Below are 55774 nucleotides of genomic sequence, written 5' to 3'. Positions count from 1 at the left end.
GTCGTCGCTGACCCCGAGCTCGTCGAGGACCTCCAGCGTCCGGGCGTGGACGACCGCGGCCCGGGAGGTGTTGGCCCCCTTCTCGGCCCCGTCGAGCAGCAGATGGTCGATCCCGCGGGCGGCGAGGGCGCAGGCCAGGGTCAGCCCGGTCGGCCCGGCGCCGGCGATGACGACATCGGTGGTGGCAGGCAGCGTGCGGTTCATGGATGGCTCCAGGTGTCGGCGGAGAACGGGTCTCACGGGGTGTCGAACCACTCGACACGGGTGGCGGTGCTGGTCGTGGCGACGTAGCTCGGCAGCTGGCGCAGCGCGGTCGTCTCGTCGGCGGCGGTGGTGCGCCACCAGACCTCGTGCCCGCCGCCGCGGCAGGTGGCCAGGGCCGCGCTGTGCCGCAGCGGGCTCGGGAAACCGCGGAAGGCGGCGAACACGACGCCGCAGTCGCCGGCCGTGTGTCGGTTGTGGAGGAGGAAGAGCGGCACAACGATGAGCCTCGTCACTCTCGCGCGGGCGGACATCGGGGTGCGACCCTGATCCTCATGACGGAGCCCGGTCGCGTCCTGGTCGGACGCGGCGCCGAAGTGAGCACGGTCGAAACGCTGCTCGACGCGCTGCCGGCCGGCGGTGCCGCGGTGACCGTGCTGGCCGGCGAGCCGGGCATCGGCAAGAGCCGGATGCTGGCCGAGCTCGGCGCGCGGGCCGACGCGCGGGGCATGCTCGTGCTGGCCGGCAGCGCCTCGGAGTTCGAACGCGACCTGCCGTTCTGGCTGTTCGTCGACGCGCTCGACGAATACCTGCGCGCGGCCGAGCCGGACCGCCTGGCCGGTCTGGACGACGAGACCCGGTCCGAGCTGGCCGGCCTGCTGCCGTCCTGGCCCGCCGGCTCGACGCCGGCCGGGGGCCGCGGGGATCCGCGCTATCGGGCTCACCGCGCGATGCGTCAGCTGCTCGAGGTGCTGGCCGGGCCGACGCCCGCCGTGCTGCTCCTGGACGACCTGCACTGGGCTGATTCGGCGTCGGTCGAGCTGGTCTGCGGACTGCTGCGGCGCCCGCCGGTGGCGCCCGTGCTGCTCGGGCTGGCGCTGCGGCCCCGGCAGACCGCGCGCCGGCTGACCGCAAGCCTCGACCGGGCCGGGACCCTGGTGACCCGCCTCGACCTGGGGCCGCTGAGCCTGGGTGATGCCCGCGAACTGCTCGGGGCCGAGGGCGCGGCCCTCTACGCCGACAGCGGGGGTAACCCGTTCTATCTGGGACAGCTGGCCCGGGCCGGTCGTGCTCCCGGGGCGGCCGCCCGGTCCGTTCCGGCCGGCGGCGACGTCCCGGCCGCGGTCTCGGTGGCCATGGCGGACGAGCTGGCCCTGCTCGATCGGGGCGTACGCCGGGTGCTGGAGGGCGCCGCCGTGACCGGCGACCCGTTCCTGCTGGAGCTGGTCGCGACCGCCGCCGAGCAGCCCGAGACGACGGTCGCCCAGGCGCTCGACGTGCTGCTCGACCGTGATCTGGTGCGGCCGACCGACGCGCCCCGCCGGTTCCGGTTCCGGCATCCGCTGCTGCGCCGGGCCGTCTACGACGCCGCTCCTCGCGCCTGGCGGGTCGGTGCCCACGAGCGTCTGGCCGCCGCGCTGGCCGAGCGTGGGGTGCCCCCGGCCGGGCGGGCCCACCACATCGTGCAGGCCGCGCGGCCCGGCGACGCCGACGCCGTGGCACTGCTGCGAGCGGCCGGCGACGACGTGGTGCGGCGGGCACCCGGCGAGGCCGCCCGGTGGTACCAGCACGCGATCGACCTGCGACCGGCCCCCGGGCTGTGGGCCGCACTCGGCGGGGCGCTGGGCGCGGCCGGCCACCTCGAGCGGGCCCGCGATGCCCTCGTCCAGGCCATCGCCCTGCTGCCGCCCGACCAGGTGACCACCCGGGTCGCCCTGATCGCGGACTGCGCCGGCCTCGAGCACACGCTGGGCCACCACGACGCCGCCCACCGGCGGCTCACCACCGCCCTCGACCGCGTCGGCGAGGCCCACCCGGCCGAGGCGGTCACGCTGATGACCGCGATCGCCCAGGACCATCTGTTCCGCCTCGAGTTCGGCGCCGCGGTCGCGTGGTCGCAGCGGGCACGCGCGGCCGCCGTACGACTCGGCGAGCCCCGCGCCGTCGCCGGGGCCGCCATGCGGCTGGCCTTCAGCACCGCGTTCGCCGGGGACGAAGCCGCGGCCGCCGAGGCCTGCACCGAGGCGGCGGCCCTGCTCGACGCCCAGTCCGACGAGGAGCTGGAGATCTCGCCGGAGCCGATCATCGGCCAGCTGGCCGCGGCCGAGTTCCTGGCCGGGCGGCTCGCGGACGCCGGGCGGCACGCGGAACGCGCGCTGGCGCTGGTCCACCACCACGTCCCGGTGATGTTCTGGACCGGTCTGGTGCGGGCCGCGGCGGGCCGGTTGCCGGAGGCGGCGGCCGTGCTCGACGAGGCCGTCGAGATCTCCCGCGCCTCGGGCAACGCCTCGATGCTGGGCTGGGCGCTGACCGCCCGCTCCTCGGTCGCGGCCATCAGCGGCGATGCCACCCTGGCGCGCACCCTGGCCGAGGAGAGCGTGGCCGCGCAGGGCCCGGAGGTGAACACGCTGCCCGGCGTCTGGTCACGGCTCGCGCTGGCCGTCGCCCTGGTCGAGTCGGGCCGGGCCGCCGCGGCCGTCGTTCCCGGCCTCGACCTGATCCCGGCCCCGCTGCGCCCGGCCGCCCGCGAGGTGATCGTCCACCAGGAGCTGGCCGTGGGCCGGGTTCCCCGGGCCGAGGGCAAGGGGCTGGCCCTGGTGGCTCTGCATCAGGGCCGCCCGCGCGAGGCCGCGGAACTCGCGCTGGAAGCCGCCCGGCACGGCACCGTGCTGGAGGCGGCGGCCGCCCGGCTGCTGGCCGCGCGGGCGCTGGCCGAGGCGGGTGACGTCGAGGAGGCCGTCCGGAATCTCCAGCTGGTCCGCGACGTCTACGACCGGTGCGGGGCTCCGCGGCGGCGGGCCGAGGCCGAGCGCCTGATGCGGCGCCTGGGTCACCGGCAAGTGCACCGCCGCAGCGACCGGAGCTCCGGGCTGGCCACGCTGACCGAGCGCGAGCTCGAGGTGGCCCGGCTGATCACCGACCGCCGCACCAACGCGGAGATCGCCGAGGAGCTCTATCTGAGCCGCAAGACGGTCGAGACCCACATCCGCCATCTGTTCCACAAACTGTCGGTCGGCTCGCGCGTCGAGATCGCCCGCGCGGTGGAGCGTCACGACCGCGCATGAGGGTGCGACCCTGATGTCCGCGGCCGCCCGGCGGCGTCACGGCACCACGGTGACCGGCCAGCGACCGCAGCGCACCAGTTTGTTGCCGATCGAGCCGGCCACCCGGTGCAGGAAGTTGGCCGAGCGGCCCACGATCACCGCGTCGGCCTGGACCTCGCGGGCGGCGTCGCACAGCTCGGTGTAGGGCTCACCGGCCCGGACCACCAGGCGGGCGTCGATGCCGAGATCCTGGACGCGCTCGTCGAAGGCGGCTCGCAGCTCCCGCTCCACCGCGTCCTGGGTGTCGATGATCGTGGCGGCCGCGCCGCCCGTGTCGGCCAGGGGCAGCAGGGCCGGTGGCGGGGTGCGCACATAGACGACGATCAGGCGGCTGCCCTGGCGGCGGGCCATGCCCAGCGCATAGGCGGCCGCGCGTAAGGAGGATGTGGATCCGTCGATGCCGACCAGGATCGTGCCGGGGCCGTCCCTCATGGCTTCCTCCACGCCGGAATTACTGAACGTCTTGCGTTTCGATATCCAAAGTGTATCGTGACGGTAACCGTTCAGCAATAAGAAGGACATGTCATGAGCTCGTCCGGCCGGCCGCGCGATCCCGAGGTCGACCGCCGCATCGAGCGGGCGGCCATGGACCAGTTCGGTGAGACCGGGTGGGCCGGCTTCGCCATGGAGGCCGTGGCGCGGCGGGCGGGCGTCGGCAAGGCCTCGCTCTATCTGCGCTGGAGCACCAAGGAGTCGCTGCTGACCGATGCCCTGACGGCCAGCCTGCCGCATGTCAGCGACGTCGACACCGGCACCCTGCGCGGCGACCTGGTCGAGCTGGCCACCCAGATCCTCGACGTCTATGCCGGCCCGTCGAGCCGGGCCGCGATGCGGCTGATGATCGAGGGCCGCACGATCCCCGGCGTCGCCGAGAACTACGCGGCCACCCGCGCGGCGCAGACGCTGGCCGCCCGCGCGATCGTCCGGCGCGGCATGGCCCGGGGTGAGCTCTCCCCCGCCGTGTCGGTCACGCTGCTGCTCGAGACGCTGATCGGCGGGGCCATGATGCACGCGCTGACCGCGCCGCCCGACGGCAGCGCGCACGCCGGCAAGCTGGTCGATTTCCTGCTGGACGCGTTGAGCTGAAACGCATAACCCGATCGAGCCGGGGCACCCCACTGCCATGAATTCGACGACGAATCCGTTCGCAGTAGTCACCGGCGCGTCCAGCGGGATCGGCTTCGAGCTCGCCCGGCAGTTCGCCGAGCACGGCTACGACCTGCTCGTCACCGCCGAGGACGACGCCATCGAGGAGGCGGCCACCGCGCTGCGCCGCGACGGGCAGAACCAGGTGGTGGCCGTCAAGGCCGACCTGGCCCACTTCGAGGGTGTCGAGGCCGTCTACGCGGCCGTTCTCGAGACCGGCCGTCCGGTCGACGCGATCGCGCTCAACGCCGGTCGCGGTATCGGCGGTGACTTCACCCATCAGACCTCGCTGACCGACGAGTTGAACGTCATCGACGTGAACGTCACGTCGACCGTGCACCTGGCCAAGCGGGTGCTGCCCGACATGGTCGCCCGCGACTCGGGACAGGTGCTGTTCACCTCGTCGATCGCGTCCACCATGCCCGGCACCTATCAGGCCGTCTACAACGCCTCGAAGTCGTTCGTGCAGTCGTTCGCCGAGGCGCTGCGGGCCGAGCTGAAGGACACCGACGTCACCATCACGTCGTTGATGCCCGGCCCGACCGACACCAACTTCTTCCACCGCGCCGAGATGGACGACACCCGGGTCGGCGCCGGCAAGAAGGACGACCCGGCCGTGGTGGCCAAGCAGGGCTTCGACGCGCTGATGAAGGACAAGGAGAAGGTTGTCGCCGGCTCCCTGAAGACCAAGGTCCAGGGCGCGGCGTCGAAGGTCATGCCGGACAAGGCCAAGGCGGAGATGCACCGCAAGATGGCCGAGCCCGGCTCGGCCCAGGAGTAACCACCCGAACGCAGAGGGCCCGCCGGCTACGGCGGGCCCTTTCTCCTTGCCTACGGCTTGAGAACGACCTTGATGCAGCCGTCCTCCTTCTTCTTGAAGATGTCGTAACCGTGCGGGGCCTCTTCGAGCGGGAGGCGGTGGGTGGTCAGGTCGTCGACCCCCAGCGGGTCGTCGTCACCGGTCAGCAGGGGCAGGATGTCGTCGACCCACTGCTTGACGTGGGCCTGGCCCATCCGCAGGGTCACGCCCTTGTCGAACAGGTCCATCATCGGGAACGGGTCGGCCTCGCCGCCGTAGACGCCGATGATGGAGATCGTGCCGGCCCGGCGCACCGAGTCGAAGGCCGTACGCAGCGCACCCATCCGGTCGACGCCGAACGTCTCGGTCGCCTTGCGGGCCAGCCCGTCGGGCAGCAGCCCGGCCGCCTTCATGGCGGCGGACTGGAACGGGGTGCCGTGCGCCTCCATGCCGACCGCCTCGATCACCGAGTCGGCGCCGCGGCCGTGGGTCATGTCGCGAACGGCGTCACCGATGTTGTCGACCTTGTCGAAGTCGAGCACCTCGATGCCGTTGCGCTCGGCCATCGCGTTGCGCTCGGGCACGTTGTCGACGGCGATCACGCGGCCGGCGCCCAGGTGGCGGGCGATCCGGGCCGACATCTGGCCGATCGGGCCGAGACCGGTCACCAGCACCGTGCTGCCGGGCTCGATGTCGGCCCACTGGGCAGCCTGCCACGAGGTGGTCAGCACGTCGGAGAGGAACAGATAACGCTCGTCGGGGTGGTGGTCGGGCACCTTGATCGGGCCGAAGTGCGCCTGCGGCACCCGCAGCAGCTCGGCCTGCCCGCCCGGCACCTGACCGTAGAGCTTGGTGTAGCCGAACAGCGACGCACCCTTGCCCTGATCCTTGACCTGGGTCGTCTCGCACTGGGCGAAGAAGCCCTTGCGGCAGTAGAAGCAGTGCCCGCAGGAGATGTTGAACGGGATGACCACACGGTCGCCCGGCTTGATGTGGGTGACCTCGGACCCGACCGCTTCGACGATACCCATCGGCTCGTGCCCGAGGATGTCGCCCGCGTCCAGATACATGCCCAGGACGTCGTACAGGTGCAGGTCCGAGCCGCAGATCGCGGTGGAGGTCATCCGCACGATCGCGTCGGTCGGCTCCTGGATCACCGGGTCGGGAACGGTCTCCACGGTGACCTTGCCGGTTCCTTGCCATGTCAATGCACGCATGTGATGCCGGATACCCGGTGATCGTTCGGGTATGCAATCCGGTCATGAGTTCACGTGTAGTGGTGCTGACCGGCGCCTCCAGTGGCATCGGCCGGGCCGCGGCCCTGGCGTTCACCCGCCGGGGCGACCGGGTGGTTCTGGCCGCCCGCAGCGAGCAGGACCTGATCGCCGTGGCCGAGGCCTGCGGCAACGACCCCCTGGTGGTCCCCACCGACATCACCAGTCGCAGCGACCTCGAAGCCCTGCGGAAGGCGGCTGTCGAGCGGTACGGGCGGATCGACGTGTGGGCCGACTCGGCCGCGGTCATGGCGTACGGGAAGTTCGAGGATCTGCCGCCCGAGGTGTTCGAGCAGGTGATCGCGACCGACCTGCTGGGCACGGCCAACGTCGCCCGCACCGCGCTGCGCCAGTTCCGCGCGCAGGGGCACGGCACGCTGATCCTGGTCGGCTCGCTGCTGGCGCACATCACCGTGCCGTACATGTCGGCCTACGTGACCTCGAAGTGGGGCCTGCGCGGCCTGGTGCGCACGCTGCAACAGGAGACCCGGGACGCGCGGAACATCCACGTCTGCTCGGTGGCGCCGGGCAGCGTCGACACGCCGATCTACACCAGCGCGGCCAACTACGCGGGGTTCGTCGGCCGCCCACCGCCGCCGGTCGACACGGCCGAGCGGGTCGCCGCCCGGGTGCTCAAGCAGGCCGACAAGCCCCGCCCCGAGGCCTCGGTCGGCGCGACCAACCGTCTGATCGAATTCGGCTTCACCGCGTTGCCCCCGGTCTACAACGCCCTGGTCACCACGCTGATGAAGCACGGCGGCCTGTCCCGGCGCCGGATCGCCCCGAACGACGGCAACATCTTCGGCCCGCAGCCCCGCGAGGAGGGCGGCCCGGGGCGGTGGAACCGGGCCCAGGTCGGCGGGGCGATCGCGGCCACCGCGCTGGTCACCGGCTTGGCGATCAGGCGTTGGTGGCCCGCGCGATAGCGGGTTACCCGGGTGGCCGCCGGGGTATCAGCCGCCCGTGCTCATGATCGAATCACCGGATCTGCCCCTGCCCGGAGGGGGCGCCACGGCGGAACGCCTCCGCCGGTTGGCCGAACTCGGCCGCATCAGCCCGGTGGTTGCCCGCCTCGGTGAGGGCCACGCCGATGCCGTCGCGATCCGGGCCGAACTGGACGACGACGGGCCGGGCGAGGACGGCGAGCGCTGGGGAGTATGGGCCGCCGTACCCCGGTCGCTCACCGCCGTCCGCGACGGCGGCGCCTGGCGGGTGAGCGGGGACCGCCCGTGGTGCTCGGGCGCCGGGTGGTGCACGCACGCACTGGTCACCGCGGAGGCCGAGGACGGCGTCCGGCTCTTCGCCGTGACCAACGAGCCGCCGCACGCCGAACCCCTGGACGGCACCTGGCCGGCCGTGGGCATGGCGGCCAGCGACAGCCGCACGATCCGCTTCACCGACGCGCCGGCCCGGCCGGTCGGCGGCCCCGGCTGCTACGTCGAGCGGCCCGGCTTCTGGCACGGCGGCATCGGCGTGGCCGCCTGCTGGTACGGCGGCGCCCTCGGCATCGCCGACGCCCTGCACGACTCGGGCAAGGACGATCCGCACACGATGGCCCACCTGGGCGCGGTCGACGTCGCGCTGGGCGCCGCCCGGGCCGTGCTCCTCGAGGCGGCCGCCATCATCGACGCCGACCCGCTGGCGATCCAGCACCGGCTCGCGCTGCGCGTGCGGGCCACCGCCGAGGCCGCCGCCACCGAGGTCATCGACCGGGTCGGGCGGGCGCTCGGCGCCGGACCGCTGGGCCGCGACGAGCAGCACGCCCACCGGGTCGCCGACCTCACCGTCTATCTGCGGCAGAGCCACGCCGAGGCCGACCTCGAACAGCTCGGCGCCCTGGTGCGGACCGGGAAGTCGCCGTGGTGAGGCCGATCGCCGGCGCGGGCACCGCCGAGCAGGGCTGGCAGTCCTGGCCGGCCGTGGCGCAGTGGCCGGCCTTGCCGCTCGACGCCGCCGAGCCGCCGCTGATCGTCGCCCCGCATCCCGACGACGAGATCCTGGGCGTGGCCGGGCTGATGGCGACGCTGGACGCGGCCGAACTGGTGGCCGTGACCGACGGCGAGGCCTCCCACCCGGGATCGACCGTGCACACCCAGGGCGAGCTGGCCACGATCCGCCGGGCCGAGACCGCCGAGGCGTTGCGCCGGCTCGGGCTGGGCGACGCGCCCGTGCACCGGCTGGCCCAGCCCGACGGCAAGATCGACGAGGACGCGGTGGCCGAGGCGCTGACCGGGCGGCTGACCCCGGGGCGCTGGTGCCTGGCCACGTGGCGCGAGGACGGTCACCCCGACCACGAGGCGGTCGGCCGGGCCGCGGCCCGCGCGTGCGCGGCCACCGGCGCGATCCTGCTGGAATACCCGATCTGGACGTGGCACTGGGCCGAGCCGGCCGACCCCCGGGTGCCCTGGCACCGGGCGTACCGGATCGATCTGAGCCCGGCCGCGCAGGCCGCCAAGGCCGCCGCCATCGCTGCTTTCCCCAGCCAGATCGCGGCCCTGGGTCCCGAGCCGGCCGACGCGGCGATCCTGCCCCCGCACGTCCTGGCCCGGTTCTCCCGCCCCTTCGAGGTGGTCTTCCGGTGACCACGCCGCAGAGCTATTTCGAGCACATGTACGCGCGTAGCAGCGACCCATGGAGTTTCGACAGCCGCTGGTACGACGCCCGCAAGCACGCGCTGACCGTGGCGTCGCTGCCCCGCCGCCGTTACAAGTCGGCGTTCGAGCCCGGCTGCTCGACCGGCCGGCTCACCGCCCGGCTGGCCGAGCGGTGCGACCACGTGTTCGCGGTCGACGCCGTGCCGGCCGCGATCGCCTCGGCGGCCACCCACCTCGCCGTTTTCCCGCACGTGACGCTGAGCCCGGCCCGGATGCCGGCCGACTGGCCGGACGACACGTTCGACCTGATCGTGCTGTCCGAGCTCGGTTACTACTTCGACGACAGCGACCTGGCCACCCTGGTCGAGCGCACGGTGGCCTCGCTGGAACCGGGCGGCGACCTGGTGGCCGTGCACTGGCGGCGCCCGGTCGACGAGCACGCCCGCTCCGGCGACGACGTGCACGCGCTGCTGGCCGCCACGCCCGGGCTGGCCCGTCAGTCCCGGCACGAGGAGGCCGACTTCCTGCTCGAGGTCTTCACCCGTACGCCGCCCGAGGCTTTCTCGGTGGCCCAGCGCGAGGGGCTCGCATGAACCGGATCGCCGTCGTCGTGCCCGCCCACAACGAGCACGACCTGCTGCCGGCCTGCCTGACCAGCCTGGCCGCGGCCACCGCCGCCGTCCCGCTGCCGGTCGAGGTGATCGTGGTCGCCGACGCCTGCACCGACGACACCGCCGTCCTGGCCGCCGCGGCCGGCGTGACGGTCCTGACGGTCGACGCCCGCAACGTGGGCCGGGCCCGCGCCACCGGCCTGACCCACGCCCTGCGCGACGGCCCCGACGGCCTCTGGCTGGCCACCACCGACGCCGACAGCCGGGTCGCGCCCGAATGGCTGCTGTGGCACCTCACGCACGCCGCCGCCGGCACCGACCTGCTGGCCGGCACGGTAATGGTCGACGACTGGGCCGGCTGGCCGGCCGCGCTGCCCGGCCTCTACGACAGCCGCTACGCCGCCTCGGCCGCCCACGTGCACGGAGCCAACCTCGGCGTCGCGGCCCCGGCCTACCTGGCCGTGGACGGCTTCCGCCCGCTCGACCACGACGAGGACCGGGACCTGATCACCCGCCTCCGGGTTGCCGGCTACCGCGTGGTCGCCGACGCCACCTGCCCGGTCGTGACCAGCGCCCGCCCCGACGGCCGGGCGCCGCTGGGCTTCTCGTCCCACCTCGACGGCCTGGCCGGGTCCCTGGCCGCGTAGCGGGATCGAGAAACGGCCTGGCGTCGGTCGCCCGCCGCGTAGCGGAATCGAGAAACGGCCTGGCGTCGGTCGCCCGCCGCGTAGCGGAATCGAGAAACGGCCTGGCATCGTCGCCGGCCGCGTAGCGGGTTGGAGAATCAGCTCGGGCGCCTCCTTCGCCGGCGCGTGCTGAGCCGCTGCTCAGCCGAACGTTCCGAGAGCGGTGAACCGGGCGCCCAGATCATCGACCCATTGCGCCGGCGTGCGACGGTCCGGCAACGCGACTCCGGCCTCGGCCCGCCACAACACGTCACTGAGAACGGCGCGCACATGCCAAGCCATGATCCGGTCCATGTTCACCGTCCGGCCGGACATCCGCTCGTACTGGGCCACCGTCGCGGTGAACAGTTCGACACCGCAGTCCCCGGGCAGGCATCGCAGGTCGAACTCGGGTTCGCCGATGCCCGCGGTCTCCCAGTCGACGACCAGGTGCAGCCGCAACGACTCGCGGTCCCAGAGGTGATTGTCGCCGTGGAGGTCGCCGTGCACCAGAACGGCCCGGCCGGGCGCCGCGAGTACCCGGTCCACCTCATCGCACCAAGCTGACACCCGGTCCCGCTGATCGGGCCGGATCAGCGCTCCGAATCGGGCGCGGAGGGTGTCCGTCGAGGCAGGCGCCATCGGCTCGGGCAGGGGGCCCAACGCCCCGGACACCGCCGTCAGCACGTCCGGATCGTGCAGAGCCGCCAGGACCGCGGCGAGATCACCCGCGACCGTCGGCCGATCACCCGGCGCGATCAGGTGCCGGACGTCGAAGAACGGCATCGCCGCCGCCCGGCGGGTGACCAGCATCGCCGGATTCCGGGACGCGGTCACCACCGTGGGCAACGGCAAGCACGGCGCGGCCACCCGCAACGCGTCGAGCAGCCGCGCCTGATGCCAGATCCGCGATGCGGGAGGCTGGGCCCAGGCGAACTTCACCACGAACCGGCCATCGACGTCGGCACTGGCCGTGCACCACTGTGGATCCTCGCTCGGTTCCAACCCACGGGTCACGATCGTGCCGTCGGCCAGGTCGGGCGCCACCGTGCGCAGTGCGGCCCGCAACGCGTCCACACTCGGCTCGTCCAGCCACGTCAATGCCATCCGGTCAGCATGGACGATCGCGCCGGCCGGCGGACCGGGGGAACGCGTCAGAGTCCGGGAGTCACAGGCCGTGGACGGCCAGCACGTCGCCCAGCGCCCGGGCCGGGACGCCGCGGTCGTCGGGGCGCGGCCAGTGCACGCTCACCTCGTCGAAGCCCAGGCCGGCCAGCCGGCCCACGGTGTCGGCGTAGCGGTCGCGGCTCTCGAACGGCCAGTACGACTCGAGCCCGACGTTGACGATCCGGCGGATCCGGCGGCCCTCGAGCACCGCGTCGAGTTGCTGTGACTGCTTCTCCAGCGCGGCGAACCACTCGTCCGGGCCGACCGCCGGACCGTACGGGCCGTAGGTGACCCAGGCCTGACCGTGCCGGGCGACCAGGCGCAGCGAGCGCGGGCCGGTGCCGGCCACGGTGAACGGGACGCGCGGGCTCTGCACGCAGCCGGGCAGCTGATGGGCGTCGATCGCGGTGTAGCGGTCGCCGTGCTCGGTCACGATCGGCTCGACCAGCAGCTTGTCGAGCAGGCCGATCCACTCGGCGAACCGGTCCATCCGCTCGCGCGGGGTCAGCGGCGGGTTCCCCAGCACCTGCGCGTCGAGGCTCTCGGTGCCGGCGCCCAGGCCGACCTCGAGGCGGCCGCCGCTGAGCTGGTCGAGGGTCATCAGCTCCTTGGCGAACGGCACCGGGTGGCGGTAGTTGGGCGTGGCGACCTGCACGCCGAGCCGGACCCGCTCGGTGGCGCCGGCCGCGGCGGCGAGCAGCGGCACGCAGCCATACCACGGGTTGTCGCGCAGCAGGGGCCAGGTGAGGTGGTCGTAGGTCCAGACCGTGTGCACCCCGGCCCGCTCGGCCTCGACCACCTCGGCCAGCCAGGTGCTCGTGGGATGGCGGTCGGGCAGGACGAGCGCCGACAGGTCGGTCATAGGTCGGTCACCACAGCGTCCGCGATCACAAGATCCTCCCAGCCCATCCCCACGGTTTTGATCAGTCTGGGCCGGGCGGGGGTGGTTCCCCGGACCAGGTCGGCAAAGGTCACCAGCTCATCCTCGGTGATGCCGGCCTGAATGAGGTCACCGGCTTCCCGTACGGCGGTCGCGCGCGACTCCACCAGCGCGCCGCACCGCCGTACGGTCTCGGTGTCGACCTCCCGGGCAGCCGGCTCGTGGGAACCGACCGCGACCACCACGGTGCGGTCACCGAGGAGCCGGCCGTCGAAGAGGGGCTCGCGCGCGGTGGTGCAGCAGGCCACGATGTCGGCGTCGGCCACGGACTCCGGCCCGGCGAGCTCGGCACCCGCCTCGGCGGCGAGGGCGGCGGCCCGGTCGCGGTTGCGGCCCACAATCCGTACGGAATCGAGCGGCCGCACCGCCCGGAGCGCCCGGATGTGGCCGAGCGCCTGCGGGCCGGCGCCGAAGACGACGAGCTTGCGGGCGTCGGGTGGCGCCACCAGGTCGACGCCGAGAGCCGAGACGGCCGGGGTGCGCAGCGAGGTGAGCGCGGCACCGTCGAGAATGGCCCGCGGCACCAGCGTGGGCGCGTCGAACAGCACGTAGACACCGTGGATGCGGGGCAGACCGCGCGCGGGGTTGCCCGGGGCGATGCCGACCAGCTTGATGCCGGCGATGCGCTCGTCGCCGGAGGGCATGACCAGCACCTCGCCGTCGCCGAACCCGATCGGCACGCGGGCCGGCTCGGTCTCGGGGTCGAGGCCGCCGGCCAGGGCGGCGCGGAGGGCGGCGATCGCCCGCGGAAAGCCGAGCGCGCTCACCTGTTCCGCCGAGATCATGCGCTGTACCATGTCACATACCACCGAAGGAGGGCAACCGCCATGACGTCACCGCTCATCGGCCCGCTGCGCACGGCCGGCAGCTTCCGGCAGCACGTGGAGGACGCCGTGGCCGCGGCCATCGTCTCCGGCGAGTTCGCCCCGGGCACGATGCTGACCGCCCCGACGCTGGCGGCCCGGTTCGACGTGTCGGCCACCCCCGTCCGGGAGGCTCTGCTCAACCTGGAAAAGCGTGGTTTCGTGGAGATCGCGCGCAACAAGGGCTTCCGGGTCACCGCGGTCAGCGAGCAGGATCTGGCCGAGATCGTGCAGATCCGCCAGTGGCTCGAGGCACCGCCGATGCGGCTGCTGGCCGGGGCGATCGGCCGGCCCGAGCTGGCCCGGCTGCGCGCCGAGGCCGAGGCGATCGTGACCAGTGCGGCCGCGTCCGACCTGCCGACCTATCTGACCGCGGACACCACCTTTCACCTGCACCTGCTCAGTCTGACCGGCATCGACCGGCTGGTCACCCTGGTCGGCGACCTGCGCCAGCAGACCCGGCTGGTCGGGCTGGCCACCATGCTCGGCTCCCCCGAGCTGGCCGAGTCGTCGGCCGAGCACCTGACGCTGCTCGACCTGCTCGAGGCGGGCGACGGCGCGGGCGCCGAGGAGCTGATGCGCCGGCACCTCGGGCACGTCACCGGGTGGTGGAGCGGGCGGGCCGAGCAGTGAAGGTGGTGGTGGTCGGGGCCGGGATCGTCGGCGCGGCGATCGCGCGCGAGCTGGCGATGGCGGGGGTGTCGGTGGTGGTGCTCGACCGGTCGGCGTCGGCCGGGGGCACGTCGGCCGCCGGCGAGGGCAACCTGCTGGTCTCCGACAAGGGGCCGGGGGCCGAGCTGTCGCTGGCGTTGCGGTCCCTCACGCTGTGGCGTTCCCTTCTTCCGGAGGTCGCGGACACCTTCCCGTCGATCGAGTACGAGACCAAGGGTGGTCTCGTCGTGGCGACCACCGACGCCGGCGCCGCGGCCCTCCGCGCGTTCGCCGATCTGCAGCGGACGGCCGGTGTCTCCGCCGCGGAAGTCGACGGCCTCGACTACGAGCCCGACCTCAATTCCGCCCACACCGCGGCGATCTTCTATCCGCAGGACGCACAGGTGCAGCCGGCCATCGCCACCGAGGCCCTGCTCGCGGTGGCCCGGCGGCACGGTGCTTCGGTGCGGCAGGGAGTCGAAGTGCTCGGACCGCTGCGCGGCGGCGACCGGCTGACCGGGGTCGCCACGTCCGGCGGCGACGTCAGCGGTGATCACGTCGTGGTGGCGGCCGGACCGTGGTCGGGCGAGGTCGCGCGGCGGCTGGGCGTCGAGCTGCCGGTGCGCCCGCGCCGCGGCACGATCCTGGTCACCACGCGGATGCGCCAACGGATCCGGCACAAGGTGTACGACGCGGACTACGTCGGCGCGGTCGGCTCCGACGACGCTGCGCTGCAGACCTCCAGCGTGGTCGAGTCGACGGCGGCGGGCACGGTGCTGATCGGGTCGTCGCGCGAGCGGCGCGGTTTCGACGAGCGCATCGAGGCGCGGGTGCTGTCGGCGGTGGCGGCCAAGGCGCTCGTGCTTTTCCCGTTCCTGGCCGGCGTGGCGGTGATGCGGGCGTACGGGGGTTTCCGGCCCTTCGTTCCCGACCATCTGCCGGTGATCGGGCCCGACCCGCGGCTGCCGGGGCTGTGGCACGCGACCGGGCACGAGGGGGCCGGCATCGTGCTCTCCACCGCGACCGGCGAACTGCTGGGCGACCTCCTCCTGGGGCGGGCGCCGCGGGTGCCGGCCGAGGCTTTCGCCGTGGACCGCCCGACCCTGCGGCCCCACCTGGAGCCTTCCCCCGACCAGTAGTGTGTGACATACTACTGATGTGACAGCACCCGGACCGGCCCCTGTGAATCCGCGCCAGGACCCGGTGCGACCTGGGCCGGCGTCGCCCATCACGGTCATCGTGGACGGCTCCGCGGTCCGCGGTCTGGCGGGGCAGACAGTCGCCGGAGTGTTGCTGGCGGCCGGGCGGCTCGCCTGGCGGACCACCCGCAGCGGCCGGCCGCGCGGCGTCTTCTGCGGCATCGGCGTCTGCCACGACTGCCTCGTGACCGTCAACGGCCTGGCCGACGTGCGCGCCTGTCAGCGACGAGCCGCCGACGGCGACACCGTCTCCACCGAGGATGAGGCATGAGCGCCGAGACGCCCGACGTCCTCGTGGTCGGTGCCGGGCCGGCCGGACTCGCCGCCGCCGACGCCGCCCGCCGGGCCGGGGCCCGGGTCGTGCTGCTCGACGCGGCCGGCGACGCGGGTGGCCAATACTGGCGGCACCTCCCCGCTTCCCGCCCCGCCGCCGCCGAGCGGGTGCTGCACCACGGGTGGGATCGCTTCGCCGCGCTGCGCGGGCAAGAAGTGCTGACCGACGCACAGGTCTGGCTGGCCGAGCGGCACGACGACCGGCCGCCCACCCTGCACGTGCTCGTGGGCCCGGCCGACGGTTCCGATCGCGTACGCCGGACCTTCGCGCCCACGACCCTGGTGCTCGCGACCGGGGCGTACGAGCGCACCTTGCCCTTCCCCGGCTGGGACCTGCCGGGGGTGTTCACCGCCGGAGCCGCCCAGGCGCTGGCCAAGGCGGAGCGGATCGCGGTCGGCCGGCGGGTCGTCGTGGCCGGGGCCGGGCCGTTCCTGCTGCCGGTCGCGGCCAGTCTGGTGCGGACCGGCGCGCAGGTGCTCGGGGTGCTCGAGGCCAACGGGTGGCGACGGCTCGCCCGGGCCTGGTCGGCCCGCCCGGCCGAGCTGCTGTCCACCCGGCACAAGGCCGGTGAGCTGGCCGGATACGTCCGCGATCTGGCCCGTCACCGCATTCCCTACCGCACCGGCACGGCCGTGGTCGCCGCACACGGCACCGACCGGGTCACCTCGGTCACGGTGGCCCGCCTCGACGCCGACTGGGCGCCCGTGATGGGCTCCGAACGCCGCGTCCCGGCCGATGCCGTCTGTGTCAGCCACGGCTTCGTCCCCCGCACCGAGCTCGCCGTCTCGGCCGGCTGCCGCCTCACCCGCGACGGCGGCGTCCGCACCGACGAGAACGGCCTCACCAGCGTTCCCGGCGTCTACGCGGCCGGGGAGATCACCGGCATCGGCGGCGCCGACCTCGCTCTCGCCGAGGGCGTCGTAGCCGGCCTGGCCGCAGCCGCAGCCGCCGACCCGGCCGGTGGCGGGATCTCGGCCGGTCAACGACGAGACCGGACCGTCAACCAGCGCTTCGCCGCCCGCCTGGAGGCCGCGCACGGCATCCGTCCCGGCTGGGTCGGCTGGCTGGCCGACGACACCGTCATCTGCCGCTGCGAGGAAGTCACCGCCGGCGACCTGCGGGCCGGCGCCGCCGCCACCGGATCGCGCGGCCTGCGGTCGCTCAAGCTCAGCACCCGCGCCGGCCTCGGTGTCTGTCAGGGCCGCGTCTGCGGGCGCACCGTCGAAGACCTGTTGAACCGCCACACCGGCGGCCTGCTCGACGCCGGCCGCACGGAGACCCGCCCGCTGGCGGCCTTCGTGCGCCTGGGCGAGCTGGCCGCCGGCGCTGACAAGGAGGAACCCGCATGACCACCCCCGCCACCGACCTGCGCGGCGTCGTCGTCGCCACCGCCCTGCCCTACAAACAGGATCCGTCCGCGCCGGCCGGCCTGGCCGTCGACTTCGACAAATACGCCGAGCACTGCGACTGGCTGATCAGCAACGGCTGCCACGGCGTCGGCCCCAACGGCTCGCTCGGTGAGTACTCGTCGCTCACCGACGAGGAGCGCCGCCGGGTCGTGCAGGTCGCCGTCGAGGCCGTCGCCGGTCGTGGCAAGGTCATCGCCGGGGTGCACGGGCCGGGCTGGCACCAGGCCCAGAAGTGGGCCGAGATCGCCGGCGAGGACGGCGCCGACGGTGTGCTGGCACTGCCGCCGACCATGTACCGGGCCAGCGACAGCCAGGTCGTCGAGCACTACACCCGGATCGCCGAGGCCGGGCTGCCCATCATGATCTACAACAACCCGTTCGACACCAAGGTCGACCTGGTGCCGTCGCTGGTCGCCGAGATCGCCGAGATCCCCCAGGTGGTCGCGATCAAGGAGTTCAGCGGCGACGTGCGCCGGCTGTTCGAGATCCGGGAGAAGTGCGACCTGGACGTGATCGCGGGTGCCGACGACGTGCTGTTCGAGCTGATGGTGGACGGCGCGGTCGGCTGGTTCGCCGGCTTCCCCAACGTGTTCCCGGCCGAGTCGGTGCGCCTCTACGACCTCATGCGGGCCGGGCAGGTCACCGAGGCCCGCGAGCTCTACCAGCACCTGGTCGCCGTGTTCCGGTGGGATTCCCGGACGGAGTTCGTCCAGGCCATCAAGCTGAGCATGGACCTGATCGGACGCTACGGTGGCCCGTGCCGCCCGCCGCGGGGCCCGCTGACCCCCGAGCACCGCGCTCTGGTCGAGGCCGAGACCAAGCGGGCCGTCGAGGCGCTGGCCGGTCGGGCGGCCTGACGTGCGCGCCTCGCGGATGTTCACCGCCGTCGACTCGCACACCGAGGGCATGCCGACCCGGGTGGTCACCGCCGGCCTGGGCACCATCCCCGGGGCGACCATGAACGAGCGGCGCCTGTATTTCATCGAGCACCTGGATGACGTACGGAAGCTCCTGATGAACGAGCCGCGCGGGCACGCGGCCATGAGCGGCGCGATCCTGCAACCGCCCACCCGGCCCGATGCCGATTTCGGTGTCGTCTACATCGAGGTGTCGGGCTGTCTGCCGATGTGCGGGCACGGCACCATCGGGGTCGCCACCGTGCTGGTCGAAACGGGCATGGTGGCGGTCACCGAGCCGGTCACCACCATCCGGCTCGACACCCCGGCCGGTCTGGTGGTGGCGACGGTCCGGGTGCGCGATGGGCACGCCGACTCGGTCACGCTGGAGAACGTGCCCGCCTACTGCGAACGGCTGGACGCGACGATCGAGGTGCCCGGGCTGGGCCGCGTGCCCTACAGCCTGGCCTTCGGCGGCAACTTCTACGCCATGGTCGACCTCGACGCGGTCGGGTTGCCCTTCGACCGTACGAGGCAACGCGACATCCTCGACGCGGGGCTGGCCATCATGGACGCGATCAACACCCAGGATCCGCCGAAGCATCCGCTCATCGACGGCGTCGACCACTGCCACCACGTCGAGTTCATCGCGCCCGGCTCCGACGCCCGGCTGTCCCGGCACGCGATGGCCATCCATCCGGGCTGGTTCGACCGCTCGCCGTGCGGCACCGGCACGTCGGCCCGGATGGCCGAGCTCTGGGCCCGCGGCGAGCTGGCGGTCGGCGACGACTTCGTCAACGAGTCGTTCATCGGCAGCCGGTTCACCGGCCGGCTCATCGAGGAGACGACCGTGGCCGGTCGCCCGGCTGTCGTCCCCACCATCACCGGGCGGGCCTGGGTGACCGGAATCGGGCAGTATCTGCTTGACCCGTCCGACCCGTATCCGACCGGCTTCGCCTTCTGAGGGGCTACCCCATGACTTCCGCTTCCGAGAACACCGCCACCGGCTCCGGCGCTCCGGCGACCTCGTCGGGCGCTTCCGGCACCACCTCGGCCGACCCGGTCGCCGCCGCCCACCGGGCCGACCCGATCGCCGCCGCCCACCAGGCGGACCCCATCGCCGCCGCCCACCAGGCCGCTCCGGTGCTGGCCGCGATGCCGCCCCGCCGCCGGGCCGAGGCCCTGGTGGCCGCGGCCGACGCGCTCCTCGCGGCCGCCGACGAGCTGGTGCCGATCGGCCAGGAGGAGACCGGGCTGGCCGAGCCGCGCCTGCGCGGCGAGATCAAACGGACGGCGGTGCAACTCAAGCTGTTCGCCGACGTCGCGGCGAGCGGTGAGTTCCTTGATGTACGCCTGGACGCGGCCGACCCCGAGTTCGTGCTCGGCCCGCGGCCCGACCTGCGCCGCTATCTGGTGCCACTGGGTCCGGTGCTGAACTTCGCGGCCAGCAACTTCCCGTTCGCGTTCTCGGTGGCCGGCGGCGACACCGCCTCGGCGCTGGCGGCGGGTTGTCCCGTGGTGGTCAAGGCGCATCCGGGCCACCCGCGGCTGTCCGACCGCACGGCCGCCGTCGTCAGCGCGGCCCTCGTCGAGGCCGGGCTGCCCGCCGGAACGCTCGGTGTGATCCACGGCCAGGAGGAGGGGGTGGCCGCGCTGCGCGACGAGCGCATCGCCGCCGCCAGCTTCACCGGTTCGGTGGCGGGCGGCCAGGCCCTGGCCGCGATCGCCGCCGCGCGCCCCCACCCGATCCCGTTCTACGGCGAGCTGGGCAGCCTCAACCCGGTCGTCGTCACCGCCGACGCCCTGGCCGAGCGGGGTTCCGCCATCGCCGAGGGCTTCGCGGCCAGCGTCTCCGGCTCGGCCGGACAACTCTGCACCAAGCCCGGCCTGCTGTTCGTCCCCGAGGAGTTCGCCTCCTCGGCGGCGTCCGCCTTCGCGGCCGTGGCGCCGCATCCCCTGCTGCACCCCGGCATCGTCGACGGCTACACCCGCCGCCGCACGGAGATCCTCAACACGCCGGATGTGACCGTGACGGTCGAGGGTGCCGTCACCGACCAGGGCGTGACCCCCACGCTGGTCGAGACCGACCTGGCCACCCTGCTCAAACACCGCGACACGTTGCTGGAGGAGGCGTTCGGCCCGTTGTCGGTGGTCGTCCGCTACACCCCGGGCGAGCCGCTGGGCGCCGCCCTGGCCGAGCTGGTCGGTGGCTCGCTGACGGCCGGTGTCCACGTCGGCGCGGCCGAGGACTCACCCTGGCTGCACGAGCTGGTCACGGCTCTGCAGGCGTTGTCCGGCCGGGTCCTGTTCAACGGCTGGCCCACCGGCGTGGCCGTGACCCCCGCGATGCAGCACGGCGGCCCGTTCCCGGCCACCACCAACCCGACCACCACGTCGGTCGGCACCGCGGCGATCGACCGTTTCCTGCGCCCGGTCGTCTATCAGGACAGCCCGCAGTCGCTGCTGCCCGAGCCGCTGCGCGACGACAACCCCTGGAATGTCCCGCAACACCGTTCCCCGGCCGGCGAGTCGTCCACCTGGGGTTCACTCGCCGCCGAGCGTTGATCGATCCCCGCGCGGCCGACGCCGGTGGCCGGCCCGGGCCATCGTCGTCGGCCGGTGCTTCATTCGTCCCAGATGACGCCGAACGCGCCGAGCAGACCCATCACCACCAGCGCGGCACCCACCACGACGGCCAGCACCCGGGAGAAGATGGCCTGGAAGGCGGCCTCACGGGGACCCACGTCACGACCGAACACCTCGCGGCTGGACCGGGCCGACGACTGGGCGAACTGCTTGTTGGCAACGATGACGGCCACGCCGGCCAGCGCCGGCAGGACGTAGAGAATGCGCTCCATAGTGGCCCTTCACGGTGCGGGGCCGGCAATTGTAAGCACCGGAGGCGGCGCGGAGCATGTCGAGATCGGCCGGGTGGTCTCGTCTCAGGGTGGGCGGCCACCGCGGTCGCCCGGCAGCAGGGAGGTTCGGCATGGCGATCAAGCGGATGGACAACGTCCTCATCGTGGTCGAGGACCTGGACGCGGTCATCGCGTTCTTCATCGAGATCGGGCTGGAGCTGGAGGGCCGGGGGCCGGTCGAGGGCCGGTGGGTGGAGAGCGTCATCGGCATCGAGAACGTCCGGCAGGACGTCGCCATGCTGCGGATCCCGGGCCACCCGGGCGGTATCGAGCTGGCCCGGTTCCACCAGCCCGAGGCCATCCGCCCGGAACCCCGCGACGCCCCGGCGAACACGCTGGGCATCCGGCGCGTCATGTTCGCCGTGGACGACGTCGAGGACGTGATCGCCCGCCTCCGCGCCCACGGTGCCGAGCTCGTCGGCGAGCTGGTGGACTTCGAGAACGTCTACCGGCTCTGCTACGTGCGCGGCCCCGAGGGCATCGTCGTCGGCCTCGCGCAGGAGATCGGCTGAGCTGCGCGCCGGGCCCGGGGCGGACAGCCCCGGGCCCGGATCGCGCTGCTTGCCGTCAGGCGCCGATGCCGTATCGGTTGCGGGCCGTGTCGGCGGTGATGTTGCGGTCGAGGACGTCGGCGCGGACGTCGTCGGCGGCTCGTTCGGTGGGGTCGCCGTAGCCGCCACCGCCGCCGGTCGCGCAGCGCACCACGTCGCCCTTCTTCAGCGACATGCCGTTGATTTTCAGGATGCGGCGCTCGTCGGGCCGGCCCGGGTTGATGACCACCTCGGGGCCGACCGCGTCCTCGCCGCCGAACAGGCCCCAGGCCGGCTGCCGGGAGCGCTCGAACCACAGCGACACGGTCAGGTCGGTCTGCGCCTCGTATTCGCGGATCACGCCGTTGCCACCACGCCACCGGCCGGAGCCGCCCGAGTCGGGCCGGATCCGGTATTCGTTGATCCGCCACGGGTAGCGGGTCTCGTGAACCTCGATCGGGATGTCCTTGAGCGAGCCGTTCACGTTGTTGATCAGCGCGCTCTCACCGTCCGAGCCGTTCCACCCACCCCAGCCGCCGACAGTGGCCTCCAGGCTGACGAACTCGCGCCGTACCCGCGGGTCGACCCCGGCGGTCAGGATGATCATCGAGTCGCCGTGGCTGGCCCCGGCCACCTGGTCGGGCATGGCCGGGGCGAGAGCCCGGGCCACCATGTCGATCAGCAGGCCGAGGTGCGAGAAATACCACTGACAGGCCGCCGGTGAGCGGGCGCCGAGCACCGAGCCCTCGCGCACCTGGGTGGTCATCGACCGGAACGATCCGCCGTTGCCGGGCAGGTCCGGGCTGACCAGCAGCTTGTAGCCGACCCGGAGCGCCGAGACGGCCTGCGAGACGCCGCAGTTGACCGGGCCCACCGTCTGGTCGGCCGACTCGGTCACGTCGAAGTCGATCTCCTCGCCGGACACCGTGATCCGCAGCCGGATCGGGATCGGGGTGTCCAGGTCGACGCCGTCGTTGTCGAGCACGCCCTCGGCGCTGTAGACGCCGTCCGGGATCTTGGCGATGACCGCCCGTTCGAGCACTTCGGTCTGGTGGAAGATCTCGTCCCGGGCCGCCTCGAGGGTGCCCAGGCCGAACCGCCGTACGATCTCCTGAAGCCGCCTCTCCCCCATCTGGATGCAGGCCATCATCGCGTGCATGTCGCCCGTGGTCGGATAGGGGAAGCGGACGTTGGTGGCGATCGTGTCGGTGACCGAGCGCTCCTCCACCCCGCCCGAGACGAGCTTCTGCGGCCCGAGGCGCAGCCCCTCCTGAAAGATGTTGACCGAGTCCATCGAGCCGCCCGGATCCTTCGAGCCGACGTCGATCCAGTGCGCCCGCGAGGCGGTGAAGCCGACCAGCGTCTCGTCGACGAAGACCGGGCCGAAGATGGTCACGTCGTTGAGGTGCGTGCCGCCGAGGTAGCTGTCGTTGAGGATCCACACGTCCCCCGGCTGCCACACCTCACGGCCGAAGCGCTGCTCGGTGGCCAGCGTGCAGGTCTCCAGGTTGCCCAGGAAGATCGGCAGGCCGGCCGACTGGCCCAGCACCTGGTGGTCGGCGTCGAGCAGGGCCACCACGCAGTCGCCGCACTCGTAGATGATCGGTGTGTAGGCCGACCGGATCAGGGTGGCGTTCATGTCGTCCGCGGCCGCGTTGAGCGCGTTACGGATGATCTCGACGGTAACCGGGTCGATCGTCACTGGTCTTCCTTCCGAGAGATGATCAGCGAGCCGATGTCGTCCACGCTCACCGCGTAGCCGGGCGGCACGACCGTGGTCGCGGTGTCCTCGACCACCACCGCGGGGCCGTCGAAAGTGTGTCCGACCAGCAGATCGTCGCGACGGGCGACGATGGTGTCACGGCCCGCGCCGTCAAAGACCACGGTCCGGGTCTCGTACGGGAAACTCGCCCCCGACGCGGCCGGCCACTTCTGCGGCTCCGGGCGGCCCAGCTCGCCGAAGGCCGCGGTGCGCAGCGCGACGAACTCGATCGGCGCGCCCAGGTTGGCGTGCCCGTAGCGGCTCTTGTGCAGGTCGGCGAAGCGCTGCGCCACGTCGGCCAGGAAGTGCTCGCTCAACGGCTCGTCGGCACTGGTGAGCGGCACGGTCAGCGTGTACTCCTGTGCCGCGTACCGGATGTCGACCGCGTGCGAGGCGTGCCGCGCGTCCCCGGCGACCCCTTCGGAGCCCAGCCCGTCCAGCCCGTCGCGCTCCAGCCGGGCCAGGGTGGCCGCCATGCCGGCCGGGTCGAGATCCTGATCCAGGTAGAAATACGGCTCGGTGTAGTCCTGCCGGATCTGGGTCTGCAGCATGCCCCAGGCCGAGAACGCACCCGGGAAGCGCGGCACCACCGTCTCGGCGATGCCCAGCTCGCGGGCCAGGAACACGGCGTGCATCGGGCCGGCCCCACCGAAGGCGACCAGTGCCGAGTCGCGCGGTTCGATGCCCCGGGAGACCGTGATGGTGCGGATGGCCTGAGCCATCTTGGAGTTCGCCACGTCGCAGATGCCCTCGGCCATCGCCGTGGTGGTCATCCCGAAGACCTCGGCCAGGCCGTCGACCGCCTGTGAGGCCAGCGTGGGGTCCAGCGTCATCTGGCCGCCCGCGAAGCCGTCCGGGTCGATCCGGCCGAGCACGAGGTTGGCGTCGGTGACGGTCGGCTCGGTGCCGCCGCGGCCGTAGCAGGCCGGACCGGGCCGGGCGCCGGCGCTGCGCGGCCCGACCCGCAGGCCACCGGCCTCGGCCCAGGCCACCGAGCCGCCGCCCGCGCCGACGGTGTGGATGTTGACCACGCTCATCAGCATCGGCAGGCCTTCGAGCTGAGCCTCGGCCGAGACGTCGGGCTCGCCGTCGACGATCAGCGAGACGTCGAACGAGGTGCCACCCATGTCGATGCCGATCAGGTGCGGCCGGCCGGTCTGCCGGGACAGCTCGGCGCCGGCGATCGCGCCGCCGACCGGGCCCGACAGCAGCGTCTGCAGCGGGCGGCGGCGGGCCGACTCGGCGGTCAGGATGCCGCCGGACGACTGCATGACGTGCAACGGGACGTGCAGGCCGCGGTTTTCGAGGCGGCCCTCCAGGTCGAGCAGGTAGTTGCGGACGATCGGGCCGGTGTAGGCCTCGACGACGGCCGACGAGGTGCGCTCGTACTCGCGCCACTCCTTGGCCGCCTCGTGCGACACCGACACGGTCACGTCGTCGCCCAGCTCCTCGTGCAGGATCTCGCGGGCCCGCAGCTCGTGGGCCGGGTTCTTGTAGCTGAACAGGAACGCCACCGCGATCGCGCCGTGGCCACCGTCGCGGGCCGTGCGCGCGGCGGCCCGCACGGCGTCCTCGTCGAGCGGGGTGAGCTCGGAGCCGTCGGCGGCGATCCGGCCGCCGATGCCGAGCACGTCGCGCCGCGGCACCAGCGGCGTCGGCTTGCGGTAGTGCAGGTCGTAGAGCCGGGTCCGCGGTCCGCGGGCGATGTGGTACGTGTCCTCGAGCCCTGCCGTGCCGAGCAGCAGCACGGGCACGCCCCGCCGCTCCAGGAAGGCGTTCAGGCCCTGGGTGGTGCCGTGCACGAGGAAGTCGATGCCGGCCGGCTCGTCGACCACCGCGTCCAGCCCGGCCAGCACGCCCTCACTGAGATTGCCGGGCGTGGTCGATGCTTTGGTCGCCGCGAACGCTCCGCTCTGCTGGTCGTAGGTCACGACATCGGTGAACGTGCCACCGATGTCCATCGCGACTCGATAGCGCCCCATCTGGTCTCCCTCGCGGATGTCGCCGGGTCAGGTCCCAGCAAGTTAGGGGTCGGCAGTGGCGGGCAGGTGTGCGCCGGGCATAGCCGTCGCGGGGCGGCGCGTGCGGCGCGCACGATCGTCGCCGGTCGCGACCCGCGAGGATGCGCCGACGCCGACAACCCACCGGGAGAGCCCATGACCAGGACCGACAAGCCGTCCCGGCGTGATCGGGAAGCCGAGATCCAGGCGGCCGCCGACGCGGTGGTGACCGGCGTCGGACCGGTGACCGTCGATGTCGGGACAGCGGATCGGCGCATCGCTTTCGTGGCTTTTGCGCCCGAGCGCCCGTGGGCCCCGGTCGACGGGGACACGCTGTTCGTGGAGGTGGGTGAAGCACCGACCGTGGAAACCGCCCGCCGGGCCGCGATCGGCGCCGGGGCCCGCCTCCGTGGCGGTGCGGTGGCCGTGTCGGCGCCGGCCGAGCTGGCCGGGGCGGTGGTCGACGGCCTCGTCACGGGCACCCCGGACGGCGTACGGGTGACCCTCCTCGTCGACGAGCCGCTGCTGCCGGCCGCGCTGCGCGGGCAACTGGCCGCCGACGTCGCCCGGCTGGCGCGGTTGCTGGTCAGCGCGCCGGCCAACATCCTGACGCCGTCGGCCGCGGCCGGGTGGGCCCGGCGCATCGCCGAGAGTGCCGGCCTGACCTGCACCGTCCTCGGACCGGAGGAGGTGCGCGCGCAGGGATTCGGCGGGCTGGCCGCGATCGGCGGGGGCTCGCCCGACGGGCCCTACCTGGTGACGCTGGACCACCTGCCCGAGGCCGGGGCGCCCGAAGTCGCGCTGGTCGGCAAGGGCATCACGTTCGACAGTGGCGGCCTGTCGCTGAAGTCGCCGGCCGCCATGCAGAACATGCGCCTGGACGTGGCCGGGGCGGTCACCGTGCTCGCGGTGATGGCCGGGTTGCGGCGGGCGGGCTGCGCTCTTCCGGTACGCGCGGTGCTGCCGTTCGCCGAGAACCTGCCCGGCCCGGGCGCCGCGCGGCCCGGCGACGTCGTCACCGCCTGGAACGGCACCGAAATCCAGATCCTGGACACCGATTTCGAGGGCCGGGTGATCCTGGCCGACGCGCTCGCGCTGGCCGCCGACGCCGGTCCGGGCCTGCTGGTCGACCTGGCCACTCTCACCTACCAGGCCGAGGTAGCGCTGGGCCCGTCGATCGCCGCGGTGCTGGGCCGCGACGACGAGGCGGTGGCCCGGTTGCTGGCGGCCGGCGCCCGCGCGGGTGAGCCGTTGTGGCGCCTGCCGTACGACGAGCGCTACCTCGACCAGGTGCGAACCCCTTCCGGCGTACGGAATCATCCGCTGCACGACTCGGGCCGGGCCATCACGGCCGCGCTGTTCCTGGGCGAGTTCGTGCCCCGCGCGGTCCCCTGGGTGCACTGCGACATGACCGGCCCGGCGTGGGAGGGCAACGCCTCGGTCGATGGCGCCACCGGTTTCTGCGCCCGCACGCTGCTGGAGCTCCTGACGCCGTACGCCCAAAAGCCGTTTTCGATGCATCCGGCATGATGCCCGCCCGATTTCACCCTTTTGAGTTCTTCACAGCTAAATACTAGGTTTGTGTGTACCTGCGTGGTCTTATTCCTTTCGACAAAGTTTTGTCAAGAGAAGGTAGACATGAACCGAATTACTCGAATGCTTACGATGACCGGTCTCGGCGTGTTCGCCGCGGTGTCGGTCGGCGCCGCCCCGGCCATGGCGACCACGGGCGGCTCGCAGAGCCCGGCCGGTGCCGCGAAGCCGGCCGGCACGGTCAAGCCGGCCGCTCCCTCTCGGAGCCGTGTCGTCGACGTCTACCGCAGCCGCATCAGCTGCGAGTTCGCCGGCCGGCTGGGTGAGCGGCGCGGCGACTGGGACGACTACGACTGCGACCGCACCCGTGGCGGCTACGTCCTGCGGGTCAGCTTCGACACCTGGGGCCACTGGGACAGCTGGGACGGCCCCAACTGGCGTGGCCCGTGGGGCATCCACGGCAACCGCGGCTTCCGGGACAACGACTTCTTCCGGGGTCACCGCGGCGGCCGGGATCACGGTGGCCGCGACCACCGCGACTGGCGCCCGCGCGGCAACCGGGTCGGCGCCATTCCCGCGCGGCCCGGCACCACCATCCCGCTGCCCGGGACCCAGTCGCCTTCCTGACAGCGACATTCGCACCACTGAGACGAGCCGCACCCCGCTGGGGGTGCGGCTCGCCGCTTTTCCGGGTCCACGTTCGGGCGACCCCCTCCCCCGCCGCCCGCCGGCCCACCGTCGCGCCCGACGCGTCGCGCCCGGCCCGCGACCAGGTCCGACAATGCGATCATCGGCGGCAGATCACTAAGGCAAAGACGCCGCTCACTCTTCTTTCATCAAGGTGAATATTCATTTCATTCGTGACCATGAAACGGTCGATGCGGCACCCGGCAAGGTCGAATCCGGTCCATTCGTCGAGCAATTCACTCACGGACTCCGTCAACGGAACGCATTGACGCCGGCCCAGACGCCAGGCAAGACTCCTGCTCAGCGGACCGGAATTCGCCGACGATCGATATCGGTTGTCGAGTAACGCTCAGCGCGCGGGCAGTTGCACGGCAGCAAGGTAAGGTCGCCGGCCGGATATCGAGGCTCGCTCCGCACGATCTCCCTTCCGTGCACCCTCCAATGAGGAGTCGATGAAATGATCCGGAAAATTGGCACCGCACTGGCCATCGCGGCCGGCGCCATTGCCGCCGTCGGTGTTGCCGCACCGGCCTCCGCCAGTCAGGGCGACAAAATCATCGATGCCGGCGAAGTCGTGGTCTGGAAGGACGCGAACTTCGTCGGGCAGTTCTACGACTTCGGGACCACCGCGCCCTCGTACCCGAACTTCACCGTTCCCAGCTTCACGAACTGCCCCAACCTCGCCGGCTGGTTCGTCAACCCGGACGAGACCACCCGCGAGCCCGAGCCGACCGCGGCCGGCCTCAAGTTCACCGGCCCGGACCTGATCCACCGCACCATCAGCGGCGTCACCACGGACAACATCACTCCGGGAACCTTCGCTGCCTCCCCGGCACCGGACCAGCCCTCGTTCTTCTCGGTCGAGGTGGACGGCGGCACCCCCAATACGTACGGAACGCTCCGCTGGAACACCACCACCAACAAGTGGAACATGGTGGCCAACGGCGGCACGTTCTATGAGGACGCCAGCGCCACCGCTGTGGTCACCGCGGCCGGCAAGAGCAAGACGGTCGTCCGGTTCGGCGTCGGCTACACCCAGAACCCGCCCGGAACCGTGGCCACCACCGTCAGCTCGGTCACCTTCCAGGGCACGACGTACCCGCTGACCTGCAACCAGACGTTCGGCACGGCACCGGGGACCGTAACGGCCATCGACAACAACACCAGCAGCATCATCAACTACTCCACCAGCTACGTGCGGGCGTACGCCAACGCCAACTACTCGGGGGCCTACCTCCAGTTGCTGCCCTACGGGCAGACGAGCGGTTCCCTGAGCTACGCGTACTCCAGCCTCGGCAGCCTCAACGAGTCGCTGAGCTCGCACCGGGTCGCCGGGCCGTAAGCCCAGGCGCGGACACCACCCGATAAGTGCGGTCCGGTCTGCCCCCGCGGACCGGACCGCACCTGGCCGAGGAGCCGTTGCCATGATCAGCTCGAAGCGTGTTCTCATTCCTCTCGGTCTCGCCGCCACCGTCGCGACCATCGGCGCCTGCACCACCGCGCCGGCCGTGGCGCAATCGGGAGAACCGTCGACAAGCACCATTCCCACCGTGCGTTCCGGCGCCGATATCGTGTTACCGCTCGACGCTTATCTGCTGACCGATGAACAGCAGAAAAAGCTGGACACGGCGGTCACCGCAATCGGCCGGGATTGTCTGAGACGATTCGGCCTGGCCTGGCCCGAGAATCGGCCGGCGGCCCTGGACGGGACGCCCCGGAATGCCCGTCGCTATGCGGTCGTCGAGCCGGCGAAAGCGAAGACCATCGGCTACCACCCGCCCGCAACGGCGCCGCGACCGGTCGCACAGGAAAAGCCGTCCGCGGAGGCGATGAATGTCTGGGCGGGCCGGGGCGAGCAGACTTTCCGCGGACAGCCGGTTCCGGCCGGCGGCTGTGCCGGGGAAGCCGTCCGGCAACTCACCCGGGGCGCACCCGAGGCCGACCCCGGCATCGCCGAGAGGCTCCAGCTCGAGACGTACAAGCAGACGAAGGCCGACAGCCGGGTCGTCCGGGTGTTCGCCGAGTGGAGCAGATGCATGCGGGCCAAGGGCTACAGCTATCCCGACCCGTACGCCGCGGCGGGCGATCAGCGCTGGCAGACCGCGCGGGCCGATCCGGCCGAGATCACCGTGGCCACCGCCGACGTGGCCTGCAAAGCCGAGACCAACCTGGCCGGCGTGATGCTGGCCGTCGAGACCGCCTACCAGAATCGGGTGGCGGCGCAGCAGGCGGACAAGCTGGCCGCGATCAAGGCGTACTTCGAGACGGAGCTGGCGAACGCCGACCGGCTGGCCCGCCGTTAGGGCTTGCGGCCGATGCCCCCGTAGGAGTCCTGGTGGGCCGGCTCGCCCGAGCCCGGCTCGGGGCGCCAGCGCGAGACGGTGACCACGCCGGGCTCGACCAGCTCGAGTCCGGCGAAGAAGCGGGCGATGCGCTCGGGACTGCGCAGGTAATAGTTGTGGCCGCCGTCGCTCGAGACCTTCTGCCCCTCGACGATCAGCGCGCTGGTGTCGGTGCCGTCGTAGAAGGCCAGATAGCTGCCCGACGGCAGCAGGTCGACCAGCCGGCGGACGATGGCCAGCGCCTCGTCGTCGTCCTCGACGTGACCCAGGATGCCCATCAGCATCAGCGCGATCGGCTGGTCGAAGTCGAGCGTGCGGGCGGCCTCCCGCCGGATCGTCGCGGCGTCGTCCAGGTCGGCGTCGACGTAGTCGGTGACCCCCTCGGGCCCGCTGCTGAGCAGGACGCGGGCGTGCACCAGGACGAGCGGGTCGTTGTCGACGTAGACGATCCGCGACTCCGGCGCGATCCGCTGGGCCACCTCGTGCGTGTTGTCGGCGGTGGGCAGCCCGGTGCCGATGTCGAGGAACTGCCGGATGCCCGCCTCACCGGCCAGGTAGCCGACCACCCGGACCAGAAAGGCGCGACAGGCTTGAGCGTTCTCGACGATGGCCGGGAAGACCTCGCGGACCTTGTCACCGACCTCACGGTCGACGGCGTAGTTGTCCTTGCCGCCCAGCCAGTAGTTCCAGACGCGGGCGCTGTGCGGCACGGTGGTGTCGAGCTTGGCGCCGGGATCCGGCGTGAGGCTGGTCATGAAGGGTGCCCTCCCGATCGACGAAGCGACCAGGATAGTCCACTGTGGGCGTTTCGTGGGGTCAGCGGAGCCAGGCGCGGGCGGCGGCGACCAGCGCGGCCACACCGGCGCGGATCGTCGGATCCGGGATCGGGTGGTAATGCGGCGAGTGGTTGGACGGGATGGTGCCGGCCACCTCGATCAGCTGCTCCGCGGTGGTGGCTCCGGCGTACAAAGAAGGGTCGGCCCCGCCCATCAGCCAGTAGGTGATCGGGGCACCCGTGGCGGTGGCCAGCACCTGCACGTCCTCGCTGCTGGGCAACGGGCCGGGGTCGAAGACCGGGCCCACCGACTCGAGGGCCGGCCGGGTCCGCTCGGCCGCGTCCACGTCGTTGGTCAGCGTCGGCGTCGACTCCTCGATGACAACTGTCGGGTCGCAAGGCGCACCGGCCGCCGCGGCCTCGGCGTGCACGATGCGCCTGATCGCGGCCAGCACCCGGTCGCGGACCTTCGAGTCGTACGTGCGCACGTTGAGCAGCAGCGTCGCGGCGTCCGGGATGATGTTGTGCTTGGTGCCGGCGTGCACCGCGCCGACGGTGACCACGGCCGTCTCGGTGGTCGAGATCTCGCGCGCGACGATGGTCTGCAGCCGCAGTACGGTAGCGGCCGCGATGACCACGGGGTCGACGGTGGTCTCGGGCCGCGAGCCGTGACCACCCCGGCCGTGGATGGTGACCCGCAACGAGTCGGAGGCGGCCCACATCGGCCCCGGAGTCAGCCCGATGCTGCCCGCCGGAAGCGGCGCGACGTGCTGGCCGAGCACGATGTCGGCCCGGGGCACCCGCTCGGCCAGACCGTCGTCGACCATCGCCTGAGCCCCTTTGGCGAGCTCCTCGGCCGGCTGGAAGATCGCCACCACCGTGCCCTGCCAGTCATCGGCCGCGGCAAGCTCGGCCGCGGCGCCCATCAGGCACGTGACGTGCATGTCGTGCCCGCAGGCGTGCGACACCCCGTCGACAACGCTGGCGTAGGGCAGCCCGGTCTGCTCGGTGACGGGCAGCGCGTCCATGTCGGCCCGCAGCCACACCGTCGGCCCGCTCCCCCGCCGCAGCACCCCGGCCACCCCGGTGCCGCCGAGGCCCTCGATCACCTCGTACGCGTTCTCCCGCAGCCGGCCCGCCGCGACACCCGCCGTCCGCCGCTCCTGAAAGGACAGCTCCGGGTGCCGATGCAGATCCTCGTAGACCTCACGAAGTCGCGTCGAGTCCATGCCTGGACGCTACGCCCACTCTGTCAGTCGTCGTGCCCGCCAGTGTCCAGGTAAGCGGTCACCGCGAAGCTTTCCTCAGGGCGTCGTCCCGCCTCCGGCTCGGTTCTCCGGCTGATTCGCGCCGCCTCGGTCGTTCGCCCGGGTGTCGGCCGGACCGCTGCTCGTCGTCGCACGAAAGAGCGGGTCATCGTCAGGATCCCAGCGCCGGGGCAGATCATTAAGAAACGCAACAAAGCCTTGGGCTGCCACCAGAGGAACGAAGACACGCGCCATCGCTCGCATCACTCGCCAGGGAGTCCAGACAGCCGGCGGCGCGGGGTTCCAGGTGGGCCGTTGCCTCGCCGGCGACCAAGGCCGGCGCGATGGCGAGGTCCGCGGGCCGAACACAGATCCATCCCGGGCCGTGGCAATCATTTCCTCGAAGACCTTTCGGGTCACCTGCCCGAGACGAGAGGTGGACCGGACCGGTGGGCCGACATAAACGCTGTACGCGGCGTGCAACTGCAGCAGCCGATGCAACCGGTGAGCGAGCGGTCCGTAGAAAGCACGCCGGTACTGCTCCTCACGAGCCGTCACGACGATGAAGTACAGCATGCTGAAACCGGCCAGCAGCACCGCCACTTTGATCATGGTCACCGAGATCAGCAGCGGCGGCCGGCCGACGTATTGATCGGCGTCCCCGGTACCGATCCACGCCTTGCCGGTCACCGGCGGCACGAGAACCAGGCCCAGCAGGAACAGCATGATGAAGATCCCGATCCCGAGCCACAACGCCTGGGCGAGCTGGCGACCGGTCACCGCCAGCGCCAAGTTCGCGCGCTGCATCTCGGTCAACTCCGGCACTCGGCGATCCTTCTCGAGCACCTCGGCACCGGATGCCGCACGGGCCGGCCAGGGGATGGCGGCGGTATCACTCTCGTGTTCCCGCGTCAGCGTCTCGGACAGCTCTCTTGTCCGGGCGATGCCGGTCATGAATGCGACGACCGCGAACACCGACATCGTCAGGGCGAGCCGGCCGGGTCCGACGCCCCAGGCGACCTGCCAGACGTCCGGGTTGAGGAGGCCGCGCAAGCCGAGCACTGCCACACTGCCCAGTATCGCGATCATCGCGGCGACCTGCAGAAAGGGCATGGTTCTCGACAACACGGACCGGCCCGGCCGGGCGTCACGGACGAGTGCGGGAAGACCCTCGTTGCGAAAGATCCGTTCGATGCGGCGGTGATCGAACGACGGACCCGAGGCAGTCACCGGTCGTACCTCTCCAGAGCGGTGATGGACACGGGTGCATTGGATATCGCCCTCTCCCAAGATCGCCATCACCCGGGCGGGCGCGCCACGCCGGCGGGAGTTCGAAGCTGATGCGGCGGGCCGGACTCGCTCCTACCGGCCCGCCCCCTTTACATAGATCAGGGTTGATATCTGGACACAACAGTGCGATCCTGCCTGGGAGCGCTCCCATCCCCCGATTGCCGAAGAATGGAGGAGGAACCGTGCGTCCACACGATTCCAGTCAGTCCCGGCAGAAACGCTCAGCTCAGGTTCTGGTCGTTCTGCTCGCTCTGGTGGTGGGCTTGCTGCCCGCAGCCGGTGCGGCTCAGGCCCACGGCACCGTCGTCGGGCCGGCCAGTCGCGCCTACCAGTGCTGGCAGGCCTGGGGCAGTCAGCACATGAACCCGGCCATGCAGACCCAGGACCCGATGTGCTGGCAGGCGTTCCAGGCCAACCCCGACACCATGTGGAACTGGATGAGCGCCCTGCGCGACGGCCTCGGCGGCCAGTTCCAGGCTCGTACCCCCGACGGGCAGCTCTGCAGCAACGGGCTCACCCGCAACGACAGCCTGAACCAGCCCGGCGCCTGGCGGCAGACCAACCTCGGCCGCAATTTCACCGTGCAGATGTACGACCAGGCCAGTCACGGCGCCGACTACTTCCGGGTCTACGTCAGCAAGCAGGGGTTCAACCCGGCCACTCAGCGCCTCGGCTGGGGCAACCTCGACTTCATCCAGCAGACCGGCCGCTACGCCCCGGCGCAGAACATCTCGTTCAACGTCTCGACGTCCGGCTACACCGGACACCACATCCTGTTCGTCATCTGGCAGGCCTCGCACCAGGACCAGGCCTACATGTGGTGCAGTGACGTCAACTTCACCTGATCAGGCACCGGTGCGGGGCGTCACCCGACGTCCCGCGCCGGGCCACCGGCGAGGAGAAGTGCTCATGAAGCTGGGAAAGGGCCGCTACGCGGGGGTGGCGGCGATCCTGCTGGCGACCGTGGCCGGCGCGTACGGCCTGGCCGCCGGGCAGGACGAGCCGGCCGACGTCCAGGGCCAGATCGTGACCCTGATGCGCGACACGCTCGAACAGTCGGACCCGGGACAGCACAACCACGCCGGCCACGCCGCCGCTCAGCCGTCGGCCGCCCCTCCGGCGGTGATCTGCGGGGTCCGGGTCTACGGCTACGAGCCGGCCCAGGTCAAAACCCTTTCCGAGGTACGGACGGTCTACGGTTTCCACCTCTGCGGCGTGGCCGAGCCGAACCGCCCGTGGGACGTGGCGGTCAAACTGGCCGGCCCGGTGATCGTGGACGTCTCCACCACCCCGCCCGGCATCCAGGTCGTCGAGGCCACCGCCGACACCAAGTTCGTGGACCGGCTCCGCGAGATGTTCCCCCCGGCGTACGCCGGCCTGGCCGCCAAGGAAGCCCTGTCCGAACCCGAGATGACCGACCTGCGCCGCCGCTACGACAGCGCCGCCGGCCTGTGACCACAGCTATGCCGGCTGGGCGTGCTCCGTGCCGGTCTCGCTCCACAGTGAAGTGAGGGCATAGCAGAGGACATGCAGGGCCAGGCGCTGGCCGGGCTCCTCGTAGGTCAGGCCGAGCTGCCGGGCCCGCGCCAGCCGGGCCAGCACGGTGTTGCGGTGGACGCCGAGCCGCTGCGACGCCTGGCTCAGGGAGCCGCCCGAGTCGAGCACCGCGAGCACGGTCTGGACCAGTGCGGCCCGGTCCTTCGCGGCCATCAGGTCCTCCAGGCACAGGTCGGCCACCTGGGCGATCTCGGTGGTCGGCAGCCAGGCCAGCGCGGCGTTCGCGCCCACCTGGTCGAACCACTGCACCGCACCGGGACCGCCCTCGCGGGCCACGTGGGCGGCCAGGCGGGCCTCGGCCACCGAGCGCATCAGGCCCCCGACGCCGGGATGGGCCCGGCCGATGCCGATGGCCAGCCGGTGGGCCACCGCCGAGTCGCGGAAGCCGGCCAGCGCCCGGCGCAGCGCGGTCACGTCGTCCGGGTCGGTGCCGCTGTGCCAGGAGATCCAGCCGTCGCCCTCGGCCACCAGCGGCCAGGTCGAGTGGCCGCGCTGCCACGAGGCCCGGATCAGATAGGTGATCTCGGCCGGGGGTTCGCCGGACGGGCGCAGCGGGGCCAGCCACACCGCGCGGTTGGCCTCGCCGACCTGCCAGCCCAGCTCGCTCGTCCAGGCCGGGACCTCGATCTCGGCCGCTTCGCCGGACGACGCCTGCGGGAGCCGGCGCAGCAGCCCGAACGCGGCCTGCTCGTGCGCGGCCCGGGTCGCTGTGTCGAGCCGGCTCTGGGCCCACGCCGCCTGCAGGGACGGGCGGGCCAGCCGCAGCAGGGACTCCACCTGGTCGACCGCCGCCGGGCCGGGCAGTGGCACCGCGGCGATCAGCCGGGCCGCCGACCGCTCCCCCGGCGCGTGCACCTCGACCTCGAGCTGGCGCACCTGCGGCCGGTCGGTCAGCGCCGCGCTCTGCCCGGCCACCACCACGCCCCCCACCACGAGGGCGACCGGCACGTGCTGGAGCTCGCGGTTGAGCACCCCGAGCACGCCGCGGATGCCGGTCTGCTCGGCCAGTTGCTCGGCCAGCCGGGCCTGCCGCAGGGCGCGGGCCGCGGCGGGCGCGCTGACCTGACCGGCGAGCTGCAGCGCGATGTCGATCGGGTCGTCGTCGATGACGATCAGCGACATGTGCAGGCGCTCGGCCAGCGCGACACTGGCGCCGCCGGCCACCGTCCGCGAGACGACCACCGCCGACAGGTTGCGCTCCCAGGCCAGGTGCAGTGCAGCGGCCAGCGACCAGCCGCCGGTGGCCGCCTCGTCGTGCAGCACCACCAGGACGTGCGGCGTGCAGCGGCGCAGCCGGTCGAACGTCTCGGCCAGCACCACCTGCTCGACCTTGCGCGACGGGTCGGCCAGGTGCGACTCGGCCCCGGCCAGCGGCTGAATGCGGGCCAGCTCGCCCAGCGTGATCGAAAGAGTCGACGTACGCCTCATCGGCGCCCCACCTCAGCCAGGCGGCCCGGCCCAGCCAGGCGACCCCGGTCAGCCAGGCGGCGCGGGTCAGCCAGGCGGCGCGGGTCAGCCAGGCGGCGCGGGTCAGCCAGGCGGCGCGGGTCAGCCAGGCGGCGCGGCTCGGTCGCGGGAGTCATCGGCGCCTCGGGTGGGCCAGGGGGATGCCGTGCGAGGCCATGCCGACCATCTCCATGCCCCGCGGTGAATACCAGACCGCGTCGGCCGGGGTGACCAGCACGTCGACCAGGTCGCCCGGCTCCAGGCTGTCCAGCGTGGCCAGCACGCCCCGGGACACGTCGAGCAGGCCGATCAGGTCGGGGGCGCCGGCGATCAGCGCGCCGTCGGCGAAGACGGCCACGATCTCGCTGCGCAGCTCGATGCGCAACTGCCGGCCGAGCCCGCCGGTCTCCTCGACGACCAGGCTCGACGGGTGGGCCGGGATGGTGACGTCGCTGGGCCGGCTCAGGTGCTCGAGCTCGGCGATGCGGCCGCGGGCCAGCCGGCGGCAACCGGTGATCGTGCCGAGCCGGGTGACCAGCACGTCGGGGTCGGTACGGTCGAGCAGCAGCCGCCCCACGTTGGCGATCCGCGACACCGTGCCGGGCAGCGCGGCCCGGCGCAGGACGCCGGCCGTGGTCGGGTACGCCGCCAGGGCCGCCCAGCCGCCCACGGTGTCCACGTTCGCCCGCAGCATCCGGTCGGCCCGCGGTCCGGCCGGCACCTCGACCAGCACGCTCTCGCCGGTCGGCCCGACCGCGGCCAGCGGCGTCGGCGACACCCCGGACAGGTGCATCGCGGTGTGGTGGATCAGCGCGAACGTCCGGCCCATCCCGTCCGCGTCGAGCAGCGGCACCCGCAGCTGGGCCGCGGTCACCACCGCGACCAGCGCGCTGATCGTCGCCGCGGCCAGCGGATAGACGGCGCCGAACTCGACCCGCTGGAGCCGCTCGATCTGGCGTACGGCCATCTCGAACTCGTCCCCGGCCGGTGGCAGGTCGGCCATCGCCGAGCCGGAGCCGAGCACGCAGACCGACACGCAGGGCGTCTCGGGCGCGACCGCCTCGACCCGCAGCAGCGGCACCGGGCCGTTGCGGTCGAGCAGCCCGGCCAGCCAGGACGTGATCGACGAGCGGTTGGCGTCGCCGACCGCCGGCGAATAGAACTTGGCCCCCTCGTACAGCGCGGGCACGTCCTCGGCGGTGATCGACGCGCTGGCCCCGATGTAGCCGGCCGGCCCGCTCATCGGCCGGCCAGCGAGGTGTCGGGCGAGCCCGCCACCCGCACCCTGATCCGGATTGTGCCCGACGGGCTGTAGGGCACCGCCACCGTGGAGATCTCGGCGACATGCGTGGTGCCCGGGGCGGCACCGTTGGCCATCACCATCGCGGTGGCTCGTTCCTCGGCGTCGCGCCGCACCCGGTCGAGCTCGTCGGCCGACTCGATGAACGCCACCTCGTCGAGCCACGAGGCGGGCTGGCTGATCGCCGCGCCGACGCAGGCCAGCACGTGCGGCTCGGCATCCGGCTTGATCGTCGGTACGTCGGCTCCGCGGCCCGGGACGTCGTCCGGCGTCGTGGCCGGGACAGCGGTCAGCACGGCCATCGGCACCACCAGCTCGGTGCCGATCCCCGCGGGTTCGTCCGGGCGCACCACGGCCAGGCCGTGCCGCACCTCGCCGGCCACCGGGTGGCCGTCGCGCGACAGCAGCACCCGGCAGTTGTCGAGCCCGGCCAGGTGCGCGGCGCCGCACAGTTCGAGGGCCTCGGTGGCGCCGAGCGCCACGACCGGGGTGACCCGGATGCGCGAGGGCGTGCTGTAGCCGCCGTCGCCCCGGGCGACCCGCAACTCCAGCGACCCGGGCAGGCGGGCCAGCGTACGTTCGCAGCGGTCCAGCACCCGCTCGGTGAGCGCGGTCAGCGCGCTGTCGATCACCACCGTGGCCTCCCGGGCGACCAGCCCCTGGCCGCCGTAGTCGCTGGCCACCGAGATGCGGGCCCCGGGCACGGCGGCCAGGATCGCGTCGGCCACCTCCCGCTCGTGCGCGGGCCGGGCCTGGGAGCCGGCCGCCACGATGGCCACGTGGCGGATGCCGGTGGCCGCCAGCTCCGTACCGAGCCGGGCCAGCCCGTCCCGGTCGAGCGGGCACAGCTCGTTGCCGAGCAGGTCGTGCCCGCCGGCCACGGTCCAGCGGCGGCCGATCCGGCGTTCGACCAGCTCGGCCGGTGACCGGGCCAGCGCCGGGTCGGTGGCCGCGCGCGGCACGATCCGGACGACGGCCACCGGCGGCACCTCGGCCTCGGGCCGCAGCAACGTGTCGAACAGCAGCGGCGCCAGGTCGACGGTGACCGCGCCGGCCCCGCCGGGGGCGGCGCGCAACGCCACCCCGACCGCGGCGGCGATGACGCCCTCCAGATCGGTGCGGGCCGGAGCGACCGGCTCGACCGGCAGGACGGTCGCCCCGAGCACCACCGCGGCGTGCGCCCGGTGCGGCCGCAACGTCACCCCGATGTGCGCGACATCATCGCCCTGAGCAGGCATTTGATCAGCGTACTCGGCTCAGCGGGTGCGTTTGCGCAGCCAGCGGTCCATGGTCACGGCGAACAGGATGAGCAGGCCCTGCAGCACCTGCTGATAGATCGTGTCCCAGCCGAGCAGGTTGAAGCCGTTGCCGATCAGGGTCAGCAGCAGCGCGCCGACGATGGCCCGCCACACCGCGCCCTCACCGCCGAGGATGCTGGTGCCGCCGACCACGGCGGCCGCGATCGCGGTCAACTCCATGCCGGTCGCCATCGTCGACTGGGCCGAGCCGGCCCGCGAGGCCAGGATCAGGCCGGCCAGCGCCGAGCAGACACCGCTGATCATGAACGCGGTGACGTGGATCGAACCGACCCGGATGCCCGACAGCCGAGCCGCCTCGGCGTTGCCGCCGACCGCGTACAGGCGCCGCCCGAACGTCGTACGGGAAACAATGACCGCCAGAACCGCCACGACGACGACGAACATGATCGTGGCCGAGGTCAGCCCGAACAGGGACGGCCAGGTCAGCACGCCGAAGCTCTCGGCGTACTGCGTCAGGGGGTAGACGATCGCGCCACCGGTGACCATGACGGCCAGGCCGCGATAGACCAGGCTGGTGGCGAGCGTGCCGACGAACGAGTTGACGCCGCTGCGCACGACGACCGTGCCGGTGATGAAGCCGAGCAGGGCACCGGCCAGCACGGCGGCGGCGAAGCCGACGTAGACGTCGGTGACCCGGCCGACCTGGACGCCGACGATCGCCGAGAGGGCGAGCGTGGCACTGGCCGTCAGGTCGAAGACGCCGCTGATGATGCAGATCGTGGCGCCGGTGGCCAGCAGGCCCAGCACCGCGGTCTGGTCGAGCAGGTTGACGAGGTTGCCGCTGGTCAGGAACGTGTCCGTGCTGAGCGACAGCGCGATCACGATGATCACCAGTGCCGCCACGATGCCGTAGTCGCGCATCCGGAAGGCGAGGCGCGACATGTTGTTCGCCGCGGCCGGCGACGGCGTGGCCGGCGCCTGGGGGGTGGTGTCGACGCTCAACTTGTCTCTCCCTGTGAGTGGTCGCCGAACGCGGCGGCGACGACGACCTCGGGGGTCGTGCCGCGCGGGTACTCGCCGACCGGCCGGCCGTGCCGCAGCACGAGCACCCGGTGCGAGAGCGCCAGCAGTTCCTCGATCTCGGACGACACGCAGACCACGGCCATGCCGTCGGCCGCGAGCCCGGTGATCAGGTGGTGGATCTGGGTCTTGGCGGCGACGTCCACGCCACGGGTGGGCTCGTCGATGAGCAGCACCTTGGGATCGCGCAGCAGCCACTTGGCGAAGAGTGCCTTCTGCTGGTTGCCACCGGAGAGGGTTTCGATCGGCGACTCGGGGTTGGCCGCCCGGATGTCCACCGACTTCGAGATCTCGCCGACCGCGGTCTTCTCGGCCGGGCGCTTGACGAACGGGCCGGAGCGCCGGCCGGACAGCGACGAGAGGGCCACATTTTCGGCCACTGAGCGCTGCATGACCAGGCCCTGCTCCTTGCGGGACTCGGGCACCATCGCCACCCCGGCGGCCATCGCGGCTCGCGGGGTGTTCGAGGTCAGCGCCACGCCGTCCACCTCGACGACGCCCGCGGTGGGCCGGTCCGCCCCGAAGAGCAGCCGCAGGGTCTCCGTACGCCCGCTGCCGACCAGCCCGGCGATGCCGAGGATCTCGCCGGAGCGCACCTCGAGGTCGACGCCGTCGACCAGCCCGCGCCTGAGCCCGCGCGCGGCCAGGACCACCGGCGAGCCGTCCGGCACCGGCCGCGGGTCGGGGTAGAGCACGTCGATCTCGCGGCCGACCATGTGCCCGACCAGGGCCCGCGGGGACGTCTCGGCGGCCGGCCCGGTGCGGATCAGCGCGCCGTCGCGCAGCACCGTGATCCGATCGGCGACCGACAGCACCTCCTCGAGGAAGTGCGACACCAGGATGATGGTCGTGCCGCTCGCGGCCAGCCGGCGGATGAGCGCGAGCAGGTTCTCCTTCTCGTGCTCGGCCAGCACCGCGGTGGGCTCGTCCATGGCGATCACCCGGGCTCCCCGGGCCAGCGCGCGCAGGATCTCGACCTGCTGCTGCACGCCGATCGGCAGCGTGTCGACCCGCACGTCGGGGTCGACCGAGAAGCCGGTCGTCTCCAGCAGCCCGGTCAGGCGCTTGCGGTCGGCGCGGGCACTGACCAGGCCGCCGCGGTGCGACCAGCGGGCCAGGAACACGTTGTCCAGCACGCTGAGCGCCGGCACCAGCGCGCCCTCCTGCGAGATCAGGCTGATGCCGTGCCCGATGGCGTCCCGGGGGCTGCCGATCGAGACCTGCTCCCCGTCGAAGCTCAGCGTGCCGGCGTCCGCCTTGATGGCACCGCCGAGGATCTTCAGCAGGGTGCTCTTGCCGGCGCCGTTCTCGCCGACCAGCCCGTGCACCTCGCCCGGCGCGATGTCCAGGTCGATGTCGTGCAGCACGGTGACGCCGCTGTAGCTCTTGCCGACGCCGCGTACCGCGATCGACGGTGCTTTCTGAGTGCTCACGAGGCCTCCTCGACACCGAGGGCGCCGGGGATGTCCCCGGCGCCCGCCGTCGTCAGTCCGAGTAGTCGGCCGTCTTGCCGGCCAGCTTGTCCTTGGTGCCGAGGCACGCGTAGTCGGTCAGCGTCGAGCACGCGTCGGTCGCCTCGGGGACGGTCTCGCCGCGGGCCTTCTTGATGCCGAGCTCGGCCGCCTTCGCGCCCTGGGCCTTCTCCGGCATCGCGTAGGTGCCGAACCAGGTTCCCTTGGCCACGAAGTCGTAGGCCTGGGTCGAGCCGCCGTTGCCCACGAAGGTGATCTTCTTGCCGGCCGCCAGCGGGGTCGCGCCCTGCAGCGCCTGGGACGAGCCGATCACCACGTTGACGTCGGGGTGGGCCTGCAGCAGGTTCTGCATGGCGCCGCGGCCACTGTCCGGGGTGTAACCGCCGACGAAGTTCGAGATGACCTCGGCGGCGCCACCGGCCTTGAGCGCCTTGATCGCGGCCTCGGTGCGGGCGGTGTCCAGCGGGTAGTTCGCGAAGCCCTGGAAGTAGGCCACCTTGCAGGCGCCGTCGGTGACCGTCTTGCAGCCTTCGAGCGCCATCTTGGCCAGGCCGTCGCCGTTGACCGTGGGCGGGTCGATGATGTTGACGGTGCCGGGCACCTGCGGCTCGATGGTGTCGTACTTGCCGCCGACCGGGGTGAACTCGACCACCACGGTGATGCCGGCGGCGACCGCCTGCTTGACCGGGTTGACCATCGCGGTGCCGTCGTTGGCCTGCACGATGACCACGTCGTAACGCTTCGAGGTGACCGCGTCCTGCAGCTGGTTGACCTGGGTCGGCCCGTCGAAGTTGGAGTCGAGGAAGGTGGCCTCGGCGTTGTTGGCGTTCGCGTACTCCTGCACCCCGGCCCAGGTGGCCTGGGCGAACGAGTTGGCCTTGGCGAAGCCGAAGAAGCCGATGCTGAGCTTCTTGTCGGCCGGGGCGGCGGTGGCCGCGCCCCCGGCGGCGTCATCCTTGTTGGGATTGCTGCAGGCGGTCAGGGCCACGGCGGCGGTCAGACCGACCGCCAGGAGTCGAGCAACTCTTATCACTGGTGCTCCTCTTATACGCGTTCAGAAAAGAAGATCGAGGAATCAGGGCTCGACGAGCTCGAAGACTCCGCCAACGAGCGGCTCGTCGTCCCGGATGTCCAGCAGTGCGAAGAGCCCCTCGGACAAAGAGGCTCGCCACGGGTCGTCGACCCAGTTGCGGTAGTCCGCGGCCGAGTCCCAGTCGGCGATGACCAGGTGGGTCGCGGGGCTGTCGTCAACGGATCGCAACAGTTCGGCGGCACGGCACCCGGGGAACGTCCGGGCCCGCTCCAGGATCCGCTGATCCGCGTAGAAGGCCTCGAGGTCGTCGCCGTGGCCGGCGGCCGCTCGAAGGGTGAGGACGCTGCGGACCATTGGTACCCCCGGTGTCTCGGGTGTTGGAGTTGGCAAATGCTGACGGTGGCCGTTCCGCCACGGATGTGCGCCGAGCACAGCGGCGGCGGGCGGCGCTGTGCAGGGCCGCCCGACGGCCCGTTCCCGGCGAGGGACGCCCCCACCAGCACCGATTGACACCCCAGAAACGGCTGTGACAAGTTCGGGGCCTCGCCGCGCCAACCGGCGACGACCATCAGCTGACCCCCTCGCCCGCCGGACAACGGGCCTCTTCTCGTCAGCTGTCACTCCCGCCCTGACAAACAGCGGCGTCGCCGTGTGCGCGGGAAAAGGCGAAAGGCGAACTCACGATGACCAGCAACAGCCGCGTCGCGATCGACGTCGGCGGCACCTTCACCGACGTCGTCGAACTGACGCCGGCCACCGGTGAGATCCGGTTCGGGAAGGTGCCGACCACCCCGTCGCAGCCCACCGCGGGCGTCCTGGACGCCTTCGGCACGACCGAGGCGCCGATGGCCGAGGTCGGCATGTTCACCCACGGCACCACGCTCGGGCTCAACGCGCTGCTCACCCGCACCGGGGCCCGGACGGCGGTGGTCGGCACGGCCGGTTTCCGCGACGTGTACCTGCTCGGGCGGACCGACCGGCGGACGAACTACGACATCACGTACAAGAAGCCGGCGGCCCTGGTCGAGCGGTACGACACCTTCGAGGTGCCCGAGCGCAGTCTGTTCGACGGCTCGGTGCACCTGCCGCTGGACGAGGAAGCCGCCCGTACGGTCGCCGCGACGATCGCCGAGCGCGGCTACGACTCGGTCGCGGTGGCGTTCCTGCACTCGTACGCGAACCCGGCCCACGAAGCGCGCATGCGCGAGATCCTCGCCGAGGTCGCCCCGGACGTCGTCGTGACCGTCTCGCACGAGCTGTCCCGCGAGTACCGCGAGTACGAGCGCACCAGCACCGCCGTGCTCGACGCCTACGTCAAGCCGATCGTGCGCCGCTACCTGGAGCGCCTCGAGGGTGAGCTGGCCGGTGGCGGCTTCGACGGCCGGTTCCTGATGACCCGCTCCGGCGGCGGTGCGATGACCGCCCGCTCGGCCCGGGAGCAGCCGGTCAGCCTGATCCTTTCCGGCCCGGCCGGCGGGGTCATCGGCGCCACCGCGTTCGGCGAGCTGATCGGCCGGCCCAACCTGATCACCATCGACATGGGCGGCACCAGCCTGGACGCGTCGCTGGTCATCGACGGCGAGCCGGTGCTGCACCAGGGCGCCGAGTTCGAGAGCCTGCCGATCAACACGCCGTCGCTCTACATCCACACCATCGGCGCCGGCGGTGGCTCGATCGCCTGGCTCGACGACGCCGGCGCGCTGCAGGTCGGTCCGCAGAGTGCGGGCGCCGACCCCGGCCCGGCCTCCTACGGCAAGGGTGGCACCCAGCCCACCTTCACCGACGCCGCGCTCGCGGTCGGTTACATGGGCACGACGGCCGCGCTGGGCGGCCGGCTCAGCCTGGACGACCGGCTTGCCCTGGGCGCCCTGGAACCGCTGGCCACCAAGCTCGACATGACCCCGCTGGGCCTGGCCCGCGGCATGATCCGGATCTCGACCACGAAGATCATGGGCGCGGTCCGGGCGATCACGGTCGAGGTCGGCCGCGACCCCAAGGACTTCGCGCTGCTCTCGTTCGGCGGCGGGGGCGGCCTGGTCGCCGTCGACGTCGCGCACGAGCTGGGCATCCCGACCGTGATCGTGCCGCCCGGGCAGGGCGCGTTCTCGGCGTTCGGCATGCTCTTCGCCGACGTGCAGCACGACTTCGCGCGGACCGCGGTCACCTCGCTGGCCGAACTCGACTCGCCCGGCACCGCGGCCGGTTACGCCGAGATGGCCGCCGAGGCCGCCGAAGCCCTCGGCGCCGAGGGCTTCGCGCCCGCGAACCAGGTGCTGACCCGCAGCGTCGACGTGCGCTACGCCGGTCAGGAGCACACCGTCACGGTCCCGGTTCCCGACGGTACGAGCGGGATCGCGGCCGCCGTCGAGCGGCAGTTCACCGAGCTCCACGAGCGCCAGTACGGCCACGTGATGGACGACCCGATCGAGATCACCACGCTCCGGCTGCGCGCCTCGGGCCAGGTCGACAAGCCGACGCTGCCCAAGCTTTCCGTACGGGACTCGGGCCCGGCCCAGCCCGAGGGTCACCGCGACGTCTACGTCTCGGCCGAGCAGCCGGCCGTCCCGTACGCGCTGTTCACCCGCGAGACCCTGCTGGCCGGTGACGAGATCGCCGGACCGGCCGTCATCCACGAGCACACCGCGACCACCGTGATCCACGCCGGCGACCAGCTGCGCGTCGGCGAGCACGGCGAAATGGTCATCACCGTTCAAGGGGCCGCCTCATGAGCACCGTCGACTCGATCACCATCGAGGTCATCCGGCACGGCCTACTGGCCGCGGCCGAGGAGATGGCCCGCAACCTGTGCCGGACGGCCTACAACACCGTCGTCTACGAGATTCACGACTACGGGATCGGGATCCACGACGCGAACGGCGACGTGGTGGCCGACGCCCCCGGCATCGCCGTGTTCACCCGCGGCAACGACCACGGCATCAAGAAGGCGGTGGAGTTCCTCGGCCGGGACAAGCTGCTCCCGGGTGACGTGATCCTGCTGAACTACCCGTACTGGTCGTCCGCCCACACGCTCGACCCGCTGGTCTTCGCGCCGGTGCACGTGGACGGCGAGCTGATCGGCTTCACCTCCTGCCGGATCCACGTGCTCGACCTCAAGCAGAAGGACCCCGGCTACGTCCTCGACTCCACCGACATGTACCAGGAGGGCATCTTCTTCACGGCGGCCAAGCTCTACCGCCAGGGGGAGATGAACGAGGACATCTTCAACGTCGTCCGGTTCAACAGCCGGATGCCCGAGCGCACCATCGGCGACCTCCAAGCCCAGGTCTCGGCCTGTTTCTCGGGCGTCCGGCGTACGCAGGAGATCGCTGTAAAATATGGCGCGGCGGTCTTGACCGAGGCGATGGCCGCGATCAACGACCACGGCGAGCGGCTGGCCCGGATCGCCCTGGCCAAGCTGCCCCAGGGCACCTGGACGGCGTACGACTTCGTCGACCAGGACGGCGTCGACCTCGACCGCATGATCAAGATGAACGTCACCGTGACCGTGACCGACGACGAGATGATCGTCGACTGGACCGGCAGCGAGAAGGACGTCCGCGGCCCGATCAACCTGCCGGTGGGCCAGACCGAGGCGTTCTGCAGCCTCATCTTCAAGTCGCTGACCACTCCGGACAGCCCGGTCGTGGCCGGCAACTTCCGGCCGCTGCGGGTGATCACCGAGCCCGGCTCGGTCATGCACGCGGTGCCGCCGATGCCCACTTTCACGCTGTGGACCGGTCTGCTCGGCGGCGAGGTGGTGCTCAAGGCGCTGGCCCAGGGCATGCCCGACCTGGTGCCGGCCTGCTCCGGCGGCGACGTCTGCTCGATGATGGGGCTGGGCGTGAACCCGCGCAACGGCGAGGCTTGGCTGGAGGCGACCAACGAGGCGGTCGGCTTCGGCGGGCACGCGAGCGGCGACGGTGCCGACGGCATCATGCACATCTCCGAGCCGGGCTGCCGCAACAACCCGGTCGAGGTGCTCGAGACCAAGTCGCCGATGTTCATCGAGTCGTACGGCTACCGGCCCGACACCGGTGGCGCGGGCCGCAACCGCGGCGGCGTCGGCGTGCAGCGGTCCTACCGGTTCACCGCGCCGTCGACCGGCATCTGCATCGTCTACAAGACCAAGACCAAGCCGTGGTCGATCGACGGCGGGGCCGAGGGCGACAACAACCACATCGTGCTCAACCCGGGCACCGACCGCGAGAAGGTCACCGGCGGCAGCTACAACCTGCTCGACACGGGTGAGGTGCTGGTCAACAACACTGGTGGCGGCGGGGGCTACGGCAACCCGTTCGACCGTGAGCCGTCGAAGGTGGCGGCCGACGTCCGCAACGGCTTCGTGTCGGTCGCGTCCGCGGCGCGGGACTACGGCGTGGTCGTCGATCCGGCCACCTTCGAGGTGGATCCGGCCGCCACGTCGTCCCTGCGGGCGGTGCCGGCGTGACCTCCCTGTCGATCGTCAACGCGACGATCTTCGACGGGGTGTCGGACGAGCTGACCGAGGGCTCGGTGCATGTCGTCGACGGCCGGATCACGGACGTCGGCGGCGCGCCGCAGCCGGCCGACCGGACGATCGACGCCCGCGGGCGGACCGTGCTGCCCGGCCTGATCGACGCGCACTGCCACGCGTACGGGATCGGCCTGAACATGCTCGAGATCGAGAGCCGGCCGCTGAGCTATGTGGCCCTGGTCGCCGCCCAGCGGCTGGCCGCGGCGCTGGCGCGGGGATTCACGACGGTGCGGGACCCGTCCGGCGGCGACGCGGGACTCGACCGGGCGATCAAGGAACGCCTGCTGCCCTCGCCGCGCTATCTGTGGACGGGGGCGGCGCTGAGCCAGACCGGTGGGCACGGCGACTTCCGGGCGGCCGACTCCGACGTGTGCGGCTGCAACACGCACACGTGCGAGGTCGTCGACGGCGTGGACAACCTGCGGGTGGCGGTGCGGGACCGGCTGCGCCGTGGCGCCCACGCCATCAAGATCATGGCGTCCGGCGGCGTGGTGTCGCTGACCGACCCGATCCGCATCCCGCAGTACTCGCCGGAGGAGATCCGGGCGGTCACCACGGAAGCGGCCCGGCGCGGCAGCTACGTGGCGGCGCACGCCTACTCCCCCGAGTCGATCAAGCACGCCATCGACAACGGGGTGCGCACGATCGAGCACGGCAACCTGCTGGATGCCCCGACGGCGGCCGCGATGGCCGCGGCGGGGGCGTTCCTGGTGCCGACGCTGGCCGCGTACGACGCGATGGACCGGCGCGGTGCCTCGCTGGGCATGGCCGCGGTGTCCCGCGCGAAGAACCGCGAGGTGCTGGACGCGGGCCGGCAGGCGGTGGTGGTCGCCCGGGAGGCCGGGGTGCGGGTCGGCTTCGGCACGGACCTGATGGGCGTGCTGGAGGACGAGCAGCTCAACGGGCTGCGCCTGCAGGTCGAGGTGGACGGGGCGCTGACCGCGCTGAAGTCGGCCACCTCGGTCAACGCGACGCTGCTGGGCCGCGACGATCTCGGCCGGGTGGCGCCGGGCGCGGTGGCCGACCTGCTGATCGTCGACGGCGACCCGCTGGCGTCGCCGGCCGTGCTCTGGGGCCCGGCTCCGGGTCGGACGGTCGTACAGAACGGCACGGTCCTCTGACGTGGTGCGCCGTTTGTTGCGCCGGGCCGGCCAATCGGCGCAGGCCCGGCGCCTTCCCGTCGAGCACCGACGCTAGGCGCTCTCGTCCTCGTCGGTCAGACGGCGGGCACGGTCGCGCAGCTCCTCCGGGACGAGCTCGATGAGCTGGTCGGGGCGCAACGGCAGGTCGAGCACGCTCAGCTTGACCCGGGCCCGGGCGCCGTGGGTGCTCTGGTCGAAGCGGACGACGTTGGTCGCGTTCGGGCGCATGCGCAACACCATGTCGGTGCCCGCCGCGACCGTGAAGACGGCGGCGCCGTCGAGCGACAACCTGGTCGCGTCGCCGGGCGACCGCAGCAGCACGGTCTCGTCGCCGCCCAGGACGATCGGCCGGCTGATGCCCGCCATCGGTGCGACCGGGGTCAGGCCGATGAGCGGAGCGGACGGCGAGATGATCGGGCCGCCCGCGGCGTAGTTGTAGGCGGTCGACCCGGTCGGCGTGCACACCACCACGGCGTCGCTGCGGAAGTAGCCGTGCCGTACGGCATTGATCTCCAGATCGAGGCTGACCGCCGTCCACGGGGTGGTCGCCGTGAGGACCACGTCGTTGAAGGCCAGTGCGGCGTCGCCGTGACCGGTCAGCTCGAGGCAGCTGTGCGGTTCCAGGCTGAAATCGCCGGCGATCAGCCGCTCGAGCGCGCGCGGCAACTGCCGGGGCGACACCTCGATGAGGAAGCCGACGTTGCCGTGGTTGACCCCCAGCACCGGCGTCGGCCGACCGGCGACGAGCCGCATGGCGCCGAGCATGGTGCCGTCGCCGCCCAGGCTGAACACGAAGTCCACGGCGCCGGCGAACACCGCCTCGTCCATCGCCTCGACCCCCGCCCCCAGCCGCTCGGCGTCGGCCGGCCGCGCGACGACACGGATGCCCTGCTCCCCGGCCAGCTTCGTGACGGTCGCCACGGATTCACTGACGTCGTTGCGGGGGTGGACGACCAGCCCGAGCACACGGTTACCCATGCCCCGACCATGCCACGTCCCGATCGCCCCCACAGCGGATGGCAGTCGAAGCCGCAGCCGGACTCGAACCGGCGTACACCGCTTTGCAGGCGGCCCCCTGACCACTCGGGCATGCGACCGTGGTGAGACCTGCGGCCTCGGACATGCTCATCACAACAATCGAGCCGGTAGTGAACCCCGCAGTCATCCGAGGCGCCGTAGCGCTGCCTCGATGACAACCTCGACCCGGGACGTCATGCCGGGCACATCGACGGGACGGCGCCCAGCGACCTGAGCGCGGATCCATTTCGGCCCGCTGGCGTCATAGTGCAGCAGGGCATACAGGTCCCACCACGGATCGAGAGTCATCCCGGCGATGGACTCGTAGAGCGACCGAAGCTGCTCCGACCATTCAGGCGAGTAGAGCGCCGCCAAGTATCGCCGACAGTGCCCGACGTCGATCGCGCGCGACCCCCGATGGATGGAGTTCCAGTCGGTCAGTCCAGTGATCCTCCCGCGCGACCACAGCATGTTGACGGGCAGGAGATCGCAGTGCAGAAAGACAGCAGTGTCTTTTGGCGGCGGCGCCACCATGACACCGAACGCCGCCCTCCACACAGCCGGCTTCTGAGCGTCGACCGGCACCCGAAACTCGTCCCGAGGAGCGATCCACGAATCCGTCCACGGTCTGAACAGCTTCGCGGGGAGATCGAGGGAATGCAGCAATACAGCAATCTCCGCGATCCTCGTCATCCACGACCGAGGTTCCGCCGGGTTGAGGTCGACATGCCCCGGCAACCGTGTCATCAACAACGACGGCGCGCCACCCGTCCAAGCACCGGCCACATCAGCAGCCAGGATGCTCGGAACCGGGAGCCCGCTTCCCGCCACCACACCCAGGTTGGCGATCTCCTTCTCCAAGCTCCCCTGCAGGCCGAGCCCGCCCGGGTACTGCCGCAGGACGACGAACGTTCGTACTCCACGTCGCTCGACAGTCAGCCGATGCACGGCGGAGGAGACGCCACCGGTCAACCGGCGACAACCGACGACGCGACTGCCCGGACCCATCGACGCCGCAACCCAGGCGAAAGTCTCCCTGGAGGGCCGGCGCTGCCTGAACCCGCCATCCCTCCAGTCGCCGTCGGTCATGAGCGCGAGCCTATTCGTCGGCGAAGTGCCCACACCAGGATTCGAACCTGGGACCTTCCCCCTGTGAAAGGGACGCTCTCCCGCTGAGCCATGCAGGCGTGCGTGTTCCGGGCTGGGATCGAACCAGCGACCTCCGCCTTGTCGGGGCGGCGCTCTCCCGCTGAGCTACCGGAACATTCTTCGGTGCGCCGCCGGGGACTCGAACCCCGAACCCGCTGATTAAGAGTCAGCTGCTCCACCAGTTGAGCTAGCGGCGCCACGTGTCGCCGGGTGGGTTCGAACCACCGGCCTCCGCCTTATCAGGGCGGCGCTCCAACCCGCTGAGCTACGGCGACATTGATATAGATGTTCGGATGAGCCTTGATCTCGACGCGGCGATCTCGTTCCTGACGACCCACGGCCGGACCCTCGAGCGGCGCCGGCTGCGCCACCTGCTGGGTGAGGGGTCGGCCGACGAGGTCCTCCAGGCGCTCGACGCCCACCGCAACGTTGACGGCGGCTACGGGTGGGCACTCGAACCGGACCTCCGATCCGTCACGAGCCAACCGGTCGCGGCCATGCACGCCCTCGAGGTGCTCGCCGGAATTCCGGACACGACCAGCCGCCGCGGGCCGGAACTGCTCGACTGGCTGGCCGGGCACTCCCGGGCCGACGGTGGAGTGCCGTTCGCCCTGCCCTACTCGGACACCGACGGCAGTGCACCGCACTGGATCAACGCCGACCCCGCAGCGTCCTCCCTTCAAATGACCACGCAGCTGGCCGCGCAGGCGCACCGCCTGGCCCGGCACCGCACCGACATCGCCGAGCACCCCTGGCTGAAAACCGCCACCACCTACTGCCTGGACGCCATCGAGCAGACGCCCTCGACACCGAGCGCGTACGAAGTGATGTTCGCGATGCACTTCTTGGACGCCGCCGCACCCGTCTCGCCCCGGGCCTCGGCTCTTCTCGGCACGTTCGTTCAACACGTACGCGTGGACGGCCCCACGCCCGTCGCCGGCGGCGCGGAAGGTGAAGTGCTGCAACTGCTGGACTTCACGCCGCACCCGGAGTCACCGTCCCGCGCCCTGCTCGACCGGGACGCCGTCACGGCCGACCTGAAACGACTCGCCGGCCGGCAGCGACCCGACGGCGGCTGGGACGTCACGTTCACCGCCTTCAGTCCGGCCGCAGCCCTGGAGTGGCGTGGTTACGCCACCGTGCAGGCCGTCGCCGTGCTGCGCGACAATCCCCGCTGACCTGCCCGTGGACCCGGCCGGGATCGAACCGGCCACCTCCGCTGTGCGAGAGCGGCGCTCTACCAGATGAGCTACGAGCCCTTCCCGTACGAGTCTCCGGCGCCCTCCCGCGCCGACCCTCGTGTGCTTGCGTACCCGGAGCGCGATTCGAACGCGCACTGGCGCCGTCCTGGGCGGCGTGCCTCTGCCATTGGGCTACCCGGGCGTGGAGCCGGCGGCGGGACTCGAACCCGCAGCCTGCCGATTACGAGTCGGCTGCACGAGCCATTCGTGCTGCACCGGCCTGCGTTCCGGCGTCGCACGAGCCATTCGTGCTGCGCCGGCCCGGCGTCGCGCGACCACTCGCGCTGCGCCGGCCTACGTTTCCCGGCGGCGCACGGACCGTTCGTGCGGCGCCGGCGCGTGCCCTCGGCGCGATTTGAACGCGCACTGTCGACGTTCTCGACGTCGTGCCTCTGCCGTTGGGCTACGAGGGCGGGAAAGCGGCTGGCCGGGATCGAACCGGCGGCCTCCACCGTGGCGGGGTGGCGCTCTGCCTTGCTGAGCTACAACCGCGTGAGCCGTCGGCCGGTCTCGAACCAGCCACCTCTGTCGTACCGGGACAGCGCTCTACCCGATGAGCTACGACGGCGTGCGTGGACCTGGGCGGGTTCGAACCGCCGACCCCCGGTCTGCCGAACCGGTGCGCTACCAGCTGCGCCACAAGCCCCCTGATCCCCCGGGAATCCCGGAGGATCGACTGCGTCCGGAGCCCCCGAGTCGAACGGGGTGTCTCACGCTCCCAAGGCGCGCGGGTTGCCGTCTCCCTCGCTCCGGATCTGTTGTGCCATCCGCTGTGGAATTGTCAATCATCGACGCTGCCGGCCGCGACCGGAGCAATTGTTTCGGGGCAGCGGGAATTGACCCGCGGCGCAGGTGGGCAATTGTTGGCGGAAACGAAAAACCGCCGTCCCCTCGTGGGTCCGGCGGCGTGGTGTGCGCTAGCGTCCGCTAGCTGCGACACCGACCCCGGCCGGGCTTGCCATAGGGTGCGAGACCGCACGTCGGGACAGCACCGACGTGCAGCGTAAGCAGCTGCAGTGTTAGCGAGGCATGCCGCGACATCGGTCTCTCCTGTCCTGTCTTTCCCGGTGGTGATGACTACGGTAGGCCGCCGGCGGTCCGTTGGCAACGCTATTTATCGACCCTTTTTCCGTTGACACAATAGGCCCCTCGACGGCAACCCGGCGCCGCCGGAATGTGGATAACCACGGTCCCTGTGGATAACTCACTGCCGCCACCGGAAAGAGTTATGGTCGATGCACCTCCCGGGCCCGCCGGCGGGGCAGGAAGGAGCCACCGCATGAGTGACGCCGTCAGACCCGCCGTCCATCTGGCGATCCCGGTGGATGACCTCGCCGCCGCGCGGGCCTTCTACGGCTCGGTGCTCGGGCTCGGCGAGGGCCGCTCCAGCGACCACTGGATCGACTGGAGCCTGCACGGCCACCAGCTGGTGACGCACGTGGTCCCCGGCCCGGTGCGCGCGGCCGGCGACAGCGAGGTGGACGGTCACGAGGTGCCGATCCCCCACTTCGGGCTGCTCCTGACCGCCGAGGCCTTCCACGCGCTCGCCGACCGTCTCCGTGAGGCCGGCACCCCGTTCCTGATCGAGCCCTACCTTCGCTTCCCGGGCCGGCCCGGCGAGCAGTGGACGATGTTCTTCCGCGACCCGGCCGGCAACGCCCTCGAGTTCAAGGCGTTCAGCGACGAAAGCCAGGTGTTCGCCCGGTGACCAGCGTGACCAGGACGGCGAAGAGACCGGAACCCGGTGAGGCCGGACGGGATCAGGGGCAGGACCGGGGTCAGTGGCAGGACCGGGATGAGTGGCGCGAGCGGGATGAAGTGGCGGGAGCGGCATGAATAGCGGGGGCGGGATGGGTACTGACGGCGACCCGGGTGAGGGTGTGCGGAGTGCGGCTGGCCAGGCCCGGCGGGTGCTGGTCACGGGGGCGTCGCGCGGGATCGGGCGGGCCATCGCGGTGGCGTTCGCCGCGCGCGGTGATCGGGTCGCGGTGCACTACGGGTCGGATCAGGCCGAGGGACAGGCCACCCTCCAGGCTTTGACGGGCGACGGGCACGCCCTGGTCAGCGGTGACCTCGGCGACCCGGCGGCGGCCAAGGCCGTCGTGGATGCCGCCGTCGAGGGGCTGGGCGCGGTCGACGTGCTGGTCAACAACGCGGCCATCGCGCCCGGCGACGGCAACCGGCACGACATCGCGACCATCGGCTACGAGGACTGGCAGCACATCTGGCGCCGGATGGTCGACGTCGACCTGCTCGGCGCGGCCAACGTCACCTACTGCGTGGCCCACCATCTCATCGAGCGGCGCGCACCGGGCAGCATCGTGAACGTCGGGTCGCGCGGCGCCTACCGCGGCGAGCCCTCCTTCCCGGCGTATGGTGCCGCGAAGGCCGCCCTGCAGGCCTTCGGCCAGTCGATGGCGATCGCCCTGGCGCCGCACGGCATCGCCGTCACCTCCGTGGCTCCCGGCTTCATCGCCACCGAGCGCCAGCAGCCCAAGGTCGACGACGCCATGCGTGCGCAGAGCCCGTTCGGCCGGGTGGGCACGCCCGAGGAGGTCGCGGCGGCCGTTCTGCATCTCAGCTCGCCCGAGGCGGCCTGGTCCTCCGGCGCTGTCCTCGATCTGAACGGAGCGTCCTACCTGCGATAGCGGACCGGACCCGGTAGCGATATCGCTCGATGCACGGCTATCGTGAACCAGGAAGAAACTTTCACGTTTACGGGGGCTTCGGTGACTGCTGCTCGACGGTTCGCCGCGATTTCGACGTCCGCGGCGCCGACCGGGCAGCGGGTGCTGTTCCGGCAGGCGGTTGTGCTGGGCGGCAGCATCGCCGGGCTGATGGCGGCCCGGGTGCTCAGCGATCACGCCGAGCAGGTGCTGGTCATCGAGCGGGATGATCTCACCGAGCTCGATGTGCCGGACGAGCGGATCGCCGCCGACCCGGTCAACGCGGTGGGGCCGCGGCCCGGGGTTCCGCAGGGCAGTCAGGTGCACGCGTTGCTGCCCTCGGGGCTCCAGCAGCTGGAGCGGTGGTTTCCCGGTTTCATCGAGGCGGCACTCACGGCCGGGGCGGTGGATCCGCCGGCCGCGACCAATCGGTTCTATATGGATGGGAAGCTGCGGGAGGACCCGCCGAGCGGGCCGGCGGCGCAGGCCCTGGTCTCCAGCCGGCCGTTCCTGGAGGCGCTGATCCGGCACCGGGTGCTGGCCCTGCCGAATGTCCGCACTGTGCAGGGCCGGGCCGACGGGCTGGTGCTGGACGGCGACCGGGTGGCCGGGGTGCGCTACGCCGATCAAGAGGTGCCGGCCGACTTCGTCGTCGACGCGATGGGCCGGTCGAGCCGGCTCGGCGACTGGCTGGAGTCGTACGGCTTCGGGAAACCGCCGATGCAGCGCATGGGCATCAAGCTCAACTACGCCACGGCCCTGTTCCGGCGGCCGGCCGACGCGACGGTGCTGACCTGTATCTCGATCGCCAACCCGGGGCCGGGCAAGGTGGCCCGGATCGGTGGCTTCACGCCGATCGAGGGTGACCGCTGGACCGTTCTGGTCTCGGGTTACGCCGACGACCGGCCGGGGCGGGACGCCGGCGAGTTCCGCGAGCGGTGTGTGGAGAATTTCCCGCCCGAGTTCGGCGAGGTGGCCACCACCGCGGCTCAGGTCGGCGACGTCATCACCTACCACCAGGCGGACAGCCGCCGCCGCGACTTCCACAAGCTGACCCGGTTCCCGGCGCGGCTGGTGGCGGCCGGGGACGCCGTGGCCTCCTTCAACCCGGTCTACGGCCAGGGCATGACCTCGGCGACGCTGCACGCCTCGGCGCTGTCCGAATATCTGCGTGGCGAGCCCGATCTGGCTCGGCCCGCCCTGTCCTACTTCCAGGACGTCAAGGTCGTCGTGGACGCGGCGTGGCAGGTCAGCACGATGGCCGATCTCGCGCTGCCGCACGTCGAGGGGCCTTATCCGCGGGGCTACCGCGCGATCCAGTGGGCCAGCGGCCTGGTCTTCAAGGCGTCGATGCGCGACCAGACGATCAACCACCGCCTCGGCCAGGTCACCACGATGCTCGCCCACCCGAGCGCGTTGACCGAGCCCCGCTTCCTGCTCCGCGCGCTCGCCATCGGCGCCCGCGCCTGACCCCTCGCGCGATTGCGCGCGCACGACGTTCGCCGCGCGGATGCACGCCCACGACGTTCGCCGCGCGGATGCGCGCCCACACTGCCGGCGGTGCCGGGCATCGCCGCGGGGGTTGTCCCATGGCCGCGCTATGGCGCTCGCCACACCGTGTCACACCGGCTTTGGCCTTCTCGTCCCTGCTTCGGGCAACGAATCGACGAGAGGGACGGACACTATGAGGATGGCGGTCGCCGGAGGTACCGGCCGGCTCGGCACACTGGTCGTGGCGCAGGCGCGGGCGGCGGGTCATGAAGTTGTGGTGATGGCGCGGTCGAGTGGGGTCGATCTGACCACCGGCGCCGGGCTCGATGAGGCGCTGCGCGGCGTCGACGTGGTCATCGACGCGGCCAATCACGTGACGCTCAACCGCCGGGCCGCGATCGACTTCTTCGAGGCCACGACGCGCAATCTGCTCGCCGCTCAGCAGCGGGCGGGCGTCCGGCACTACGTGGT

The 55774-nt window shown here is 72.0% G+C and carries 53 protein-coding genes and 12 tRNA genes (2 of these 65 cut by a window edge); 30 read left to right on the top strand and 35 right to left on the bottom strand.

Annotated features, from left to right (window positions below; genetic code table 11):
• On the bottom strand, positions 1-204 hold the start of the coding sequence (locus tag NAG42_RS15020) for an FAD-dependent oxidoreductase (protein WP_250030847.1). Its footprint begins 975 nt before the window's first position; only the first 204 of its 1179 coding nucleotides appear in the window; it begins with the start codon at positions 202-204; its stop codon lies off the left edge, out of view.
• A gap of 32 nt (positions 205-236) precedes the next feature.
• Positions 237-479 (bottom strand): hypothetical protein, encoded by a 243-nt coding sequence (locus tag NAG42_RS15015; protein ID WP_250030846.1) that lies wholly within the window; start codon positions 477-479, stop codon positions 237-239.
• Positions 480-536: 57 nt separating this feature from the next.
• On the opposite strand from NAG42_RS15015, the gene NAG42_RS15010 reads away from it, so the two are divergent.
• Entirely contained in the window at positions 537-3266 is a 2730-nt protein-coding gene (locus tag NAG42_RS15010) for an ATP-binding protein (RefSeq protein WP_250030845.1), read from the top strand.
• A 36-nt stretch (positions 3267-3302) separates the two neighbouring features.
• Here NAG42_RS15010 and NAG42_RS15005 read toward each other — a convergent pair whose 3' ends face one another.
• Positions 3303-3737, bottom strand: coding sequence for a universal stress protein (locus NAG42_RS15005; protein WP_250030844.1), 435 nt, complete (start codon positions 3735-3737; stop codon positions 3303-3305).
• 93 nt (positions 3738-3830) lie between these two features.
• Between NAG42_RS15005 and NAG42_RS15000 the strand changes: the two genes are divergently transcribed.
• Together NAG42_RS15000 and NAG42_RS14995 are read left to right on the top strand one after the other, a co-directional pair.
• On the top strand, positions 3831-4391 hold the full coding sequence (locus tag NAG42_RS15000) for a TetR/AcrR family transcriptional regulator (protein WP_250030843.1): 561 nt from the start codon (positions 3831-3833) through the stop codon (positions 4389-4391).
• Between the two features lie 37 nt (positions 4392-4428).
• Positions 4429-5232, top strand: coding sequence for an SDR family NAD(P)-dependent oxidoreductase (locus NAG42_RS14995; protein WP_250030842.1), 804 nt, complete (start codon positions 4429-4431; stop codon positions 5230-5232).
• Positions 5233-5282: 50 nt separating this feature from the next.
• On the opposite strand, the gene NAG42_RS14990 is transcribed toward NAG42_RS14995, so the two are convergent.
• Positions 5283-6467 carry a zinc-dependent alcohol dehydrogenase gene (locus tag NAG42_RS14990; RefSeq protein ID WP_250030841.1) on the bottom strand — a complete coding sequence of 395 codons (1185 nt, stop codon included), beginning with the start codon at positions 6465-6467 and terminating at the stop codon, positions 5283-5285.
• Positions 6468-6511: 44 nt separating this feature from the next.
• Here NAG42_RS14990 and NAG42_RS14985 point away from each other — a divergent pair, with 44 nt between their 5' ends.
• From NAG42_RS14985 to NAG42_RS14965, 5 genes are read left to right on the top strand one after another with little or no spacing between them, the layout of a single operon-like run.
• Positions 6512-7450 carry an SDR family NAD(P)-dependent oxidoreductase gene (locus NAG42_RS14985; RefSeq protein WP_250030840.1) on the top strand — a complete coding sequence of 313 codons (939 nt, stop codon included), beginning with the start codon at positions 6512-6514 and terminating at the stop codon, positions 7448-7450.
• A 43-nt stretch (positions 7451-7493) separates the two neighbouring features.
• On the top strand, positions 7494-8390 hold the full coding sequence (locus NAG42_RS14980) for an acyl-CoA dehydrogenase family protein (RefSeq protein ID WP_250030902.1): 897 nt from the start codon (positions 7494-7496) through the stop codon (positions 8388-8390).
• Positions 8384-9106: a PIG-L deacetylase family protein gene (locus tag NAG42_RS14975; RefSeq protein WP_250030839.1), complete on the top strand. Its 723-nt coding sequence runs from the start codon at positions 8384-8386 to the stop codon at positions 9104-9106. The genes NAG42_RS14980 and NAG42_RS14975 overlap by 7 nt, the downstream gene beginning before the upstream one ends.
• Positions 9103-9711, top strand: a complete 609-nt coding sequence (locus NAG42_RS14970) for an SAM-dependent methyltransferase (RefSeq protein ID WP_250030838.1) — start codon at positions 9103-9105, stop codon at positions 9709-9711. The genes NAG42_RS14975 and NAG42_RS14970 overlap by 4 nt, the downstream gene beginning before the upstream one ends.
• A complete protein-coding gene (locus NAG42_RS14965) occupies positions 9708-10376 on the top strand; it encodes a glycosyltransferase family 2 protein (protein ID WP_250030837.1) in 669 nt (222 codons plus the stop codon). The genes NAG42_RS14970 and NAG42_RS14965 overlap by 4 nt, the downstream gene beginning before the upstream one ends.
• 180 nt (positions 10377-10556) lie before the next feature.
• On the opposite strand, the gene NAG42_RS14960 is transcribed toward NAG42_RS14965, so the two are convergent.
• From NAG42_RS14960 to NAG42_RS14950, 3 genes are all read right to left on the bottom strand, one after another.
• A complete protein-coding gene (locus NAG42_RS14960) occupies positions 10557-11501 on the bottom strand; it encodes a phosphotransferase family protein (RefSeq protein ID WP_250030836.1) in 945 nt (314 codons plus the stop codon).
• A 61-nt stretch (positions 11502-11562) separates the two neighbouring features.
• A complete protein-coding gene (locus NAG42_RS14955) occupies positions 11563-12423 on the bottom strand; it encodes an LLM class flavin-dependent oxidoreductase (RefSeq protein ID WP_250030835.1) in 861 nt (286 codons plus the stop codon).
• Positions 12420-13286, bottom strand: coding sequence for an ornithine cyclodeaminase family protein (locus NAG42_RS14950; RefSeq protein WP_250030834.1), 867 nt, complete (start codon positions 13284-13286; stop codon positions 12420-12422). Before NAG42_RS14950 ends, NAG42_RS14955 begins: the two co-directional genes overlap by 4 nt.
• Positions 13287-13328: 42 nt before the next feature.
• Here NAG42_RS14950 and NAG42_RS14945 point away from each other — a divergent pair, with 42 nt between their 5' ends.
• Genes NAG42_RS14945 through NAG42_RS14915 form a run of 7 tightly spaced genes read left to right on the top strand, consistent with a single transcriptional unit; the run spans position 13329 to position 20418 of the window.
• Positions 13329-13997: a GntR family transcriptional regulator gene (locus NAG42_RS14945; RefSeq protein ID WP_250030833.1), complete on the top strand. Its 669-nt coding sequence runs from the start codon at positions 13329-13331 to the stop codon at positions 13995-13997.
• A gap of 2 nt (positions 13998-13999) precedes the next feature.
• Positions 14000-15154 carry an NAD(P)/FAD-dependent oxidoreductase gene (locus NAG42_RS14940; protein ID WP_250030832.1) on the top strand — a complete coding sequence of 385 codons (1155 nt, stop codon included), beginning with the start codon at positions 14000-14002 and terminating at the stop codon, positions 15152-15154.
• 19 nt (positions 15155-15173) lie between these two features.
• A complete protein-coding gene (locus NAG42_RS14935) occupies positions 15174-15485 on the top strand; it encodes a (2Fe-2S)-binding protein (RefSeq protein WP_308201154.1) in 312 nt (103 codons plus the stop codon).
• The gene (locus tag NAG42_RS14930; protein WP_250030830.1) at positions 15482-16897 is read left to right on the top strand and encodes an FAD/NAD(P)-dependent oxidoreductase; all 1416 of its coding nucleotides are present in this window, start codon (positions 15482-15484) and stop codon (positions 16895-16897) included. Before NAG42_RS14935 ends, NAG42_RS14930 begins: the two co-directional genes overlap by 4 nt.
• A complete protein-coding gene (locus NAG42_RS14925; protein ID WP_250030829.1) occupies positions 16894-17814 on the top strand; it encodes a dihydrodipicolinate synthase family protein in 921 nt (306 codons plus the stop codon). The genes NAG42_RS14930 and NAG42_RS14925 overlap by 4 nt, the downstream gene beginning before the upstream one ends.
• A gap of 1 nt (position 17815) precedes the next feature.
• Positions 17816-18817: a proline racemase family protein gene (locus NAG42_RS14920; protein ID WP_250030828.1), complete on the top strand. Its 1002-nt coding sequence runs from the start codon at positions 17816-17818 to the stop codon at positions 18815-18817.
• Between the two features lie 11 nt (positions 18818-18828).
• Complete coding sequence (locus NAG42_RS14915) at positions 18829-20418, top strand: aldehyde dehydrogenase (NADP(+)) (protein WP_250030827.1); 1590 nt, start codon at positions 18829-18831, stop codon at positions 20416-20418.
• A 59-nt stretch (positions 20419-20477) separates the two neighbouring features.
• On the opposite strand, the gene NAG42_RS14910 is transcribed toward NAG42_RS14915, so the two are convergent.
• Complete coding sequence (locus NAG42_RS14910; protein ID WP_250030826.1) at positions 20478-20711, bottom strand: hypothetical protein; 234 nt, start codon at positions 20709-20711, stop codon at positions 20478-20480.
• A gap of 131 nt (positions 20712-20842) precedes the next feature.
• Between NAG42_RS14910 and NAG42_RS14905 the strand changes: the two genes are divergently transcribed.
• Positions 20843-21283, top strand: a complete 441-nt coding sequence (locus NAG42_RS14905; protein ID WP_250030825.1) for a VOC family protein — start codon at positions 20843-20845, stop codon at positions 21281-21283.
• Between the two features lie 55 nt (positions 21284-21338).
• Here the strand turns inward: NAG42_RS14905 and NAG42_RS14900 are convergent, their stop codons facing one another.
• Positions 21339-23003: a hydantoinase B/oxoprolinase family protein gene (locus NAG42_RS14900; protein WP_250030824.1), complete on the bottom strand. Its 1665-nt coding sequence runs from the start codon at positions 23001-23003 to the stop codon at positions 21339-21341.
• Positions 23000-25045, bottom strand: coding sequence for a hydantoinase/oxoprolinase family protein (locus NAG42_RS14895; protein WP_250030823.1), 2046 nt, complete (start codon positions 25043-25045; stop codon positions 23000-23002). The genes NAG42_RS14900 and NAG42_RS14895 overlap by 4 nt, the downstream gene beginning before the upstream one ends.
• A 174-nt stretch (positions 25046-25219) precedes the next feature.
• Here NAG42_RS14895 and NAG42_RS14890 point away from each other — a divergent pair, with 174 nt between their 5' ends.
• Positions 25220-26593 carry a M17 family metallopeptidase gene (locus NAG42_RS14890; protein ID WP_250030822.1) on the top strand — a complete coding sequence of 458 codons (1374 nt, stop codon included), beginning with the start codon at positions 25220-25222 and terminating at the stop codon, positions 26591-26593.
• A 135-nt stretch (positions 26594-26728) separates the two neighbouring features.
• Positions 26729-27223 (top strand): hypothetical protein, encoded by a 495-nt coding sequence (locus tag NAG42_RS14885; RefSeq protein WP_250030821.1) that lies wholly within the window; start codon positions 26729-26731, stop codon positions 27221-27223.
• Positions 27224-27383: 160 nt separating this feature from the next.
• Here the strand turns inward: NAG42_RS14885 and NAG42_RS14880 are convergent, their stop codons facing one another.
• Positions 27384-27527 carry a hypothetical protein gene (locus NAG42_RS14880; RefSeq protein ID WP_250030820.1) on the bottom strand — a complete coding sequence of 48 codons (144 nt, stop codon included), beginning with the start codon at positions 27525-27527 and terminating at the stop codon, positions 27384-27386.
• Positions 27528-27740: 213 nt separating this feature from the next.
• Between NAG42_RS14880 and NAG42_RS14875 the strand changes: the two genes are divergently transcribed.
• Positions 27741-28625, top strand: a complete 885-nt coding sequence (locus tag NAG42_RS14875) for a hypothetical protein (protein ID WP_250030819.1) — start codon at positions 27741-27743, stop codon at positions 28623-28625.
• Positions 28626-28707: 82 nt separating this feature from the next.
• Positions 28708-29586, top strand: a complete 879-nt coding sequence (locus NAG42_RS14870) for a hypothetical protein (RefSeq protein ID WP_250030818.1) — start codon at positions 28708-28710, stop codon at positions 29584-29586.
• On the opposite strand, the gene NAG42_RS14865 is transcribed toward NAG42_RS14870, so the two are convergent.
• The 3 genes from NAG42_RS14865 to NAG42_RS14855 form a co-directional block, all read right to left on the bottom strand.
• Positions 29583-30380 (bottom strand): SAM-dependent methyltransferase, encoded by a 798-nt coding sequence (locus tag NAG42_RS14865; RefSeq protein WP_250030817.1) that lies wholly within the window; start codon positions 30378-30380, stop codon positions 29583-29585. The genes NAG42_RS14870 and NAG42_RS14865 overlap by 4 nt on opposite strands.
• Positions 30381-30441: 61 nt before the next feature.
• Positions 30442-31629: an amidohydrolase gene (locus NAG42_RS14860; protein ID WP_250030816.1), complete on the bottom strand. Its 1188-nt coding sequence runs from the start codon at positions 31627-31629 to the stop codon at positions 30442-30444.
• A 75-nt stretch (positions 31630-31704) separates the two neighbouring features.
• Entirely contained in the window at positions 31705-32877 is a 1173-nt protein-coding gene (locus tag NAG42_RS14855; RefSeq protein WP_250030815.1) for a hypothetical protein, read from the bottom strand.
• A 242-nt stretch (positions 32878-33119) separates the two neighbouring features.
• Here NAG42_RS14855 and NAG42_RS14850 point away from each other — a divergent pair, with 242 nt between their 5' ends.
• Positions 33120-33782 (top strand): lytic polysaccharide monooxygenase auxiliary activity family 9 protein, encoded by a 663-nt coding sequence (locus tag NAG42_RS14850; protein ID WP_250030814.1) that lies wholly within the window; start codon positions 33120-33122, stop codon positions 33780-33782.
• Between the two features lie 64 nt (positions 33783-33846).
• A complete protein-coding gene (locus tag NAG42_RS14845; RefSeq protein ID WP_250030813.1) occupies positions 33847-34392 on the top strand; it encodes a hypothetical protein in 546 nt (181 codons plus the stop codon).
• A gap of 6 nt (positions 34393-34398) precedes the next feature.
• On the opposite strand, the gene NAG42_RS14840 is transcribed toward NAG42_RS14845, so the two are convergent.
• From NAG42_RS14840 to NAG42_RS14810, 7 genes are all read right to left on the bottom strand, one after another.
• Positions 34399-35922 (bottom strand): PucR family transcriptional regulator, encoded by a 1524-nt coding sequence (locus NAG42_RS14840; protein ID WP_250030812.1) that lies wholly within the window; start codon positions 35920-35922, stop codon positions 34399-34401.
• A 151-nt stretch (positions 35923-36073) separates the two neighbouring features.
• Positions 36074-37183 (bottom strand): DUF917 domain-containing protein, encoded by a 1110-nt coding sequence (locus tag NAG42_RS14835; RefSeq protein ID WP_250030811.1) that lies wholly within the window; start codon positions 37181-37183, stop codon positions 36074-36076.
• Positions 37180-38478: a hydantoinase/oxoprolinase N-terminal domain-containing protein gene (locus NAG42_RS14830; RefSeq protein WP_250030810.1), complete on the bottom strand. Its 1299-nt coding sequence runs from the start codon at positions 38476-38478 to the stop codon at positions 37180-37182. The genes NAG42_RS14835 and NAG42_RS14830 overlap by 4 nt, the downstream gene beginning before the upstream one ends.
• An 18-nt stretch (positions 38479-38496) precedes the next feature.
• Positions 38497-39501, bottom strand: coding sequence for an ABC transporter permease (locus tag NAG42_RS14825; RefSeq protein WP_250030809.1), 1005 nt, complete (start codon positions 39499-39501; stop codon positions 38497-38499).
• Positions 39498-41012, bottom strand: coding sequence for a sugar ABC transporter ATP-binding protein (locus NAG42_RS14820; protein ID WP_250030808.1), 1515 nt, complete (start codon positions 41010-41012; stop codon positions 39498-39500). The genes NAG42_RS14825 and NAG42_RS14820 overlap by 4 nt, the downstream gene beginning before the upstream one ends.
• Positions 41013-41064: 52 nt before the next feature.
• Positions 41065-42084: a sugar ABC transporter substrate-binding protein gene (locus tag NAG42_RS14815; protein WP_250030807.1), complete on the bottom strand. Its 1020-nt coding sequence runs from the start codon at positions 42082-42084 to the stop codon at positions 41065-41067.
• 42 nt (positions 42085-42126) lie between these two features.
• Complete coding sequence (locus tag NAG42_RS14810; protein ID WP_250030806.1) at positions 42127-42438, bottom strand: antibiotic biosynthesis monooxygenase family protein; 312 nt, start codon at positions 42436-42438, stop codon at positions 42127-42129.
• A 329-nt stretch (positions 42439-42767) separates the two neighbouring features.
• Between NAG42_RS14810 and NAG42_RS14805 the strand changes: the two genes are divergently transcribed.
• The 3 genes from NAG42_RS14805 to NAG42_RS14795 are packed head-to-tail and all read left to right on the top strand — an operon-like array spanning position 42768 to position 47718.
• Entirely contained in the window at positions 42768-44813 is a 2046-nt protein-coding gene (locus NAG42_RS14805; protein WP_250030805.1) for a hydantoinase/oxoprolinase family protein, read from the top strand.
• On the top strand, positions 44810-46531 hold the full coding sequence (locus tag NAG42_RS14800; protein ID WP_250030804.1) for a hydantoinase B/oxoprolinase family protein: 1722 nt from the start codon (positions 44810-44812) through the stop codon (positions 46529-46531). The genes NAG42_RS14805 and NAG42_RS14800 overlap by 4 nt, the downstream gene beginning before the upstream one ends.
• Positions 46528-47718, top strand: a complete 1191-nt coding sequence (locus tag NAG42_RS14795; protein WP_250030803.1) for a metal-dependent hydrolase family protein — start codon at positions 46528-46530, stop codon at positions 47716-47718. The genes NAG42_RS14800 and NAG42_RS14795 overlap by 4 nt, the downstream gene beginning before the upstream one ends.
• A 72-nt stretch (positions 47719-47790) precedes the next feature.
• On the opposite strand, the gene NAG42_RS14790 is transcribed toward NAG42_RS14795, so the two are convergent.
• The 7 genes from NAG42_RS14790 to NAG42_RS14760 all read right to left on the bottom strand — a co-directional run bounded on the left by NAG42_RS14790 (position 47791) and on the right by NAG42_RS14760 (position 50180).
• Positions 47791-48717: an NAD(+)/NADH kinase gene (locus NAG42_RS14790; protein WP_250030802.1), complete on the bottom strand. Its 927-nt coding sequence runs from the start codon at positions 48715-48717 to the stop codon at positions 47791-47793.
• A 48-nt stretch (positions 48718-48765) separates the two neighbouring features.
• Positions 48766-48836, bottom strand: a tRNA-Cys gene (locus tag NAG42_RS14785).
• 64 nt (positions 48837-48900) lie between these two features.
• Entirely contained in the window at positions 48901-49845 is a 945-nt protein-coding gene (locus NAG42_RS14780; protein WP_250030801.1) for a phosphotransferase family protein, read from the bottom strand.
• Positions 49846-49871: 26 nt separating this feature from the next.
• Positions 49872-49943: transfer RNA gene (locus NAG42_RS14775), tRNA-Val, on the bottom strand.
• A 5-nt stretch (positions 49944-49948) separates the two neighbouring features.
• Positions 49949-50020 (bottom strand) — tRNA-Val (locus tag NAG42_RS14770).
• Positions 50021-50029: 9 nt separating this feature from the next.
• A tRNA-Lys gene (locus tag NAG42_RS14765) sits at positions 50030-50102 on the bottom strand.
• Positions 50103-50106: 4 nt separating this feature from the next.
• Positions 50107-50180 (bottom strand) — tRNA-Ile (locus NAG42_RS14760).
• Positions 50181-50198: 18 nt separating this feature from the next.
• Here NAG42_RS14760 and NAG42_RS14755 point away from each other — a divergent pair.
• Positions 50199-51083 carry a hypothetical protein gene (locus tag NAG42_RS14755; protein ID WP_250030800.1) on the top strand — a complete coding sequence of 295 codons (885 nt, stop codon included), beginning with the start codon at positions 50199-50201 and terminating at the stop codon, positions 51081-51083.
• An 8-nt stretch (positions 51084-51091) separates the two neighbouring features.
• Here NAG42_RS14755 and NAG42_RS14750 read toward each other — a convergent pair.
• The 7 genes from NAG42_RS14750 to NAG42_RS14720 form a co-directional block, all read right to left on the bottom strand.
• Positions 51092-51164: transfer RNA gene (locus tag NAG42_RS14750), tRNA-Ala, on the bottom strand.
• A gap of 51 nt (positions 51165-51215) precedes the next feature.
• A tRNA-Leu gene (locus NAG42_RS14745) sits at positions 51216-51288 on the bottom strand.
• 1 nt (position 51289) lies between these two features.
• A tRNA-Thr gene (locus NAG42_RS14740) sits at positions 51290-51366 on the bottom strand.
• A gap of 120 nt (positions 51367-51486) precedes the next feature.
• A tRNA-Leu gene (locus NAG42_RS14735) sits at positions 51487-51559 on the bottom strand.
• Positions 51560-51564: 5 nt separating this feature from the next.
• A tRNA-Gly gene (locus NAG42_RS14730) sits at positions 51565-51638 on the bottom strand.
• Positions 51639-51641: 3 nt separating this feature from the next.
• Positions 51642-51714, bottom strand: a tRNA-Thr gene (locus NAG42_RS14725).
• Positions 51715-51719: 5 nt separating this feature from the next.
• Positions 51720-51792, bottom strand: a tRNA-Ala gene (locus tag NAG42_RS14720).
• Positions 51793-52425: 633 nt separating this feature from the next.
• Here NAG42_RS14720 and NAG42_RS14715 point away from each other — a divergent pair.
• The 4 genes from NAG42_RS14715 to NAG42_RS14700 form a co-directional block, all read left to right on the top strand.
• Positions 52426-52854 (top strand): VOC family protein, encoded by a 429-nt coding sequence (locus NAG42_RS14715; protein ID WP_250030799.1) that lies wholly within the window; start codon positions 52426-52428, stop codon positions 52852-52854.
• Between the two features lie 172 nt (positions 52855-53026).
• The gene (locus NAG42_RS14710; RefSeq protein ID WP_250030798.1) at positions 53027-53794 is read left to right on the top strand and encodes an SDR family NAD(P)-dependent oxidoreductase; all 768 of its coding nucleotides are present in this window, start codon (positions 53027-53029) and stop codon (positions 53792-53794) included.
• An 81-nt stretch (positions 53795-53875) separates the two neighbouring features.
• Positions 53876-55282: an FAD-dependent oxidoreductase gene (locus tag NAG42_RS14705; RefSeq protein ID WP_250030797.1), complete on the top strand. Its 1407-nt coding sequence runs from the start codon at positions 53876-53878 to the stop codon at positions 55280-55282.
• 220 nt (positions 55283-55502) lie between these two features.
• Positions 55503-55774, top strand: the start of a protein-coding gene (locus NAG42_RS14700; protein WP_250030796.1) for an SDR family oxidoreductase. It continues 448 nt past the right edge of the window; only the first 272 of its 720 coding nucleotides appear in the window; it begins with the start codon at positions 55503-55505; its stop codon lies beyond the right edge, outside the window.

The sequence above is a fragment of the Paractinoplanes maris genome (assembly GCF_023544465.1).
GTDB lineage: Bacteria > Actinomycetota > Actinomycetes > Mycobacteriales > Micromonosporaceae > Actinoplanes > Actinoplanes maris.
This window is presented reverse-complemented; position numbering and strand designations above follow the sequence as displayed.

Bases quoted from the DNA above. Each gene is read 5' to 3' on its own strand.
- NAG42_RS15010 (WP_250030845.1), top strand. From the start codon at position 537: ATGACGGAGCCCGGTCGCGTCCTGGTCGGACGCGGCGCCGAAGTGAGC.
- NAG42_RS15005 (WP_250030844.1), bottom strand. From the start codon at position 3,737: ATGAGGGACGGCCCCGGCACGATCCTGGTCGGCATCGACGGATCCACA.
- NAG42_RS15000 (WP_250030843.1), top strand. From the start codon at position 3,831: ATGAGCTCGTCCGGCCGGCCGCGCGATCCCGAGGTCGACCGCCGCATC.
- NAG42_RS14995 (WP_250030842.1), top strand. From the start codon at position 4,429: ATGAATTCGACGACGAATCCGTTCGCAGTAGTCACCGGCGCGTCCAGC.
- NAG42_RS14990 (WP_250030841.1), bottom strand. From the start codon at position 6,467: ATGCGTGCATTGACATGGCAAGGAACCGGCAAGGTCACCGTGGAGACC.
- NAG42_RS14985 (WP_250030840.1), top strand. From the start codon at position 6,512: ATGAGTTCACGTGTAGTGGTGCTGACCGGCGCCTCCAGTGGCATCGGC.
- NAG42_RS14980 (WP_250030902.1), top strand. From the start codon at position 7,494: ATGATCGAATCACCGGATCTGCCCCTGCCCGGAGGGGGCGCCACGGCG.
- NAG42_RS14965 (WP_250030837.1), top strand. From the start codon at position 9,708: ATGAACCGGATCGCCGTCGTCGTGCCCGCCCACAACGAGCACGACCTG.
- NAG42_RS14960 (WP_250030836.1), bottom strand. From the start codon at position 11,501: ATGGCATTGACGTGGCTGGACGAGCCGAGTGTGGACGCGTTGCGGGCC.
- NAG42_RS14955 (WP_250030835.1), bottom strand. From the start codon at position 12,423: ATGACCGACCTGTCGGCGCTCGTCCTGCCCGACCGCCATCCCACGAGC.
- NAG42_RS14950 (WP_250030834.1), bottom strand. From the start codon at position 13,286: ATGATCTCGGCGGAACAGGTGAGCGCGCTCGGCTTTCCGCGGGCGATC.
- NAG42_RS14945 (WP_250030833.1), top strand. From the start codon at position 13,329: ATGACGTCACCGCTCATCGGCCCGCTGCGCACGGCCGGCAGCTTCCGG.
- NAG42_RS14930 (WP_250030830.1), top strand. From the start codon at position 15,482: ATGAGCGCCGAGACGCCCGACGTCCTCGTGGTCGGTGCCGGGCCGGCC.
- NAG42_RS14925 (WP_250030829.1), top strand. From the start codon at position 16,894: ATGACCACCCCCGCCACCGACCTGCGCGGCGTCGTCGTCGCCACCGCC.
- NAG42_RS14915 (WP_250030827.1), top strand. From the start codon at position 18,829: ATGACTTCCGCTTCCGAGAACACCGCCACCGGCTCCGGCGCTCCGGCG.
- NAG42_RS14910 (WP_250030826.1), bottom strand. From the start codon at position 20,711: ATGGAGCGCATTCTCTACGTCCTGCCGGCGCTGGCCGGCGTGGCCGTC.
- NAG42_RS14905 (WP_250030825.1), top strand. From the start codon at position 20,843: ATGGCGATCAAGCGGATGGACAACGTCCTCATCGTGGTCGAGGACCTG.
- NAG42_RS14895 (WP_250030823.1), bottom strand. From the start codon at position 25,045: ATGGGGCGCTATCGAGTCGCGATGGACATCGGTGGCACGTTCACCGAT.
- NAG42_RS14890 (WP_250030822.1), top strand. From the start codon at position 25,220: ATGACCAGGACCGACAAGCCGTCCCGGCGTGATCGGGAAGCCGAGATC.
- NAG42_RS14885 (WP_250030821.1), top strand. From the start codon at position 26,729: ATGACCGGTCTCGGCGTGTTCGCCGCGGTGTCGGTCGGCGCCGCCCCG.
- NAG42_RS14875 (WP_250030819.1), top strand. From the start codon at position 27,741: ATGATCCGGAAAATTGGCACCGCACTGGCCATCGCGGCCGGCGCCATT.
- NAG42_RS14870 (WP_250030818.1), top strand. From the start codon at position 28,708: ATGATCAGCTCGAAGCGTGTTCTCATTCCTCTCGGTCTCGCCGCCACC.
- NAG42_RS14865 (WP_250030817.1), bottom strand. From the start codon at position 30,380: ATGACCAGCCTCACGCCGGATCCCGGCGCCAAGCTCGACACCACCGTG.
- NAG42_RS14860 (WP_250030816.1), bottom strand. From the start codon at position 31,629: ATGGACTCGACGCGACTTCGTGAGGTCTACGAGGATCTGCATCGGCAC.
- NAG42_RS14845 (WP_250030813.1), top strand. From the start codon at position 33,847: ATGAAGCTGGGAAAGGGCCGCTACGCGGGGGTGGCGGCGATCCTGCTG.
- NAG42_RS14840 (WP_250030812.1), bottom strand. From the start codon at position 35,922: ATGAGGCGTACGTCGACTCTTTCGATCACGCTGGGCGAGCTGGCCCGC.
- NAG42_RS14835 (WP_250030811.1), bottom strand. From the start codon at position 37,183: ATGAGCGGGCCGGCCGGCTACATCGGGGCCAGCGCGTCGATCACCGCC.
- NAG42_RS14830 (WP_250030810.1), bottom strand. From the start codon at position 38,478: ATGCCTGCTCAGGGCGATGATGTCGCGCACATCGGGGTGACGTTGCGG.
- NAG42_RS14810 (WP_250030806.1), bottom strand. From the start codon at position 42,438: ATGGTCCGCAGCGTCCTCACCCTTCGAGCGGCCGCCGGCCACGGCGAC.
- NAG42_RS14805 (WP_250030805.1), top strand. From the start codon at position 42,768: ATGACCAGCAACAGCCGCGTCGCGATCGACGTCGGCGGCACCTTCACC.
- NAG42_RS14800 (WP_250030804.1), top strand. From the start codon at position 44,810: ATGAGCACCGTCGACTCGATCACCATCGAGGTCATCCGGCACGGCCTA.
- NAG42_RS14790 (WP_250030802.1), bottom strand. From the start codon at position 48,717: ATGGGTAACCGTGTGCTCGGGCTGGTCGTCCACCCCCGCAACGACGTC.
- NAG42_RS14780 (WP_250030801.1), bottom strand. From the start codon at position 49,845: ATGACCGACGGCGACTGGAGGGATGGCGGGTTCAGGCAGCGCCGGCCC.
- NAG42_RS14755 (WP_250030800.1), top strand. From the start codon at position 50,199: ATGAGCCTTGATCTCGACGCGGCGATCTCGTTCCTGACGACCCACGGC.
- NAG42_RS14715 (WP_250030799.1), top strand. From the start codon at position 52,426: ATGAGTGACGCCGTCAGACCCGCCGTCCATCTGGCGATCCCGGTGGAT.